The following is a 57,671-nucleotide window of genomic DNA, read 5'->3' as shown; positions in this document are numbered from 1 at the left end:
AAAACCTTGAGGACCCTGAGGAGCACCTCCCATATCCGCCGGTATCAACTGGCCTTGATGCACTTTTATCATACTACCGTTTGGAAGCGTTAGTACGGCAAATCTCATCTTTCCTCTTTCGAATATACCAGAGAGTTTTACAGCGTTTGATACAAATATAGCCTGAGCCAAAGGAGGTAATGTCGGAGGAGGAGGCGGTGGCAAATTAAAGAGGTTTGTTACGAAAAGGTATTTTGGAGCATAAAGTGTTCTTGTTGATATATTTTCTTCGTATTGATTTTGGGTTTTTGGCTTTTGATAAGGATTTATATGTAAAACTGGATACTCTATAGAAGGGGTATTTTTAAATATTATAAAAGCTGCAAAAAACGCTATCAAAAAAGCAAGTATATCTTCTTTACCAATCTTTATCATATCTTTCTCAACAGCTTATAGGTGCTTACAGTAAAGGAGAAGTTCACGTTCCCGCCAAAGGTATTTATTTGGGTTTCTTTTATAACGGTATATTTTGGCATGGCCTCTAAATATTGGAAAAGAGAAAACACCTTATAAGGGTCGTTGGTAGAGAGCCTTACTTTTATATCTATTTGCTCTATATACTTGGTCTTAGATGGTTCTGGCATCTCTATGCTTTGAAGGTTTATGTTGTTTTGCTTGGCATATTTTTTTACTATTTTAGCAAGAGATATCTGTATGTCTTTTGATTTAGCGTTTTCGCCGTAAAGGTTTTCTATGGATATTTGGTTGTTTGAAGCACTTTGGCTTGGCTGTTTTATCTTTTTAGAGGTGTACAGCTTTATATCTTCCATATATTCTCGAAGTTTCGAATTTAATTTTTCTTTGTCTTTTTTTACCTCTTCTTTCATGGGGTATATAACAAACCTAAGTATAGAAAGTATAATAATGATATATATACCTAATTTTTTTCTATCTATACTTTTATAGCTATCTTTTAATTTTGACAAGTTTGGTATTGTTAATGTACGCATAAATATTCTACCTTCATGTTTAGATTATAAACCTTTTGCATATTTTCTGACAAAGGAGATTCTAAGTTAAAATCCTTTATACAGCTGTCTTTTGAAAGGTTTTCTAGAAATTCAAAAGGTTTTTTAGTAACGATTGTGAAATTAGCTTTAGGAACTGTAGGGTGTAAAGGTTTTATATCTATCTGGGTTAGATAATCTCCTTTATGAAAATGAGAGGTTATATTGTCTAGTATAAAAATAGGGTCTATCTTTATCACTGTATTTTCATAGGCTTTTATAAATGATTTATTGTAATGGTTTTTATTGGTTTCTTTTGTAACTAAACCAGCCTTTATAAAAGGCTTTAATTTTTCATCAAGATAATGTATCTTTTTTATGTTTTCTTGATAATATCTATGGTTTACATACAAAGCTGCTCCGTACCCTATCAAAAAATATATTATTGCTCTAAAGACCAAATCTTCGTTTATCTTAAAAGCCGAATACCTTTTGTAAGGCTTTAAGTCTATAGATTTTATATAATCTAAAAACACTGGATAAGCCTTTGGCTGTTTTCTTACGATATCCATATCCAAGCTTAAGTCCTCATAGGATATTATATTTTTCATCTCGAAATCGCTAAGACCTTTTAAAAAAAACTCAAAGTAATCTCTTGAAAAATCTTTTATCTGAAGGTAGCTGTAAAGTCCTTCTTCTGATACGGCTAATATATTGTATACATCATCTTCTTTGTATATAAGTATATCATTTTCTTTAGTTTTGAAACAAAGAGGTTCCGCTATAACATGGGTAAATTCAAAATCTTTTTTTACATCTTCTAGTATAGCGAAAGGAAAAACAAATATATTTACTTTTACCGTGTTTTCATAGGTTTTTGCTATATTAAAATTAAAATCCATTTTTTCGTTTGGATATACATCTTCTATATGGTTTTGTATGATATTTTTTAGATTTTCATAGGTGGTTTTAGGGAATGTTTCTTTTAGATAGTGAGCATCTTTAGAGGATATCACCAGCACTCTTTTTTCTAAAAAGCCTTTCTTTCTTGGCTTATCAACTTTTTTTATGTTTTTATCAACTTCGTAATATTCTTTTTCCCCGTCCTTGTAAAAGCATATATACATACATTCTATTGTTTAATATAAATAATGGGAAGTTTTCCTTTTTGGCATACTAGGTTGTATATTTTTTTATTAATAGCAGGAGATTTTTTATTTATTTTGTACACCATATTCATCTTTATTTGACCACCGCCAAGCATGAGCGTGATTTTCTTATTTTTGCAATCTACCTCTGTTAGAGTAAGTTTACTACTTAAAGGTACTATTTCGTTTGCAGCTTCTTCTGCGCTTAGTTTTGGTTTTTTGTGAAGGGTTTTATAAGCTTCTTCGTTTGCCTTTTTGATGTTTGCCACTACATTTTTAAAATAATTTTCATCTACGAAAGAAAGCCATACTCTATAAACGCCGTCTCCAAACTTACCCTTACCTTTTGATATGTATACTCTATATTTTTCTTCCTTTTTTCCGGTCTTTGATATGCTATCCCCCACATATACAAAGCTAAGGGGTTTTGATATTTTTTTGTAATAATTTGTAATCCCATAAGCACCACTTTCCATATTAACATTGCTTTTAAGAGGTATCACTGCACCATAAACACTCATCAATGTCCCAACACCAAAAAACAAAGATACTATCCTTTTTATGCTCATAGGTTTATTATAGCATATGTTTGTATTTTATATATGGGTTGCGATTCTAAACCTTCTCTTCTCACCATATATTCTTACCTCCTTTATAAGATTTCCATAAACAAAATTTTAACAGAGGCACAACTTGCGCAATTGTATAATATTTATATGAAAAAAATACTACCTATAGGTGTGCAGAGCTTTCTTTCTATTAGGACAGAAAAAAATTATTATTACGTAGACAAGACAAAGTTTGTAAAAATACTATCCGATTACGGCAAATACTATTTTCTATCCAGGCCAAGGCGTTTTGGTAAATCTCTATTTTTAGATACGCTCCGCCAAGCTTTTCTTGGAAAAAGGGAATTGTTTAAAGGACTTTATCTATACGATAACTGGGATTGGGATAAAAAGCATCCTGTAATACATATAAGCTTTGGAAAAGGCAACTACAAAACCCAAGAAGATTTAAAGCTAAGTATTGAAGAGATGTTTCTTTCTCTTCAAAAAGATTACAGTATAAGCTTATCATATCCTACTCGCAAAGGCAAACTTGAAGAAGCCATTAGAGTTTTAGCGGACAAATACAACTCTCCAGTGGTAGTATTGGTAGATGAATACGACAAACCCATATTAGATGCTATAGACAACTTAGACAACGCTTATGAAAATAGAGAGATACTAAAAGATTTTTACTCTCCGTTAAAAGATTTAGACCCATATCTTAAACTTGTATTCTTAACTGGTGTATCGAGGTTTTCAAAGGTATCTATATTTAGCGGACTTAACCAGTTAAGAGATATTACGCTTAGTAAAGAATTTTCTACAATATGTGGATACACTCAAAAAGAGCTTGAAACCGTGTTTGAGGACCAACTTGTAGAATTTGACAAAGATGAAGTAAAAAATTGGTACAACGGTTACAATTGGTTGGGGGAGCCTGTATACAACCCTTTTGATATATTGCTGCTTTTTGCTGAGAAAAGCTTTAAACCTTATTGGTTTGAAACTGGAACTCCTAGCTTTTTGATGAGGCTTTTAAAAAATAGAAAATTCTACATACCAAATTTAGAAAACTTAGAAGTAGGAGAAGAGATGCTATCAAGCATAGATTTAGAAAAGATATTCCCAGAGAATCTTCTTTTTCAAACTGGCTATCTTACTATAAAAGGCTCTCAAAAAAGAGGAGCAAGGACAGTATTTGCTCTCACATATCCAAACCTTGAAGTAAGAATGTCTTTTAACGATTCATTTTTAACCTACGTACTACCAGATGAAATTGCAGTAGAAGCCCAAAGCACCGAGCTAAACCTCTATGCTTACCTTCAAGAGGGAAATTTGGAAGCGCTAAGAGATTCTCTTAAAAGCCTATTTGCAAGCATACCCTATGATTGGTACAGGAAAAACGATATAGACTCATACGAAGGGTTTTATGCATCTGTTGTTTATGCGCTTTTCAACGGAGCAGGTATAAAAACCATCGCAGAAGATACCACAAACAAAGGTCGCATAGACCTAAGCGCTTTTGTTGAGGACAAAATCTACATACTAGAGTTTAAAGTAGTAGATAAACCATCAGATAATCCGTTAAAACAAATAAAAGAGAAAAAGTATTATGAGAAATACCTATCAGAAGGCAAAGAAATTTATATAGTAGGTATAGAGTTTTCAAAAGAAGATAAGAATATAGTTAGCTTTTGTTATGAAAAAGTTTCTTAAAATGAATATTTCTCCCCGAGCTTTTAATATGAATATTATCATATATATGGGTTGCGGGGGGATCGAACCCCCGACCTACGGATTAAGAGTCCGTTGCTCTACCGACTGAGCTAGCAACCCTAATTTATATAATTATATCACTTTTCATAGCTTTTGTGAACTTGTAAATTGCGGTCTACTTTGACAGCAGTATCTCCATCCCTTTTTCGTAGGTTCTGTTGTTGCCGTTTACTTTTAAAGATTTGGGATCATAAAAAAATATTTCTTTTTGAGCCCATTTGTCTATCACATCCATAATCTCTTTTCTTTTTTCCATATTTGGGTCTAATATAAAATATCCATTTTTTAATATCTCTTTTGCTATCATTCTAAATATCTCATCTTCTTCTTTTGTATTTTTTCTTATTATAAAATCTGCTATCTCTGTATAAGCCAAAAACGCCTTTTCATCAAGATAAGCTTTTAAATTCTCTATTTTATCTTTTTTGGTTATAATCTCATACAAATATGGTATACATCCACCAAGATAATCCCAGATAAAAGCTACCTCATCATCTTTAAACCCTTCTTCTTTTAACCACTCATGGGTATCTTCATAGGATAGATGGTCTATTTTGTAAAAATCGCTGGTGACTTTTAACTTGGCATCGTTGTAGATTTGGTCTATGAATATCGTATTGGAGCTTAAAATAATGACATGTGCTAAGTGAAGTTCTTTTGTCAAAGATACTAAGAAATTTAGAAACTCTTTTATAAGCTCTTTTTCACCGTTTATGTATATGTCTTGCAAAGTTTGAATCTCGTCTATTATGATGATGGGTTTTTTGGTTTTGGCTATTTTATCTATTTGATCAATAAGTGCGTTGAAAAGGTCTACTTCTTTTTCTTCTATTTTCTTAAGTATGTTGGCTTTTAGTTGAAAAATACCTAAATTTATCTTGCTTTCAAACGATATATCAGTGCTCTCTGGTTTTATGAAAGTCTTTAAAAAAGAGTCATAATTTATAACAGCATACCTTCTAAAGTTTATATACTTTACCCAAAAACTGTCTTTTGGTTTTAAACGCTCAAAATCTTCAAAAAGCTCATTCTCTATAATATACTCAATAAGTGTAGTCTTCCCAGCAGATTTCGGTCCGTATATCCAGAGTATGCGTTCTGGTCTTGTTTGAAACCTATCCATGAAAAACTTTATATCTTTATCTCTATCTATGAAAAATCCGTTTCTAAACCATCTTTTTTCCATAGAGCTATTGTATCATATCGCGTATATACCAACACCTGTTTATTGCTTTTCACAGTAAAGCTCTATTATCTTTTGTATAATCTTTGAAGTGGAAGTATCGTAGTCAAATTTTATAGTGTTTACACTGCCCCCATGTGATAATACTATATCCGCTCCTACTATGTTTTCTATTTTCCAATCCGCTCCTTTTATAAGGATGTCTGGTTTTATAGCTTTTATAAGGTTGTAAGGCGTATCCTCATCAAAGATAACAACCATATCAACAGGTTTTAATTGGCTGAGCACATAAGCTCTTTGTTCTTGAGGTATTATTGGCCTTTTCTCGCCTTTTATTCTTTTTATAGAATTATCTGAATTAAGCCCTACCACAAGAATGTCTCCGTAGCTTTTAGCAATGTTTAAATATTTCACATGCCCAGCGTGGATTATATCAAAGCATCCGTTTGTAAAAACTATCTTCTTGTTTTGGGACTTGTGCTCTTTTATTTTTTCTATTGCTTCTTCTAAAGTGTAAATCATGCAATTAATTATACCTCTTAAGAGCTTGTTGAAAAACGACTGATTGTATAAGATAGTAAATGTTACCCAAGGTTACACCTTTTGGGGCTTTTAAAAAATATATTTAAACTTTTACCTCTTCCAAAGAAAGCTCTTTATCTTTGTTGAAAGCGTTTAATTCTAAAGCTATGCTGTCTAAAAGCTTGTACAAAGATGTATGCATATCGTCGTACAATTTACAACCAGAAGCGTATTTATGGCCACCACCACCAAGGCGCTGTGCTATTTTAGACACATCCACAAACTCTTCTTTGCTTCTTAAAGATACTCTCCAAAACGTTGTGCCGTCTTCTTTTTTAGTTTCTATCATAGCAAAAGCCACATAAACACCTTCTAGCCTTCTTGGATAGTTTACAAGCCCTTCTGTATCTTCGTAAAGAGCTCCAGTTTCTTCTATCATACTCTGGGTTATAACAATACCAGCGGTTTTTCCGCTGTGGAATATCTCAAGGTTTTCTAGGGCTTTGCTTATAAGCTTTAGCTTGGATAGGCTTTCTCTTTCTCCAAAGTTTTTCCAAACGTAGTTTGGCTCTACACCGTAAGAACATAGCGATGATGCTGCGTCAAACACTTCTTTTGTAGTGTTTGAGTATCTAAAGAATCCTGTGTCTGTGCAAAGGCCAGTGTAAAGGCAAAGGGCAATGTCTTTGTCTATAAGATCTTTGTTTATATATTTTAAAAGCTCATAAACCAAAAGCGTGGTGGAAGCGTAAGAATAATCTACAAAATCGTAAAGTCCGTAAAAATCCCCACCCACATGATGGTCAATACGTGCTTTGCAGTTTGATGAAATTTCAAAGTTGGCTCTTTTGAAACCAGAAGCATCTACTATAATTGCCAAATCAAAGAACTTTCCCTCCAAATCTTTTGGATGAAGGACTTCGTCTACTCTTGGTAAAAATTGGGCAAACTTAGGAACGTTGTCTTTACAAAAAACGTAAACATCTTTATTTAATTTTTTTAAAAAAATATATAAAGCCAAAGCACTACCTAGGGTATCACCGTCTGGGTTTTCATGGCAAACCAAGAGTATGCTTCCTTTTTCCTCTAAAAGCTTTTTGGCAAGAGGAACAACTTTTTCCATAAATACCTCACATATATTATTTATGCAATTTTTCCTCCATTTCTACGACAGCAAGCATAGTTTTAAAAACTGAGTCTGGATTTAGGGATATGCTGTCTATGCCTTTTTCTACTAAAAATTGAGCAAAATCAGGGAAATCGCTTGGGGCTTGGCCACATATACCTACTTTTCTGTTTGTTTTTTTGGCTACATCTATTAGATTTGCCACCATGATTTTTACTGCTTCGTTTCTTTCATCGTAAAGATGGGCTACCAAATCAGAATCTCTATCTATGCCAAGGGTAAGCTGTGTTAGGTCGTTGCTACCTATGGAAAATCCATCAAATATTTCTGCGTATTGGTCTGCCAATATCACGTTGCTCGGTATCTCTGCCATTACATAAACTTCAAGACCGTTTTCTCCCCTTACAAGCCCAAACTCTTTCATGGTTTCCAACACTTTTGCGCCTTCTTGAGGTGTTCTACAAAATGGTACCATCACCTTTACGTTGTCAAGACCCATTTTATTTCTAACTCTTAATATAGCTTTACACTCAAGACCAAAAGCCACTTTAAACTTATCTGAATAATACCTAGAAGCGCCTCTCCAACCTATCATCGGGTTTTCTTCTTTTGGCTCAAAGTATTTACCGCCTAAAAGACCTGCGTATTCGTTGCTTTTAAAATCAGAAAACCTAACTATTACAGGATTTGGATAAAAAGCTGCGGCAATCTTTGCTATACCGTAAGAAAGCTTCTTCACATAGTATTCTTCTTTGTTGTCGTAACCAAAGGTTATATTTTCTATTTCTTTGTAAAGCTCTGGGTCTTTTTCTTTTACAAAGTCCAAGTTTATAAGGGCTAAAGGATGTATCTTTATGTAGTTTGCTATGATAAACTCCTCTCTAGCAAGACCAACCCCGTCATTTGGAATAGCGGCGTATCTAAACACAGAACTTGGATCTGCTACATTTATCATTATTTTGGTTTTTGGCTTTTTGATATTTGATAAATCTATCTCTTTTACATCAAACTCCAACTCTTTGTCGTATACGTAAGCGGTCTCTCCTTCAGCACAAGAAAGCGTAACCCTCATACCGGTTTTCAATACTTCCGTGGCTTTTTGAGTGCCTACAGCCGCTGGTACTCCAAACTCCCTTGCTACTATAGCTGCATGAGCAGTCCTACCACCCCTGTTGGTAATAATACCTCCGGCTTTTTTCATTATTGGTTCCCAGTCTGGGTCTGTGATGTCTGTAACCAGTATGTCTCCTTCTTTAAAATCTGAAGCTTCTTTTATGCTGTGAATTACTTTTGCTGTGCCTACGGCTATTTTATCACCTACTGCTATACCGCTTAATATCCTATGATTTATTCTTTCTTCAAGAGGGTCTTTTATTTCATACACTAATAGTTTGTTTTGTTGGCGTCTTGATTGGACTGTTTCTGGTCTTGCTTGGACTATGTAAAGCTGTCCGTCGTTGCCGTCTTTCGCCCATTCTATATCCATCGGTTTTTGGTAGTGCTCTTCTATTTCTATGCCCCATTTGGCCAATGTAAGTATTTCATCATCGTTTAAAGCGTATAGCTTTTGCTCATTTTGAGGTACGTTTATTATCTTTACCCTGTCAGACCCCATCCCGTATATCATTTTCCTATCTTTTTTGCCGAGTTTTTTCTCTATAATAGCGGAAAAGCCTTTTTTGAGAGTTGGTTTAAAGACCATATACTCATCTGGAGTTACCATACCTTGGACTATCATCTCTCCAAGACCATATATAGCGTTTATGACTACCACATCTTTAAAGCCGCTTTCTGTATCTATGGTAAACATGACTCCAGATGCACCCAAATCTGAACGCACCATTTTTTGCACGCCCATAGATATGGCTATTTTAAAGTGGTCAAAGTTGTGAGAGTGTCTATAAGATATGGCTCTGTCTGTGAAAAGCGATGCGAAGCCATTTTTAACGGCTACCAAGACATTTTGAGCTCCTACTACGTTTAGGTAAGTTTCTTGCTGGCCTGCAAATGAAGCATCTGGCAAATCCTCCGCAGTGGCAGAAGATCTCACCGCCACGTCTACTGCATGTGTGTTATACATTTGGGATAATTTTTCATAAGCTTTTGTTATCTCATCTTCTAGGTCTTGTGGAAATTCCCCGGCCCTTATCATCTCTCTTACAGCGTGTCCTTTTTTGGCAAGTTGATCTAAGTTTGAAGGATCTAAGTCTTTTAACGTATCCTTTATCTTCTCTTCAAGGTTGTTGTGCTTTATAAAGTATCTGTAAGCTTCAGCGGTTACTACAAAACCGTAAGGTACGTTTACTCCTTTTGGTTTTAGATGTCTTATCATCTCCCCCAAGGATGCGTTTTTTCCACCCACGTAAGGTATATCCTCGATACCAACTTCGTCTAGGAAAACCACCAGTTTGCCTTCTAAGCTTTTATTCATTTGAAACCTCCTAACTTTATAGCTTCTTATATCTTATCACTGGGATAAAACTTTTGTCAATAGCCAAAACTCCAGGCCTTACCCCTTCGTAAAAGGGTTGATATTCGTCAAAACCATCTGAGATAAAAAATGTGTTGTCTGGTATGTTGGCGGATATTTTTACCTTTAAAACGGCTTTTCCGTATTCGGTGGTGATTTCTAAAAGCTCTCCATCGGTTATATTTATAATCTCTGCCAAAGATTTATTTATGTATATGTATTGGTTTGGTTCTATCTCGTGAAGCCACCTTGAATAATGTCCCATATCATCTACTACGCTGTGTCCTACAAAAAGAGTGGGACCCTGCAACGTTGTGGTTTCTTGTTTTGGGCTTTTAGTATAAGATATATTCTTACCTACATTTGGTATTATATCAAGAAGCGTGTAAGAGTTTTCATTTTCAAAGATAGCTTGAGCGCCTACATCTAAAAACGCCGTTTTCTTGGTAAAATCCATCTCTATAAAAAACTTTCTTGGAAGATAGTATTTTGATAAGTTTACGCTCATATTTGCCATCTGAGAAAGGCTAAGTATATCTTTTTTAGAAAATATTTCTAACTTGTCGTCTGGTATATACCTAAACATATCCCCTACGTTTACAACGATTTCATGATTTTCGATATCTTTTAAATGTTCTTTTATATTCTTGACAGGCCAATGGGTTATGTTGCCGGTGATTACATAGTCTATGTTGTATTTTTCTTTCATATATTTTAAAAACTCTAAAACGAAATCTCTATCTATCTTAATATAGCTATCTTCTATTACAATTAGGGCATCGCTTAATTTTGTTGAAAATAGTGCAAACTTGTTTATAAATTCATCTTCGCTATGCCCTATCTCAAAAGCGTTTTTTATGTTTTCTAAAAAGCTCAAAAATTCAGAAGGCGGTATCAGTTTTTTGTAGTTTGCTTTAAACGTTATATTTGTAAACATCGCACCAGCGCTGAAGAGTTTTGCTCCCTTTTGTTTGGCATCTATAATCCACCTTGATAGCATCACATCGTAGTATGAAGGTTCTGATATGTTTAGGATTACTTTTTTATCTGGTATATTTTCTATTTCTATGGTTTTAGGCTTTTCAACGTAAAGCATATTAGAATATACGTTTTCTGTAAAAGAAAAAGCCCTTTGAAGCTCTTCTTCTGTGCAAAATCTATCCACATATATGCCTATGTCTTTGTTTAAATCTATATTGGGTTTGTTTGATTCTTTTAGTCTAAACTCTGAAAAAGGAAGTTCTTGGACAAGAGCTATTCCTTTTGTGCAAAAACTACCCATTCCAAGTCTATCGGAAGGGTGTCCTGTTACATCAACTATTTTGTTATCTTTAACAAAAGCTATAAACTTACAACCGCAATTACAACCTATACAATACCCTATTAGTTCCTTTTCAAAGTTTTTTGAACTAAAATGCTCTATCAACGAAAACCTCTCACTCTTCTTCTTTGTCGGAAACACCCATTATGCTGTAACCACTATCTACATATATGGTTTGCCCTGTTATACCCCTTGCCCACTCGCTACACAAAAACGCTGCCGTATCTCCTACTTCTTCTATGGTTACATGCCTTCCCAATGGGCTTACTTTAACGGTGTGTTCCATCAGAAGGTGAAATCCAGTGATGCTATATGCAGACAACGTTTTAATAGGACCTGCGGATATACAGTTTACCCTTTGATTTTTCTTTGCTATATCAAAAGCCAGATACCTTGTAGCGCTTTCTAAAGCTGCTTTTGCTATACCCATGACGTTGTAATGAGGCACCACCTTTTGAGCTCCGTAGTAAGAAAGCGTCAAAAATGCTCCTTCTTCGTTCATAATATTTGAAAAGGCTCTTACAACCGCTATGAAAGAATAAACCGATATATCCATGGCTATGCCAAAACCAGCCCTTGTGGTGTCTATAACACCGTTTTTAAACTCATCTTTTGGAGCGTAAGCTATAGAGTGCACTACTATATCTATATTACCCCAAGCTTCTTTTATGTTGTTGGATAGGTTTTCTATATCTTGGTCTTTCGATACATCGCATTCAAAAACAAGCTCTGTACCAAGCTCCTCTGCTATAGGCATAACCCTTTTTTTCACAGATTCACCGGCGTAGCTTATTGCTATTTCTGCTCCTTCTCTTTTGAAGCTTTTAGCTATACCGTAAGCTATACTTTTGTCGTTTGCTAAACCCATTATAAGAGCTTTTTTGCCTTTTAATATCATTTTTTATCTCCTATTTATGAGTGTAAAAATTTTGATGCTTCTTCTGCAGTTTTACCTTCGTGCACTATCATATACATAGCTCTTGTTATCTTTTTGGGATCTTTGGCTTGGAATATGTTTCTTCCAATAGAAAGCCCAGCTGCCCCAGCCTTTATAGCACCTTCTACCATTTCAAGAACGTCTTTTTCGGTTTTCATCTTGGGCCCACCTGCTATTACCACGGGTATGTGAGTACCTCTTACTACCTCTTTAAATGACTCTACATCTCCTGTGTAGGGCACTTTTACCAAATCTGCTCCAAGTTCTTCTCCTATTCTTGCACAGTGTGCTACAAAGGTTTTGTCGTACTGGTCTTGGGGTTTTATCTCATGTCCTCTTGCGTATACCATAGCTAAAAGCGGCATCCCCCACTCGTCACAAACTCTTGATACGTATCCGAAATCTCTTAACATTTCTCTTTCCATCGGAGCTCCGATATTGACGTGTATAGAAACTGCATCCGCTCCAAGCCTTATAGCTTCTTCTACTGTGCATACCAACACCTTGTCGTTTTTTGTGGGCGAGTGGTCTGTGGAAGCAGAAAGATGTATTATGAGGCCTATATCTTTACCAGAGCCCCTGTGTCCTGCTTTTACAAGGCCTTTGTGCATTAGGACAGCATTTGCACCACCCTCTGATACTGCGTCTATGGTTTTTTTCATATCCACAAGACCTTCTATGGGCCCTGAGCTTACGCCGTGGTCCATTGGTACTATTATTGTTTTTTGGGTTTCTCTGTTGATGATACGTTCAAGCCTTATTTTTTTACCGATGCTCATTTTATGCCTCCTTTATAACAACGTGTTCAAAATCTGCTATCTGTTTTAAGCTTTTATAGATATTGTAAAGCAAGCTGAGTCTGTTGTTTCTTACATCCATATTTTCAGCCATAACAAGTATTTTATCAAAAAATTCATCCACTATCTTCTTCTTGTGGTCTATATATTCTAACAGTTCTTTGGAAAACTCTTTATCTTTTATATCTTCTGAAATCTTGTAAAGCTCTTTTTCCAAATCGCTTTCAAAAAATTCCTCTTTTATATCCTTTGGTATAAAGTCTTTTGGCAGTATTTTTCTTATTCTTTTATACACCCTTGCTATATTTTCTACTATATCCCTATTGGATGATAAGAGTTCTACTTTGCTTTTTATAGTTTTTACCATAAGAGGGTCTTCTACTTCCAAAACAGCCCTTACTATGTCGTAAGGATACTCTTCGAAGTACGTGTTTAGTCTTGTTTTGAAAAGGTTTTTGATATGAGATAAAATTTCTTCGTAGCTAAGAAGCTTTTGTTTGTTTTCTAAAAGCTCAAAAACTTTGTAAAAAAGCCTTTCTAAATCTATATTAAAATCGTGCTCTAAAACGGTTTTTATTATACCGTATATGTTTCTTTTGATACCGTACGCGTCCGATGTACCTTTTGGAATCTCGCCAGCCCCTATCAAAGATACTATGTTGTCTGATTTTACTATGATACCAAGCAAAGCTCCAGTTTTTGTAGATTGAACACCTTCTATCTTGTCTGGCATATACTGTTCTAAAAGGGCTTTTGATAGCTCTTCGTCTTCGTTTTTGGCTTTTGCATATATCATACCCATATAGCCTTGAAGTTCGTCAAACTCCTTTACCATGTTTGTGGCTATATCAAACAAAGAAAGTTTGCAGGCTTTTATCAAGATATCTTTTTTTGTATTAAAAGCCAAAGACAAATATTCTCCCAAAGCTACATGTCTTTTAGTTTTATCAAACATCGTTCCAAGTTTGTGATGAAACATGATACCCTTTAGCTCTTCTACAAAAAATTCGAAAGGTCTTTTTAGATCTTCGTTGTAGAAAAATACGGCGTCTCTTAGCCTTGCTCTTACCACCTTTTGATAACCATCTTTTATGTAGCCTTTTTTATCTTCTATGTTTGATATACCAAAAAAAATGTTTGTGATGCTTTCTTTTTTTGTGGTAATAAACTTTTGATGATGAGCCAGCACTGTTTTAATAACTATATCTGGCAAACTCAAAAATTCTTTTTCAAATTCTCCTACCACAAGGTAAGGGTATTCCACCAAGTTTGTGATTTCATCTATAAGCTCTTCTTCGTAATCTGGGGTTATATTTAGTTCTTTGGCTTTTGATAAAACCAAATTTAATATTATATCTCTTCGCTCTTTGAAGGTAGGTATTACAAAATGCTTTTTTAAAAGCTCCTCGTAAGACTTAGCGTTTTCTATCACAAATTCGTTTGATAAAAACCTATGGCCTCTTGATGTGTTTTTATAAGGGTATATAGGCTTATCGTTTAAAATAAGTGCTATACCCCTGATGGGTCTTGGAAACCTCATAGAAGAGTTGTCCCATCTCATCATCTTCTTATAGGTCAAAGATTTTATCACAAAATCTGGAAACTCTTTGAAAAGCTCTTCTATAGATATACCGCCCACTTGTTTTTTTATGGCTATATATACACCGCCTTGCTTTTCGTATTTAAAGGCCTCTTCTAAAGAAGCGTCGTTTTTCTTAAGAAAAGCCTCTAAAGCTTTCGTAGGATGACCGTCTTTGTAGCAAGCCTCATAAGGAGGTCCTATTATAAGGATTTCCTCTTTTTTGTTTGAATCTGGTAAGCTTTCTATCAAAATACCTATTCTTCTTGGGGTTGTGAATATTTTTATATCTTCGCTTGATTCTATGTTTTTTTCTTTTAAAAAGGTTTTTGCTGTATCTTTAAGGGTTTCGTTGGCTTTTAGCAAAAATGAAGAGGGAAGCTCTTCCGTTTGAAGTTCTAAGAGTATATCGTTCATAGGCTGTTCTCCTTTTCTACGTATAAAGAAGCTACTTGAGATGCCATATGTTTTATGCGTTTTATATAGTTGGTTCTTTCTTGGACAGATATCGCGCCCCTTGCATCTAGAAGGTTAAAAGTGTGAGAGCACTTTAGCACGTAATCGTAAGCTGGGTATACAAGCTTTTGTTCTATGAGAGATTTCGCTTCTTCTTCGTATATTTCAAAAAGCTTAAAAAGTCTATCTTGGTTTGATTTTTCAAAGTTGTATATAGACCACTCTTTTTCAAACTCAAAATATATATCCCTGTAGGTGAGGTCTTTGTTCCACTTTAAATCAAACACGTTGTCGACATTTTGAAGATACATCGCTATACGTTCAAGCCCGTAGGTTATTTCGCAAGCTATTAGGTCCAAATCTATATCTCCTGCTTGCTGGAAATAAGTAAACTGGGTTATTTCCATGCCGTCCAACCATACTTCCCATCCAAGACCCCAAGCGCCAAGCGTAGGGCTCTCCCAGTCATCTTCTACAAACCTTATATCGTGAAGGTTTTGGTCTATGCCTAAGGTTTCTAAGCTTTTAAGGTAAAGTTCTTGGGAGTTTTCTTTAGCTGGTTTTAATATCACCTGAAATTGAAAATAATGTTGTAGTCTGTTTGGGTTTTCTCCGTACCTTCCATCTTTTGGTCTTCTTGAGGGTTCTACGTAAGCTCCGTTGAAAGGCTTTTTGCCGAGCACCCTCAAAAAAGTAGCTGGGTTCATGGTCCCGGCTCCCACTTCTATATCGTAGCCTTGCATTATAGCGCATCCGTTTTTAGACCAAAAATCTTGAAGATTTAGTATTATATCCTGAAAATACACTTTTTACCTCCAAATCATACCGCATTTGCAAAATACTTCTATACGCTGAGCCATGCTATACTATTATACCAGTTTATGGATTTTAAGATAAAAACTATAGAAGATTTAAAAAATGCGTTTTCAAGGTTAAAAGAGTGTAATAAATGAGATAGAAAATTAAATATTTAATAATTATGATTTTTCCATAGCTTTTTTTAGTTCACCCAAAAGATACAAAGACCCAAACACAAACACATCTTCTTTTAAAGATAGGATATCTTTTGCATCTTCTAAGGTATATGTTTTAAAACCTATGCTTTTAGCATAATTTATCATAGTGTTTATATCTTCCGCTCTTTTGTAATGTATAGGTACAAATGTAATTTCGTCAAAGTAAGCTCTTAGTATATCTAACTCTTTTTGCCATTCTTTGTCTTTTAGGCTTCCCATTACAAGCCTTATATTGTTAAGATGCTCTTTTACATCTTTTATTATCTTTACCAAAGCGCTCACGTTGTGAGCCCCATCCACCATTATAAGAGGTTTTTCTCTTAAAATCTCCATACGCCCTTCCCAGTAAGTTTTTTCTAAGGCTTTTTTTATAAACTCTTCTTTTGGTTTGAAAAGAGGTTCTATCGTTGGTATAGTAAGAAATGATGCCAAGGCCAAAGCTCCGTTGTCTATTTGATGTTTTCCCCAAAGCCCTAATTTTAGGTTTTTCATATGAAAATCCAAAAAACTAAACTCTTCTATATAAGTACTATGCTTTTCTATATAACCTTTATACTCAAAATCCTCACCAGCTACAAAAAGTTTTGTGTTTTGCTCTTTTGCTTTTTCTATTGCCATTGGATAAAGTGGGTATCTGTTGTTTCCTATCAGAAATGTTTTTGTGCCATTTGCTATTTCAAGTTTTTCTGCTGCTATTTTATCCACGGTGTTTCCAAGCCATTTCATATGATCTTTTCCTATGTTTGTTAAAACCCCGAGAAAAGGCGAAGATGCTCTGGTCCCGTCCCATCTTCCACCCATTCCCACTTCCCATATATATATCTACGTTTTTATCTTTAAAATACAAAAGCCCCATTAGGGTTATGGCTTCAAAGTACGTTAGCTCAAATTTCTCAAATACGGGTTTTAAATCTTTAACATAATACTCTAACTCTTCATCGCTTATAAGGATATTGTTTACCCTTAGCCTTTCGTTTTCTCTTACAAGATGAGGCGATACAAACCACCCAGTTTTAAGTCCATGTTCTACCAAAAGATAGTTTAAAAAAGCGCAGGTAGATCCTTTGCCGTTTGTCCCACCTACTATTATAGACTTGTATTGCTTTTCTGGGTTTTTTACATAGTCCCTTGCTTTTAATATCCTATCTAATGTAGGATTTATCTTGTAATCTTTTCCTTCGTATAAGTCCCAAAGCTTCATGGGTTTATATTTTCACCTTCTTTTTTAAGCCACTCTATCGCCTCTTCCTTTGTTTTTATAAGCCCTTCGTATTGTAGGTCTAAAAGCTTGTTCTTTAAAAGCCCAACGGTTTTTCCTTCTGGTATATTTAATATATCCATTATCTCTTTACCGCTAAGAAGCGGTTCTATGTGTTTTGGCACGTTGTTTAGTTTGAATTCTATTATGTTTTTAACGGTTTTCTCTAAGGCTTTCATTGTAGGTTCATCGTCTTTAGAGCCCATAGCATCTGCTATAGTAAGTATCATAAGTGGGTATATATCTTCTTCAGCTTCTCTTAAGAGCTTTCCATAAGCCCTAGGGGTTAGATTTTCCAAAGATTCCCTAAGATAAAATATTCTTAGATGCATTCTTACCATCTTTTGTAAAAATCTTGAAAGCTCTTCTCCAAAGCTAAGCTCATTGGATATTTTAGATACAAGTTCTTCACCTACTTTGTCGTGCTCGTAAAAGGTAATGTTGCCCTTTTCATCTATCTTCATAGTATGGGGTTTTCCTATATCGTGTAGTAAAGCGCTTAGCTTGATAGCTTCTTTTGTGCCAAACTCTCCTAAAAAGCTGTATTCTGGTATTTGGCTTTTAATAAAAGCTAAGAGTTCTTTGTCAAAGGGTATGTCTAAATTATCGTTTTCTAAAATCTTATCTGCATACTCATAAACTTTCAACGTATGCTTATCGAGGGGGTATATGTGGTGATGTCCTTGGTTTGATACTTTTTTTATATCTTCTAAGTAGGGTATTATGCTGTAAATAGCGTTTGTTTCAAAAAGCGTTTCCATTCCCTTGTAAGAGTTTTTTAGTCTTAAAAGCTTAAAAAATTCTACGCTTATTCTTTCTTTAGCGCTATTTTTTATAAGTTTGTGGTTTTCTTTCAAAAAATCTGTAAAACCCTTTTCCAAGTCAAAATCTAGTTCGTTTGCTATCCTAACTCCTCTTAAAAGCCTTATTGGGTCTTTTTTGAGATTTTCGTAAGATATGGGTCTTATAATCCCATTTTCTAAGTCTTTTATACCGCCTGTTGGGTCAAAGAGTATTGTTTGCTGGGCGCCCACAGATAATACATCATCTAAATTTACCGCTATAGCGTTGCAGGTAAAATCTCTATCCTTTAAATCTTTTTCTAATATTTTTTCCCATTCATCGGCGGATGGTCTTATACCAAAAAAGCTTTTTAAACCACCGCTTTCTAATATTGCTATATCAAATCTATATTTAAAACTTCCTTCGTTAAATATTAATGTGGCTATCTTGTTTCTTTTTATCCAAGGTTCTTTTTTTTCAAACTCAAATACGTCAGCTTTTATACCGTATGTTTGGAAAAGAAGCTCTTTAAAGCGGTTTGCAACAGTTATAGGCTCTTGAGTGGTTATAAGGTCTACATCCACGCTTTTGTCTATTGGTTTTCCTATTATTCTATCTCTTACATAGCCACCCACCAAAAAAGCGTAATGTTCTCTGTCAAGACACTTTGCCAACAAATCAAAGTGTGTAATGTAAAAGTTTAATCCATGGGCGGTATGTTTTTTGCCGAAAACCTCTATTATATCACTCATAAAACCACCTTTTTAAATAGCCATACAAAGAGACGTAGGCGAAGAAAAGACCTATATCGAAAAGTATATTACCAATTTGGATAAAACCAAGAAGTATTACAATGATACTAAACATCTCAAAAAACGCTTTTATTTTCCCGCTTAAGATAGCCCCTTTGTCTTTGTTTTTTGCTACGCTTCTTAAAAAAGAAACCGTTAGTTCTCTAATCATTAAGAACGTAGCTGCATAAGGGTTTAGCATGTGTTTGTATAAAAGCCCCATAACTGCCGTTAAAACGAGAATTTTGTCTGCGAAAGGGTCGTATACCTTTCCAAACTCTGTGATAGATTTGTTGTTTCTTGCAATAGAGCCGTCAAACCAATCTGATATGGCTCCTATGCTAAATACTATGAAAGCTATGAAATAGTGAGAAGATATTATAAAGCAAAAGGCTAAAATGCCACAAAATATTCTAATGGTAGTTATAAAATTTGCCATAACTTTTTAACAAAAATCATTTATATTATAATTGATGTGCGGTGTTTTTGGCGTTTATTTGAATGAAGAGGAAGAACAAGTAGCCTTTTCAAAGGCAGCTACCTTTGCTTACTTTGGTATATATGCTTTGCAGCATAGAGGACAAGAGAGCGCTGGTATATGCTCTTACTCTAACCATGATATCAAAAGGGTTGCAAACAAAGGCCTTGTGCTGGAGGCTATTTCTAAGGAAGAGCTAAAAAATTTAAAAGGTAAGGTGGCTATATCTCACGTTAGATATTCTACTGCGGGTGATGATTCTATCCAAAACATTCAACCTATAGTCAGAGAATCTAAAAGATTTGGGAAAGTGGCGGTGGTCCACAACGGAAATCTCACAAACTACAACCTTCTAAGAAGACTTCTTGGTGCAAACAACGTTGAACTAAAATGCTCCTCAGATACAGAGGTGTTTTTAGGGCTTTTAGATATAGTAGAAAAAGATTTATCTGTAGAATCTCATATATTGGACGAAGAGCTTATACCATATCTTGTTAGTGTTTTAAAGCTTGTGGAGGGAGCTTACAGCATACTTATGATAATAAACGGGAAGCTTATAGCTGCCAGAGATCCTCTTGGTTTTAGGCCGCTTTTAATGGGAAGGCGTCAGGATGCTATTGTGTTTGCCTCTGAGACTTGCGCTTTTGACATAATAGAGGCAGATTATTGGCGTGAGATAAAACCAGGAGAAATCACCATAGTGGATGAAAACGGTATAAGAACTTACTTTTTTGCTAAAAGCCAAAAACCAAAAAAGTGTATCTTTGAGCATGTGTATTTTGCGAGGCCTGATAGTCTTATATTTTCTGAATACTCTTACAACGTTAGAAAGAAAATGGGCATGGAGCTTGCCAAAGAAGACGATATAATTCCAGATATAGTTATTCCAGTACCAGATTCCGGTATGCCAGCAGCCATAGGGTATAGTCAATACAAAAATATTCCGTACGAAATGGGACTTGTTAGGAATCACTATATAGGCAGGACATTTATAGCTCCTACTCAAGATATTAGAAACCTAAGCGTTTTGATGAAGCTAAACCCAAACAAAGGTATCGTAAAGGACAAAAGCGTGGTGGTAATAGATGATTCCATTGTAAGGGGTACCACATCAAAGCGCATAGTGAATCTTTTAAAAGAGGCTGGAGCCAAAGAAGTACATATGAGAATAGCTTCTCCACCAGTCATAGGACCTTGTTATTATGGCATAGATACACCTACAAAAGAAGAGCTTATGGCAAGCCATATGTCCGTGGAAGATATAAGAAGGTTTATAGGGGCAGATTCTTTAAAATATCTGTCGTTAGAAGGGCTGATGAGGTCTGTACAAGAACCAGACTCTTTTTGTGATGCTTGTTTTACCGACAATTACCCTGTAGAGTTAAAGCTATGAACGAGTTTGGAAAACTTCTTATCATCTTTGGTCTTATACTCGTTGGTTTTGGGCTTTTAATAACGCTTTTTGGAAAATTAAACATACCAATAGGAAGATTGCCAGGAGATATCGTTTATAAAAATGGAAACTTTGTATTTTACTTTCCTTTGGTGAGTTCTATAATTTTGAGCATTATACTAACGATACTCTTAAATATTCTTTTTAGAAGATAAAACATAATGTTATAATATGTTGAATGATATGGTTTGATATAGTAACTCCTAAGGCAGCTTTATTCTTTAGTCCTATTGTAAGACATTTAAAAAGCCACGGAGAGGATGTTTTTATTACCACTAGAAAATCCGAAGGCTATGAGGAAATAGTGGAGCTTCTTGATATGCTAAATATACCTTACAAAGTTGTGGGTGGGTTTGGAGGTGGTACTTTAAACGGTAAGCTTCACGCTAGTATAGAAAGAATGTATCAAATGACAAAACTTCTAGATGAATACAACCCAGATGTCATGGTAAGTATATGCTCCGTAGATGCCAACAGGGTAGCTTACGGGCTTGGTATCCCTATAGTGAATTTTTACGATATACCTTTGTCTGATTATAAACATGATTTTAAAAAGGCGCTTCCTCAAGCGAGGCTTACGCTTCCTCTTTCTAGTGTAGCTTTGAAGCCTTTTGTGGTCCCAGATGAAATATTTTATAGGTTTGCATTGGAAAAAGATCAAGTTTACACATACGATTTTATAGACCCTTTGATATGGCTTTACGATTTTAAACCAGATATCAACTATGTGAAAGATGTGATGGCTATACCTTTGGATAAACCCATAATAGTAGTAAGGGAAGAGGAGTTTAAAGCCTCTTATGTGATGAAAAAATATAGCCTTTTGTACGATGGGCTTTTAGAGTTAAAAGATAAAATAGATGCAACGTTTGTAATAATACCAAGGTATGAAGCAGAGCCTTTAAAAGAGCTTTTTAAATTTGCCATAATATTGGAAAAGAAATACAAAATCCAGCATCTTTTGGCTTTTGCTTCTTTGTTTATTGGAGGAGGAGGTACCATAAACTTAGAAGCCACATACTTTGGCACGCCTGTCATATCTACAAGGAGCTTTGTAAGTCATTACGATAAGTATGTGGTGGATGTGGGACTTATGAAATGGGTAAACGATAAAGACGCTCTTGTAAACACGGCTCTTAAGCTTATAGGAAAGCGCTTTGACGAGCTTGCTCAAAACGTGTGGGGGTCTATGAAGGTGGATATAGATTTTCTTGCAGGCACCATTTTAAAAGCCAAAGACTTTAAAAGATATTGACATGTGCGGTATATTGGGGCTTTTTGGAAATCCAAAATCTGTAGATATAAACCTTTTTAAGAAGGCTTTAGATAAAATAGCCCACAGAGGACCAGACGCTAATGGCATTTATCAAAACGAAGATATTATATTTGGGCATAGAAGGCTTTCTATCATAGACTTATCGCCTTTGGGAAATCAGCCTATGGTAGACGAAGAGACCAACAACGTAATAATCTTCAACGGAGAAATCTACAATTACAAATCCATAAGAGATTTTCTCACTTCAAAAGGAATACGCTTTAACTCATCTTCAGACACTGAAGTGCTTTTAAAAGCTTATAGATATTTTGGTGTAGAGGTCCTTAGCAAACTAAGAGGTATGTTTTCCTTTTGTATATACGACGCTGATAAAAAATCTTTGTTTTTTGCAAGGGATAGGTTTGGTAAAAAGCCTTTTTACTACACTTTTATAAAAGAAAATTTTTTGTTTTCTTCTGAGATAAAAGCGCTTTTACCATTTTTTGATAAAAAACCACTACCTGATAAAAATGGGGTGGCAGATTACTTTAGATATTTAGCCCCTTCTTACGGTAAAACGATATACGAAGGCATATATAAACTACCGCCTTCTTGTTTTGGGATTTTAGATAAAAATGGACTTCTTATAAAAGAATACTACAATCCTCTTGAATACGCTTCTAAAAGCCATCAAAACGAGGGTCAAGTGTTAAAAGATATAGAAGATAAGCTTATAGAATCGGTGGAGCTTAGGCTTGTGGGGGATGTGGAAGTGGCTTCGTTGCTTTCGGGAGGCCTTGATTCTTCTTTTGTGAGCGCTTTGTATTCAAAGATTGCTAAGGATAAGTTTAACAGGAACATAAACACATTTTCTATAGGCTATGATGAATACGAGCATTACAGCGAGCTTTCATGGGCTTTAAAAGTGTCTAATTTTATAGGCTCAAACCATCATCCCATCACAATAAGCTCAAAGGATTTTATAGACAAGATAGATGAAGTGGTTTATTTTTTAGATGAGCCTATAAACGATCCAGCTACGCTTCCAACTTATGTTATATCTTCTTGTATCAAAGAAAATGGGATAAAAGTTGCTCTTTCTGGTGAAGGTTCTGACGAGCTTTTTTTTGGATACGATATGTATTATAAGTATCTAGCTTACGATGAGCTTTCTAAAAGCCTAAAAAAAGAATCAAAAGAGCTTTTGCTTGAAAGTATAAATTTTCAAGAGAATATGTCAAAATACCAAGAATTTTTTAGAAGAGCTTTAAAAGATGAGGTTGTGTTTAGGACAATAGGCGAATGCTTTACAGAGCTTGAGCTTAAAAAGTTTTTAAGATTTTCTTATGAAAATAATCAAATTGAGTTATTCTCAAAAAGGTTTGAACCTTTTAAACATCATCACCAATCTCTTTGGTATTACTTTGTGGATATGTACATATGGATAGGAGAAGTGCTTATGATGAAAGTAGATAAAATGGCCATGGCTCATTCTGTAGAACTAAGAGCCCCCATGCTAGACCACGAACTTCACCAGCTTGTTTTAAATGTAGATCCAACCCTTAGAATATCAAACCAAAATAAACATCTTCTTAAAAAGGTAGCTATAAAATATCTGCCAGAAGAGATTGTCTATAGAAGAAAAAAGGGATTTTCTTACCCATTTATAGAATGGTTTTACAAAGAAAAGAAAGACTTTTTGAAAGATTGGCTCAATGTGAATAAAGAACATGGCTTTTTTGATGAAGTATTTTTAAGATTTTTATATGAAAACGGCAATTCAAAAGCTTACAAACACCATGTCTGGGCAGTAGAGATATTTAATAGATGGTTTAAACAAAACTATTTATCCAATTGAATCCTCTATCCACTTTAGATAAGATTCGATGCCAGATTCTATGTTTAAAGATATAATCTCAGGTACCGTGTAAGGGTGTATAGCCTTTACCTTTTCTATTAAAAGCACAATTTTTTCCTTTAGAGTTTTTACGATAAGAAGAGATTCTTCAGATGTCTCAATCTGTCCTTGCCACCAGTATATAGATTCTATCCCGCTTACTATGTTAACACAAGCCCCAAGCTTTTCTTCCACTATAAACCTTGCAATGTCTTTAGCCTTTTCCTTTGGTGTTGTGATTAAAACTATTGCATAGTTTGATTCCATAGCTAATATTATAGCATGGGAATTTTTGCGGAAGACTTAATAAACTTTGGCAACTTAATGGAAGCTACCATAGATTTTCCAATAAATCAAAAAGAGTTAGAAAATATTTTAAATGTGCCGGTTTTTTTAGCCCCGCACGTGATGGATGTAGTGGTGAAAAAAAAGTTTTTGGCTTTTAGCAAAGACTATAAGATAAGGTTAAAAGAAGGAGAGTATTTTATAAACGATAGAAAGGCTGGCAAAAGGGCTGTTGGGTTTGATATGCTTTTAGAAAAAGATGTTGAGCTTTTACCAAGCGTTTTTGAAGTTATAGAGGGAAGGCCTTATTTAAATTTTTGGCCTTACATAAAGGCGTCCGAGCTTTATACGAAGGTACCAAATCAATTTAAAGAGCGTGTTATAATAAAAGACTACGAGATTAAAAAGGATGTTTTGGTGTTAAAGCTGGGGGTTCAAAAGTGAAAGGTCTTGTTCATATATGCTGCGCGCCGGATAGTATTTACTTTTTAGAAAAGCTGAAAAACGATTATAAAGATTACGAGTGGATAGGGTTTTTCTATGACCCAAACATTCACCCAAAAACAGAGTACGATTTGAGGCTTGTAGAAACAAAAAGAGTTTGTGAAAAGCTTGGTATACCGCTTATAGAAGGAAAATACGACGACGATGCATGGCTGTTGGCAGTAGAGGGTCTTGAAAAAGAACCAGAAAAGGGTAAACGATGTGAAGTTTGTTTTGATATAAGGCTAAAAGAGTCTTTTGAGGTTGCAAGAAATTTAGGCGCTAGAGCTATTACCACTACGCTTTTAATGAGTCCAAAGAAAAGTATAAATCAGATAAACCATGTGGCTTCTATCTTTTCTAAAGAATACGGTATAGATTTCATAAGCGTAGATTATAGAAAAGGTGGCGGAGTTCAAATAATGCACGAGCTTACAAAATTAAACGAAATATACTCACAAGATTACTGCGGATGCATACACGGGCTTTTTAACCAAAGACCAGATGAAGAAATTTTTATGTGGGCCAAAATGAGCCCTGGTTCTAAAGAGGAGCTTCTTTTTATAAAAAGTATTAGGCTTTTAGCAGAGTCTATGGGATTTTATGCAAAAGAGATAAACTTTAGTTTTTTAGGTTGGGATTTGTTGAGTGGATATATATTTATAGACGATAAACCAATTCCATCTTACGTTAGGTATTATTCAAAACCTACCAACGGTGTTGTGAAGGCAAACATAGATTTTTCCATTTCAAAAGAAGATGTTTTATATCTTACGAAACAAAATGTAAAGATAATATTCTCAAAAGAGTTTGTTGCTGATAACAAAGATGTTTCACCGTGTTTTGTAGTAAGCGAAGAATACAAAGCACCCCTTCTAAACTCTAAAAAGATAAAAGCACATATCAAGTCTCAGCTTTCTTATAAAGATTCTACTGTTTTGATAATCTCTAAAAGTCCTATTCAAAATATATTTAGTATAAAAGCCTACAAAACTTACGAAGGGTATTTTGACAAACCAAGCTTTGATGTAGAAGATATATTTTTAAACTTGAAAGAAGATGAAGCTGTTGCTTTTGTAGGGGCTTTTGATATGGGAGGATATGAAAAACTTACGGAGTTTTTTGATGGAAAAGAAATTTATTATAATAGCGGGTCCTTGTGTAATAGAGTCTTATGAGCTTTGCTTTGAGGTGGCTTCTCATCTAAAAGAACTTTCCTTAAAATATAAAGAGTTTGATTTTGTGTTTAAGGCTTCTTTTGATAAAGCCAATAGGACGTCTATAAATTCTTACAGAGGACCTGGACTTGAAAAAGGTCTTGAGATTTTAAAGAGAATAAAAGAAGAATTTTCTTTACCGGTTACTACGGATGTGCATGAAACTCATCAGGTAAAACCAGTGTCTGAAGTGGTAGACATTATTCAAGTTCCAGCTTTTTTGTGCAGACAAACAGATTTACTCTTAGCTTGTGCAGAAACCGGTAAAAGTGTAAATGTGAAAAAAGGGCAATTTTTAGCTCCTTGGGATACCAAACATATAATAGATAAGTTAAAATCTAAAAACAAAGACGGTAAATTTTACTTAACGGAAAGAGGTTCTTCTTTTGGTTACAACAACCTTGTGGTGGATATGCGCTCTATGCCTATCATGAGGCAGTATGCAGACGTTATATTTGACGCTACTCACAGCGTTCAGCTTCCCGGTGGTGCAGGTGGAAGTTCTTCAGGGCAGAGGGAGTTTGTGCCGTACCTCATAAGGGCCGCAGTGGCAGTTGGTGTAGACGGCGTTTTTATGGAAACGCATCCAAATCCAGACAAAGCGTTATCCGATGGCCCAAACTCTATACCTTTGAAAGATTTAGAAAGTATTTTACTTCAAATAAAAGCCATAAAACAAGCTCTAGATGATATAGGAGCACTCTGAATATGGAAAACGATGAAAAAGATGTTGTTATAAAAGAAAATGACGAGTCTCTCGGACAAGAATATAGGAATACAGAAGATTTTGAGACTGTAAAAGATTTTTTCCTTGATTTAAAACAAAGCACTTTTTACCTTTCTTACGCTGAGGAGCTCTACCTTGATTATATTTTAAAAAAGAAAGTTCCTAAGGAGGTTATACTCCAAGGTATAGAAAAATATATGTACAGACTTCCAGAGTTTAAAAGAAGAAAGGCTATGCTTTTTATGTGTGATAACGATATAAATACCTCTATCACAGATTTTATAAGAAGAATGTGGGCAAATTCCGATGAATATTGGTATATAGGAAGATTTGACTTACATATAAAACGATTAAAATACACCGGCTTAGACAAAAAATACGACTTGGATTTAGATAAAACCCCTTATCCTACGACAGAAGAAGAGGCTGCAAGTATTTTAAACAGTATAAAAAGGCGTATTTTTGAAAAAGAATGGCATTTACTAAGTCAAGAGACGAAATCCATTGTTCTTCAAAGATACGAAAAGTTTAAGAAGTTTCCAGAGCTTTACGATAGAATGATTATGGATCACGTCCTACATGTTTTAAATTTGGATTGGATAGACTTGTATGCACTGTCTTAGTCTTTTTTAAAGAAGCAAAAGAATATGGCCAAACATAAAATTTGAGAATGGTAGATACTTAAGATAAAAGAGCTTAAACGTCTTTTTGGGGTAGGTTAAGAAGCCATTTCCAAACTTTGGAGTTGTAAATATAATCAATTTTATGAAAGATTTTGTGCATCTTCATCTTCACACGCAATATTCACTTTTAGACGGAGCTATAAAGATAAAGGATTTGGCTAAAAAGGCAAAGGAATACGGCTATAGAGCTGTAGCCATAACGGATCACGGCAATCTCTTTGGTACTATGAGCTTTTACAAAGAGATGAAAAATAACGGTATAAAGCCTATAATAGGTATGGAGGCTTACTTTACTACCGGAAAAAGGACTGAGCACAAGGGAAAAGGTTCCGAAGATAACATAACCGATAGGATAAATCACCATATCATACTTTTAGCAAAAAACGACACTGGACTTAAAAACCTCATGAAGTTATCTTCTATCGCTTTTATTGAGGGCTTTTACTATAAGCCAAGAATAGATTATGAGGTTTTGGAGCAGCATGCGGAAGGTCTAATTGCCTTGACAGCTTGTCTTAAAGGAGTGCCTACTTTTTACGCAGCCCAAGGCAATGAGGAAATGGCTTACTCTTGGGTTAAAAAGTTTAAAGATATTTTTGGAGACGATCTTTACTTAGAGCTTCAATCAAATCATATACCAGCTCAAGAAACCGCCAATAAAACCCTCATAGAGATAGCCAAAAAATACGATGTAAAGTTTGCGGCTACCAACGATTGTCATTATCTTTTGGAAGAAGATTTGAGAGCTCACAACGTGTTGATGGCAATTCAAATGAAAAAAACACTTCAAGAGCTTGGAGAGGATGCTTTTGGGCATTACGATGGTATGCACTTTGCTTCTTACGAGGAGATGGTAAAGAAATTTGAAGGAAAGTGGGACCAATGGGAAAAGGCGCTTTTAAACACCGTTGAGATATCAGAAAAAATTGCCGATTCTTTGAGTATCTTTGAAGATAAGTCTTACAAATTTCCTGAGTTTTTCAAAGGTAACGATATAAGCGTTAATATATCTTCTTACCTTAGAAATTTAGCTGTTGAGGGTCTTAAAAGCCGTATACAAAAGTCTCAAATAAGTAAAAACATACCCGAGAAAGAGTATTGGGATAGGTTAAATTATGAATTGGAAGTAATACAAAATATGGGTTTTGATAGCTACTTCTTAATAGTGTCAGATTTTATAAATTGGTCAAAATCAAACAACATACCCGTGGGTCCTGGGAGAGGTTCTGCGGCTGGTTCTTTGGTAGCTTTTGCTTTAAACATTACAGATGTTGATCCATTGAAGCATGGGCTTATCTTTGAAAGATTTTTAAACCCAGAGCGTATATCTATGCCAGATATAGACGTAGACTTTTGCATGGACAACAGGGATAAGGTTATAGAATATGTGAAAGAAAAATACGGCAAAGATTCGGTAGCTCAGATAATTACCTACAATACCATGAAAGCTAAACAAACTCTTAGGGATGTGGCTAGAGCCATGGGTATGGCTTACAAAGATGCCGATGTACTAGCAAAGCTTATACCTCAAGGCAACGTCCAAGGCACTTGGCTGAGTCTTGAAGAGATGTATATAACGCCCATAGAAGAGTTGATGGAAAGATATGGACATAGAGGGGATATTGAAGATAACGTAAAGAAATTTAGAGATCTTGCCAAAAAAGACCCTCAGATAAAAGAGCTTGTAGAAATCTCTATAAAACTTGAAGGTCTAACAAGACATACATCTTTACATGCCGCTGGTATTGTGATAGCTCCTAAGCCTCTTATAGAGTTGGCACCTCTTTATCTTGATAAATCGGTAAAAGACGATAGTAGTGGAAACATAGCTACTCAATACGATATGGCTCATCTAGAAGAGCTTGGGCTTGTTAAAATGGATTTTCTTGGATTAAAAACTCTTACAGAACTATGGAAGATGAAGGAGCTTGTAAAACAAAACAAAGGTATAGATATTGATTTCTTGTCTTTGGATTTTAACAACAAAGAAATTTATGATTTTCTAGCTACCGGTGAAACTATAGGGGTGTTTCAACTTGAATCAAAGGGTATGAGGGAGCTTATCAAACGTTTAAAACCAGACAGATTTGAAGATATTGTAGCAGCGTTAGCCCTTTATAGACCCGGACCTATCAAAAGTGGGATGGTGGATAAATTTATAAATAGAAAACTTGGTAAAGAGAAAGTTGTATACGAATTTGAAGAGCTTGAGGAAGTGCTAAAAGAAACGTACGGTCTTATCGTCTATCAAGAGCAGATAATGTTTATATCAAATATTCTTGCTGGATTTACAATGGGCGAAGCTGATAATTTACGAAAGGCCATAGGTAAAAAGAAAGCCGACCTTATGGCAAAGATAAAGGATGACTTTATAAGAAGAAGCTGCGAGAGAGGATACCCTGCCGATAAAATAGAAAAACTCTGGTCTGAAATAGAGGAGTTTGCTTCTTATTCTTTTAACAAATCTCATTCTGTAGCTTACGGTTATATATCTTTTTGGACTGCTTACATGAAGCTTTATTATCCAGATGAGTTTTACACCGTTAAATTTTCTACAGAGAATTCTGATAAAAAGTTTATAAACCTTTTAAAAGATGCAAAGTCTTTTGGTATAAAAGTATTACCCCCAGATATAAACAAATCAGACGTGGACTTTAAGATAGAAGCTCCAAGACATATAAGGTTTGGACTTGGAAGAATAAAGGGTGTTGGTGAGGATACCGCAAGACATATAAAATCTATGCAAGAAAAAATTGGAAGAGACTTTTCAAGTTTTCAAGATTTTACCAAAAATACGGACAATAGGAAAGTAAACAAAAAAGTTTTGGAAGCTCTTTCAAAAGCAGGAGCCTTTGATAGCCTTATAGAGAAAAGCGGTTATAAAAATAGAGAGGATTTTCTCTCAAGGCTTTTGAATTCTCAAGATATATCAAGCATAGCTCAAAGGTCTTTGTTTGGTATGAAAGCTTTGAAATCTACAGAGCAAACAGAGCAAACCTCTTCTATAGATATACTAAAGCTAGAAAAAGAGGTTCTTGGTTTTTATATATCTGGGCATCCGTTGGATAAGTACAAATGGATTTTATCTCACAATAAAGATATAACAAATATAGAAGATATAGATTTTGATACTACGCCAAACCAAAGTATAGACGATGAGGCTGGGCAAAGCGCATCGGCAGAATATACGCTTGTGGGTGTTATAAGTGACTTACAAATTAAAAAAACCAAGAACGGTTCTTACATGGCCATCTTTAATCTTGTGGACAAAACAGATATTGTTGAAGTTGTGGTTTTCCCAGATAGGTACGCATCTTCTGAGAGTTTTATAAAAGAAGATGAAGTGGTGGTGGTAAAGGGCCTTTTAGACATAGACATTGAAAACGAAAACCTCAAGATAGTGGCAAATGAGCTTTATTCTGTAGATTCCTTGCTAAATCAATACAACACTTTAACTCTTAAGATAGATGAGGAAAAGGCAAGAAATGGCTTTTTGGAAAAGCTTAAACTTATGCTAGACAAATATACGCCTAAGGCTAACGAAGATGTTATAAAATCTCAAAAAGTTGTTTTGGAGCTAGACGCTTCTTCTTATAGAGCTATAGTGCAAACCTCTAAAGATGTGGTGCTTTCAAAAACCCTCATAGATGAACTCAACAAACATGGTATAGAGTTTTCTTTAGCATCTTAACAGAAAATTAACAATTGTTTTTTATAATAAAAGCATCAAAACTTAAGGAGGTTTGTATGAAGTTAAAACAGGTGCTGGCATTAGCTGTTTTTGCTGGTAGTCTTCAAGGGGCTATGGCTTGGACTATAACAGGAGCTGGTTCTACATTTATTGAACCTGCTATGCAAAGATGGGCTCTTCACTTTAAGCAAGCTACAGGAAACCATGTAAACTATCAAGGTATAGGGTCTGGTGGTGGTATACTTCAAGCTACGAAAAGAACGATAGATTTTGGTGCATCTGACGCTCCGTTAAAACCAGAAGAGTTAAAACAAAGAGGTCTTATTCAGTGGCCAGATGCTATAGGTGGTGTGGTAATGGGTTACAACATACCAGGCGTTGGAAACTATCAGCTTCACCTCACCGGTAAACAAATATGCGATATCTATATGGGTAAGGTAAGATATTGGGACGACCCAGAGATAAAAGCCACAAATCCAAAGCTAAATTTACCACACATACCAATAACACCAGTCCATAGAGCCGATGGTTCTGGTACTACTTGGATATTTACAAACTATCTTACAAAAGTATGTCCAGCTTGGGCACAAAAGATAGGGTTCAACACCTCTGTGCCATGGCCTGTGGGTATAGGTGGTAAAGGTTCTGAGGGTGTAACAAACTACATAATGAGAGTTAGAGGTGCTATAGGTTATGTTGAATACGCTTACTTCAAACAAAACCACTTCAACGTTGCAGTCTTAGAAAACAAAGCTGGTTGGTGGGTTGCTCCAACTATGCAAACCATGATAGCGGCTGCCAAACAAGCAAATTGGAACGAAGCTATGAAAAACGACTTTTATATGGAGCTTCCAAATCCTCCAGGTAAATACTCCTATCCTATAGAAGGTCCTACATTTATACTACTTCCAAAGGGCAAAAATACGAACTCTTACGTATTACAATACTATACATGGGTGTTTAATCATGGTGATGCTGACCTAAAGGCTCTTGATTACATTACGCTTCCAGATTTTGTCAAGAAAGATATAATGGCTTCTTGGAAAAAGCAAGGTCTAAGCTGGTAAGTTAAGTTGGTAATAACTAAAGGCTTATAATATGATAGAATTAAAAGATAGCGGGGCTATAAGCCCCGTTGCTTCTATGAAAAGAAACGGCAAGCTAGGAAATACTTTATTTAAAATTGCGGCTTTTACGGCAGCGGCTTTGATTCCACTTGTGGTGATAACTGTGTTTGTCGTCCTTTTCATAGAGGCATACCCTGCTATAAAAGCTTTTGGTGTTTGGCATTTCATTACAAACAAAAGCTGGGATGCGGTAGATAACAACTTTGGTGCTTTCACGCCGCTTTTTGGTTCTATATACGTTACAATATGGGCTTTTATATTTGCCGCGCCCATAAGTATAGGAGTAGCTATATATATAACTGAGTTGGCTCCCCATTGGTTAAAACCTATAGTTACCACCGCTATTGAGCTTTTAGCGGCAATCCCGACTGTTATATATGGTATGTGGGGCCTTTTTGTATTGGCTCCAGTTATGCAAAATCATGTAGAACCTTGGATACTAGATCATCTTGCTACGTTACCAATAATAGGATTTTTGTTTAACGGTCCTGGTATAGGTATAGACACATTTACAACGGCAGTGATACTTTCTATTATGATTACGCCTTTTATGTCTTCGCTTATAAAAGACGCTTTCTCTTTGGTGCCGGAGGTGGTTAAAGAGTCCGCTTATGGGCTTGGTGCCACTAGGTGGGAAGTGATAAGGAAAGTGGTTATGCCCTACGTTTCTTCTGGTATATTTGGTGCTGGTATATTTGCTATAGGTAGGGCTTTGGGTGAAACTATGGCGGTGTCTTTTGTAAACGGCAACAACCATAACCCTGGTAGTTTCTTGGATATGCTATCTTTGTTAAATTCCGTAACTACCATAACAGTTACATTGGCGGATGAGTTTACGGAAGCTATGACACATCTTTATTTATCAGCTTTGTTTTATCTAGCTTTGATACTTCTTACCATATCCTTTAGTACTCTTGCTGTAGCAAAGTTTATAGTGTGGAGATTGGAAAGAAGATGGAAAACGTAAGAATCAAAGCAAGGGTTTTAAAGAGCAACGTTATAATGATTTTATCTACGTTAGCAGCTTTATACGGTATAGTGTTTTTGGGGTGGATACTTGTTTCTATTATTTACCATGGATATGAATATTTAAATCTCGATTTCTTCACCAAAGACCCAGCCCCGCCTGGTATGCCTGGTGGTGGACTCAGGATGGCTTTCATAGGTCAATTTATAATTACCACTATAGCTGCTTTCATAGGCACGCCTATAGGTATTATGGCTGGGATATTTTTGGCTGAGTACGGTAGAGGTACTTGGTGGGCTATGTTTATAAGAAATTTGGCAGATATCGTCATATCTATGCCAGCCATAGTTATTGGTGCTGCTGTCTATGTAGTGCTTGTGGCACCTCTTCACAGTTTTAACGGCTTATCTGGTTCTGTGGCTCTTTCAATCTTATCACTTCCTTATATTACAATAGCTACCGATGAGATGCTAAAGCTTGTGCCGAAGGAGATGAGAGAAGCTGCCTACGCTTTGGGAGCTTACAAACACTATGTGATAAAAAAAGTTACCATGAGGGCGGCTAAAACCGGTATACTTACTGGTGTTATACTAGGTCTTGCCAGGATGGCAGGTGAAGCGGCGCCTCTTTTGTTTACTTCTTTTAACAACGACCATACAACCTTTAATCTTTTAAAACCTATGGCTACTCTCACTATAACTATATTCATATACGCTACAGGTCCATACCACGAATGGCACGAACAAGCCTGGGCGGCTGGATTTGTTCTTACGTTAGGTGTCTTGGCGGCGGTTATAATAGCCAAATACTTGGTGCATGGAGGGTCTTTTACAGCCCCTTTTATGTATGTGGCAAGGCGTATTACAAAGATAAACAAAGGTTAAAGGAGACTTGGTGCATATGAGCAGTGTAATAGCCATTGAAAGCCCTAAGATTGATATAAGGAACTTAAATTTTTACTATAAGAAAAGCTTAAAACCAGCTTTAGAGAACATCAATATGCCAATACCAGACAAAAGGGTAACCGCTCTTATAGGCCCTAGCGGATGTGGTAAAACTACGCTTTTAAGATGTTTAAACCGTATGCATGATCTTTACCCAGGCATAAAGTACGAAGGAGAAATAATCTTTGATAACACCAACATACTATCAAAGTCTACGGATTTGATAGTTTTAAGAAGCAGAATAGGTATGGTTTTTCAAAAGCCTACTCCCTTCCCAATGTCTATATTTGAGAATGTAGCTTTTGGTCTTAGGTTGATGGGTATCAACAATAAAACCGAGTTAAAAGATAGGGTTGAAGCTGCTATAAAAATGGCTGCTCTTTGGGACGAGGTGGGTAATAGGCTCAACGATAACGCTTTTTCCTTATCCGGAGGTCAACAGCAACGCCTTGTTATAGCAAGGGCTATAGCGGTGAACCCTGAAGTGCTTTTGTTTGATGAGCCGACATCTGCACTTGATCCAATATCAACGGCAAAAATAGAAGAACTTATCATAGAGCTTAAAAAAAGAATGGCTATTGTGATAGTAACCCATAACATGCAACAAGCCGCTCGTATAGGAGACTATACGGCTTTTATGTATTTGGGCAAGCTTATAGAGTTTGATAAAACGGAGACAATCTTTACAAATCCAAAAGAAAAACTTACGGAAGACTATATAACTGGTAGATTTGGATAAAGAGGGCTTTTATGTTAAAATATATCAAAGATGAAACATATATATCTTATAAGACATGCTCAAAGTGAATACAATGAAAAAGGTATATTTCAAGGCAGTTTAGACAGCGCTCTTACGCCTCTTGGATACGTTCAAGCAAAGCTTTTGTCTTTGGCTTTTAAAAATAAAAAAATAGATGTTATATACTCATCTTTCCAAAAAAGAGCTTTAAAGACGGCAATATTTCTGTCAAAAGCTCTAAACAAAGAAATAATTGTGGAGCCTCGCATAAGAGAGATATCTTTTGGAGAGTTAGAGGGTAAAAACTTTATACAGATGTTTGTAGAGCACAAAGATATGATGATGGCTTGGTCCAAAGACCCTTTGGAAAACCCTCTTCCTACCCAAGAAACCAAAGAATCTTTTTTAAAAAGAGTGAGAGAGTTTATAGATATTGTAAAAGCCCAAAAACATGAGCATATAGCCGTTGTCTCTCACGGCGGATTTATACATGGGTTTATCATGGAAGCTACAAAGTTTAGAGCACCGCTTTGGAACATACACACGGATAACACCGGTGTTTCTAAATTGAGGCTTGTAGGCGATAGGTTTTACATAGAATATCTCAACAACACTTGTCATCTTTTATGAGTAAATATAGAAAAGGTAAGCTAAAGCTTGAGCATCACACGTTGGAGGGTTTTGATAAGTATATAAGACCGATTTTGGAGATTGATATAGTAGAAGCTGTAATACCTGGAAGGATTTTTAGAAACAACAAAGGAAGAGGATCTAAAGGTCTTTTTTTACAATATGAAACTTCTTCTGGTTTTAAGCTTTTATATAAAAATGGCACCTCTGTCCAAGAGGTGTTTGTGGTTTGTAGCGATAGGGAAAGATTTAAATGTATTTTTGAAGATCTATACAAGGAGTAAATTATGAATCTTTTAAAATTTGGTTACATAGGCATATTTTTGGTGGGCCTTATAGAGTCTAGCGTGTTTCCTCTTTCTACACTGCCTCTTATGACCGCTGGTACGGTTTACAAGATGAATATCTATCTTGTGGCTTTTTGCGCGCTGTTAGGTGATTTTATAGGGGCTTCTATAGTATACTACATAGGTTATAACTACGGCTACAGGGCTGTATCTAGGTTTGTTTCTGAAAATAAATTTAGAAAGACCGAAGCCCTTTTCCATAAGTACGGTGCTTTTGCAATATTGATAGGAGAACCTTTCTATGTGATAAACTGGATAGCTGGCATACTAAGGTTTGGTTACTATAGGTTTATAGCTATGGCTCTTTTGTCTAGGGCTTTTAAGCTGATTGTATTTGCGTTTTTTGGTAAGGCTTTGGAAAGATTTTTATAGGCTTTTCCTTTTTTTTGATACTTTGTCCAATATACCTTTGAGATTTTCTTTGTTTTTGTCTTTTATTGCTTGTTCTAACATATCTAATTGTTTTTTGAAAAGCTCTATACTTTTTAATACATTTTCTTGGTTGTATAGAAAAATATCTGCCCAGAGATCCGATTGACTAGCGCCTATTCTGGTGGTATCCAAAAACCCCTGCCCTACGTAGTTTTTGTACTCTTCTGGCAATGTCTTTGTAAGAGCGTAAGCTATTAGGTGTGGAAGATGTGATGTAACTGCGAATATCTCATCGTGGGTTTTTGCACTCATAACCTCTACTTTAGCTCCTATATGCTTCCAGAATGTTTTTACTTTTTCTATATGCTCTTCTTTTGATATATCAGTAGGACAAACTATCGTTAGTCTATTTGAAAACAAATCTTTTGATGCATTTTCAAAACCGTTTTTATGAGATCCAGCTATTGGATGAGAGCCAACGTATCGTTCTTTAAAAATAGGTTTGAAAACACTTTCCGGATATTCTTTTACAGAAGCCACATCTGTTATTACGGCATCTTTTATGTGTTCTTTTATATATTTTGCCACATTTTCTAGGGTAGATATTGGATTGCAAAATATTACAAAATCGTATTTTACGCCCTCTTTAAATATTCCATCTATCAAACCGTTTTCTACTGCGGTTTTTAGCGTTTCTTGGTCTTTATCTAAAGCGTATAGATGCTTTGATAGTTTCTTGCTTTTAATATCAAAAGCTAAAGACCCACCTATGAGACCAAGACCCACTATTAGGGTGTTATAAAACATTTATTTTACTACCAACATGTTTGTCTTTATGTAGTGAAATACAAATGTAGTGGTGCTTCCCATAAAAAAGTGAACAAGCCTTTTCTTGTGAGAACCAAGTATTACCAAATCTATTTTTAGTTTTTCCGCGTTTGATACTATACCTTCTTCTGCTACGGCTTTTTCTATTATAAGCTCAAAACCGTAATCTTTTGAGAGTTTCTCAAACTTTTCTTTCTTGGAGCCAAACTCATCGGCATGATATAAAAATATTTTTGCGTTGTATACGTTGTTTAAATTTTTGGTAAAATCAAGCAGCTTATCGTCTTCGTCTTTGCCGTCATGACAAATCATTATGTTTTCTATTGGTTTATACTCGTCTTTAAAAGCTACAAAAACCGGACATTTCGCTCTTTTAATCACCTGCTCTGAAGTAGAGCTTATATGTATGCCTTTTATACTTTTGTCGTGATCAGGTTTTCCAACAAATATAATATCTTCCAAATCCCCTTGTGAAGCAATCTCTTTTGCTGGATTTCCCCAGGTTTGAAGCGTTGAAACTTTGGCGTTTAATTTTCTTCCAAGGGCGCTAAACTCATCTAAAAGCGCTTCTGATTCTTTTTCTAAAAACTCTTTCACTTTTGCACTTATACCCTCATAGTAAGAAAAGCCCAAAACCCCAGCTAAATCTGCCAACAGGCTTTCTTCGGTCAACGTACTATCTAAAACGTGTATTCCTACTACAGGTATGTTTAACTTCGAACCCAGCTCAAGTCCGTATTGAGAGGCCACAAAAGATGGTTTTGAACCGTCTAAGCCCACTATCACTCTTTTAAACATCTAAGTTTCTTACCTCCTTGGCGTAGGTCTCTATAAACTCTCGCCTTGGTTCTACGTTTTCGCCCATCAGTATAGAGAATATTCTATCCGCTTCTGCCGCATCTTCTAAGGATACTCTTAGTAGCCTTCTGGTGTTTGGGTTCATGGTAGTTTCCCATAGCTGTTCTGGGTTCATTTCACCAAGACCCTTGTATCGCTGTATCTCTATGCCGTCTTTTACAAAATTTATTATGTCTTGATAAAGGTCTTCTACTGGTTTTTCTATATTTTTAACTTTATGCCCAAGTTTTAGGCTTATAGGGTAAGAGAAAAATTCTTTGTGCTCTTCAAACAGCTTTTTGTAAGTGCCGGAAGTAAGAAAATCCACATCTATAATGCTGAAGTTTTGATAGATATCGTATATGACTATAGAGTAAGAGCTGTCAAAGTCGTCGTATTTTAATTTGGCGCTACTTACACTTTTTATGGATTGTATATCTTGCAATAGCTTTTTAGCTTTTTGCTCATCTTTGAGATAGCTTTCGTCTATTTTGTTTGACAAGAGGTAGGTTATCACATCTTTGTTTCTTTTGTTTAGTATTTGAGCTATTGTGTTGTGTTGCTCTTTTATAGTATTTAACATGTTTATCAGTACATCACCTCTATAGGTGTTTGATTTGGCGTCTGTTATAGACACATCGGTCCTTATGATGTTTAGTAAAAATTTTTCTAGTTCTTTATCGTCTTTTATGTAAGTTTCTTTTTTTCCTATTTTCACTTTGTAAAGCGGTGGTTGTGCTATATACACATGGCCATTTTCAATAAGTTTTGTCATAAATCTATAGAAAAATGTAAGCAAAAGAGTCCTTATGTGAGAACCATCTACGTCAGCGTCTGTCATTATTATGGTTTTGTGATATCTAAGGGCGCTCAAATCTATGTCTTCTCCTATATTACAACCCAGGGCTGATATGATTGCTCTTATTTCTTCGTTGGAAAGGGCTTTGTCTATCCTAGCTTTTTCTACGTTTAGTATTTTACCTTTTAATGGTAATATAGCTTGGAACCTTCTGTCTCTACCTTGTTTTGCAGAACCACCTGCCGATTCTCCCTCTACTATAAAAATCTCACATTTTGATGGGTCTTTTTCGGAACAATCCGCCAATTTACCCGGCAAAGATGTATCTTCTAAAAAAGATTTTCTTCTTACCAAATCTTTTGCTTTTTTAGCAGCTTCTCTTGCTAAAGCAGCTTCTATGGCTTTTTCTACTATGAGTTTTAAAATGTCTTGATGTTTTTCAAAATAGTCTGTTAAAAATTCTACCGTTATTGATTCTACTATAGTTTTTGTTTCTTGGTTGCCAAGTTTTGTTTTGGTTTGGCCTTCAAATTGAGGTTCTGGTACCTTACAAGATACAACAGCTACAAGACCTTCTCTTAGGTCTTCGCCTGTAAACATTTCTTTTAGTTCTTTTGATATTTTTATATTTTGGGACAGTTTTGACACCACCTTTGACAACGCACTTCTAAAACCTGTGACGTGAGTACCCCCTTCTATGGTTTTTATGTTGTTTACAAAGCTTTCTAAAGATTCTTTGTAGTCTTTGGTATATTTAAAGGCGATTTCTACCAAAGTACCATCTTTCCCAGATTCTATGTAGATTACATCGTTAAAAAGAGGTTCTTTACCTTCTGCAAGGTACTCTACTAGCTCTATAATGCCTTTTTCAAATTTATAAACAAGATGCTTGTCTAACCTGTCGTCTATTATTTCAAACGTTACGTTTTTGTTAAGGTAAGCTAGTTCCCTTATCCTTTTTTCTACTATGTCAAACTTTATTTTTGTGGTTTCAAATATTTCAGCGTCTGGTTTAAATGTAATCTTTGTGCCTCTTTTTGTAGTATCCCCTATAACTTTAAGCTCTGTTTTAGGTACTCCTCTTTCATACTCTTGTCTATATATCTTGCCGTCTCTGTAAACTTCTACTATGAGCCACTCCGAAAGCGCATTTACAACGGAAGCACCTACACCGTGAAGTCCACCGGAGTATTGATAAGCTTTTTTATCAAACTTTCCACCAGCACCAAGCACTGTTAAAACAACTTCTACCGCTGGTTTTCCTACGTCTTTGTGTATGTAAACGGGTATACCTCTGCCGTTGTCTTCCACTGTCACAGAATCGTCTTGGTGTATGTGCACTCTTATATGGGTGGCGTAGCCCGCCATCGCTTCGTCAACAGAGTTATCTACTATTTCCCATATAAGGTGATGAAGCCCTCTTTCGGAGATATCTCCTATGTACATTGAGGGGCGTAGTCTTACGTGTTCTAATCCAGTAACAACTTTTATCGCATCTGCGCCGTATTCTTGCATTATAATTATTATACCATCTTAGGTTTGTTTGATTTTCTTAAAAGCCCAAAACTTTAACATTGACAAAATTTATATTAACATTTAAAATCAGATTGGATGGGCGAAGCTTCTATTAAGAAATGTTATCAATGCGGTATAAGCATATCAGGAAATCCTATAGTTTTTAACGTAAAAGGTGTAGATAGAGAATTTTGCTGTACTGGATGTTATCTTGTAAACAAGATATCTGGAAACGAAACAAGTCAAAGCGTGCAGAAGTTTTTTATAAAGTTTGGCATAAGCTTTTTCTTGGCAGGCTATGTGATGATGTTGTCTTTCACCATATACGGCGGTGACGTATCAAAAACATCCCATGATCCCATAGTAAGACTCACAAACTACTTTCTGCTTTTACTCTCTACCCCTGTTATGGCACTCATTGGCTTTGATTATCTTGTAAACTCTATAAAAGCGCTACTTAGAAAATCGATTACCACAGACCTTTTGATAGCGATAGGTGCTTTTTCGGCTTACGGGATTTCTGTTTATTCTACGCTTATGGGTGTTGGTACCCCTTACTATGAAACTGCTACTATGATAGTGGCTTTGTCGGCTTTTGGAAAGTTTATAGAGGCTTTTGGTAGGTATAGGGCTGCTAAAAGCATCGGAGAGACCAAAGACCTTTTACCAAGCTACGCTACGGTTGTAGAAAATAATGCCGAAAAAATAGTCAGGATAGACGAGGTAAAAATAGGAGATATTGTCAAAGTAAAACCCGATGAAATAATACCTGTTGACGGGGTTGTAATTGAAGGAGAAGGGTTTGTAAAAGAAAGTTTTTTTACAGGTGAGCAAAAACCAGTGGCTAAGTTTGAAGGCGACAGCGTTTATGCTGGGAGTGTTAGCATAGATGGTAGTTTTTTGATAAAAGCCATAAACGATTTTAATTCAAATACTATAAACAAGATTATAGAAAATGTAGAAATTGCTAAAATTTCTTTTGCACCCGAAAAGAACATAGCGGACAAGATATCGGCTATATTTGTTCCCACTATCATAACGCTTTCTCTCATAACATTTGGTTTTTGGTACTATAAGGCTGGTTTTGATAAGGCGCTGATGAGTTCTTTGGCGGTACTTTTGATAGCTTGCCCTTGTGCTTTCAACGTGGCGGCACCTTTGGCTCTTTGGAATGCGGCAAACTCCTTGGCAAGGCGTGGCATAATCCTGCAAAACCTAAGAGCCCTTTACAGCGTTAGGTATATAAACGAGGTGCTTTTTGATAAAACGGGCACAATAACTTTAGAAAACTTAGAATATAGCGGCTACAATCAGTTTGGCGATGAAAAAGATTTCATCAAAAAGGTAGCTTCTATAGAAAACTACTCAAAGCACCCTATAGCTAAAAGTTTGTTAAATTATTATCAAGGGGATTTTTTAAAACCATCAAAGGTTAGGATAATACCCGGTTATGGTATAGAGGCTTTTATAGAAGATAAGAACTGGCGTATAGGCTCTAAGGAATTTATGGAAAGTATGGGTATAACACCAAGGGCGTGTGAAGAAAATTTATCTTGTGTATATGTGGCGGTGGATGGTAAGTTGGAAGGGATACTTTATTTTAAGCAAAAGATAGATGAAAACGCGTTAGAGGCTATAAAGAGGTTAAAGCATATGGGTTACAAGGTAGGGCTTATCTCTGGAGACGAGAGGGCTTTTGTGGAAGAGTTTTCTGATATTTTTGACGAACTTTATTGGTCTTTAAAACCCCAAGACAAACAAAGAGTTGTAATAGATAAAAAGGCAAAGGGATCAAAGATAATGTATGTAGGCGATGGCATAAACGACGCTCTTGCCATGGCGGTTAGCGATGTTAGCGTAGCGGTGGCAAACGCTTCTGGTGTTGCAAGAATATCTGCTGGTATATTGCTTTTTAACAGAAATCTAAAAGCTATACCCTGGATTATAAAATTTTCTAACAACGTTAAGAAAATAATTTATACAAATTTTATATGGGCTAGCGTGTACAATACGTTTGGCATTGCTTTAGCTATGGCTGGACTTATACAACCAATATGGTCAGCAGTTTTTATGATAATAAGCAGCGTAAGCGTGGTCTACAACTCCTCAAGGATAGAAAATATGTAATATTTTTTTCATCAAAAGAGTAATTTATAAGTTATAATAGTGATAGGAGGAAAATAATGGAAGAAAAAATTTTATCTGGGGAAAAGATAAACATATCTACACAAAAGTTGCTAGGCGGAATTGGAGCTATTTTAATATTGTTAGGTATTTTGCCGGGAATCGGAACGCTTCTTTTGATAGTTGGTGGTGTACTTTTGATTGTTAGCATTTATCAAATTAGCAACATGTTAAAAAACCCAACAATATTCAATAAATTTATAACAGGATTTGTATTGGGTTTAACTGGATGGATCATAGCTTTTTTCTTCGGTTTAATGAGTTTCATGAGTGTTTTGATGTCGTCAGGGTTCATGCATATGTATTTTGCTGGTGGGATGTTTTTGGGTATGGGTGTAGGTATAATTGTTGCGATAATACTAGCTTATATACTTTTTATAGCAGCTACTTATTTTTACAAACAAGCTTACGATATGCTTAGTTCAGCTATAAACCATAAGTTGTTTAGCACTGCGGGTCTTCTTATGTATATAGGTGCAATTACGATAATTTTGTTTGGTTTAGGTGGTATTTTACTATTTATAGGTTGGATTGTGCTTGCAATTGCATTCTTTACTGCGCCAGACGAGGTAGAACTTAGAGCTTAAACCTGTTAAAAGGGAAAATTTATCTCAGATTCATCGAACAAGCGTTCAAACCCAGGTTTGGCAAATAAATACCCTTGCATAAGTTTTATGTCTTTATCTTTTAGCCATAGGGCTTCTTCTACGCTTTCTATACCCTCTGCTATAATGTCTATATTCATATCTTTTGCAGTAGTTATGATACCGTTTAAAATAGATTGTTTTACCTTTTCTTTGTGTACGTTGCGAATTAGATACATGTCTAACTTTATAAATTGAGGCTGTAGCTCTGCCAATAAAGTAAGCCCAGCGTATCCCGAACCAAAATCATCTATGGCTGTGCCAAATCCTTTTTTCGCATAATAAGAAAAGATATCCTTTAGCTTGTCGGGATTTCTTATTTCTTCGTCCTCTAACACTTCAAATATAATATTATTAATGTCAAAACCTATTTTATCGGCAACTTCAAGAGTAGTGCGAATACAAGCCTCAGGGACATACACTGCATTTGGCATAAAGTTTATAGATAACTTAGTTTTTATACCAAGTTTTGCCGCCAAAGACATAGATTTTATCCTGCACTCTTGGTCAAACCTGTAACGATTTTTATCGTTTACATGTTGTAAAACCCAACCTGCTCCCTGTCCTTCTTTGCCTCTTACTAAAGCTTCGTGGGCAAATATCTTCTTTTGCTCTATATCAACTATCGGCTGAAATGCAAACGTAAAGTCAAAATCAAGCGGTTCTGCACAATGATCGCATCCCGGATTTGGGATTTCAATATCTATTGAATACATAGAAAATCTCCTTATTTAGCTTTTAATATAATCAAAAAAGTGATTCAAAAAATGTTTTATATCATTATATGCTTAAAGGTTTTTTAGAAGAAAATTTTTATTCTAAAGTTTTTCTTGTAGCAAGGTATTTTCTTTTGAAAGCACTAAAACAATTTCACCTTTTATGTTGCTTCTTTTTTTTAGCTCTTCTATTACATCTTTTATATTGCCTCTTATGTATTCTTCATGTATTTTGGTAAGCTCTCTTGCGATAGCAACTGTAATGTTTGGTTCTATTTGGCTTATAAAATCCAATGTATCTAATATACGCTGTGGTGATTCGTATAGTATGTAAGACCCAGCGTCGCAGCTAAAAATTTCTTTGTAAAAGGATTCTTGGGATTTTCTTGGTGCAAAGCCTAAAAACATAAAACTGTGGGTTGGAAGTCCGGAGCCTACCAACGCTGTTATTAGTGCGCATGGCCCAGGCAGTACTTCTACTGGTATGTCTTCTTTTATGCATGCGTTTATAAGCTTAAAACCAGGGTCTGATATAGCAGGTGTGCCAGCATCTGATACAAGCGCTACATCTTCGTCTTTTCTTATTAGGGATATAATTTTTCTTATTTGTATAGCTTCTTTAGGATGATAGTATGATAAAAGCGTTTTACCTTCTATGTTGTAATGTTTTAAAAGTACCTGAATTCTTCTGGTGTCTTCGCAAGCTATAAATTTTACAGATTTTAGAATGTTTATTGCCCTTATTGTTATATCTTCTAAATTTCCTATGGGGGTGGGGACCACATAAAGCTTCATTATTATATTTTATCATATTGTTATATTTGGTTATGGTATAATAACACTATGTTGGATGCAAAAAAAATAGCTAACACCGTTAAAGATTTGGTTAAACCTATATCCGATAACCTTGGATTTAGACTGTTTGATGTTGAATTTAAACCAGAAAACGGGTGGGTGCTTAGGATAATAATAGACAAAGAAGGAGGGGTTACCATAGATGATTGTGAGGAACTTTCAAAGCGAGTAAGCGCTCTTTTGGATGTAGAAGATGTGATACCAAGCAGTTATTTTCTCGAAGTGAGTTCACCGGGTCTTACCAGGGAATTAAAAGAAAAATGGCATTACGAATTTTTCAAGGGCAAATATGCAAGACTCTATTTAAAGGAAAAGATAGACAACAAACAAGAGTACACTGGCTATATAGATAGCGTAGAAGACGATACTTTGGTGTTGAGGCTTTTAGATAAAACTTTGAAAATACCTTTTGATAAAATAGCAAAAGCAAGGTTGGATGTGGAAAAATGGTAAAGAATATAAAGAAGCTCATAGAAAACGTGGCAAAAGAAAAAGATATACCGGCTAAAATAGTGGAAAATGCTTTAAAAAACGCTATAGCCTACGGCATAAGAAAAGAAAAGCATATAAGGGGGAAAATTTATATAGATTTTGGAGAAGACGATACTATAACGGCTTATATAGTCTCTGGAAAGGAAAAAACTAAGCTTGATATATCCACTGAAGATTTAAACCGCATAGCAGCTTATGCCGCTAAGGAGGAATTCCTAAAAGAATTGGAAAATGCTGAAAGAGAGCGTGGGTTTTTAGAATACGTATCTCAAGAGGGCAATATTGTACACGGTATAGTAAGAGAAATAACCAAAGATCAAACCGCTATTGTAGATTTGGGTCCTATAGATGCTGAACTTCCAAGGAAAGAGCAAATTCCAAAAGAAAGTTTCAAGAAAAACGACAGGGTGAAAGCGCTGCTTTTTTCCGTGCAAAAAGAAAGGAATAGACCAGTTTTACTGCTTTCCAGAACACACCCTAAGTTTTTAAGAAGGCTTTTGGAGACCGAAATACCAGAAGTGGCAAGCGGGCTTGTAAAAATAGTTTTTGTTGCAAGGGAACCGGGTGAAAAAGCTAAGGTTGTGGTTGATACAGAGGATAAAAAGATCGACCCAGTGGGCGTGGTTATAGGTATAAAAGGTTCAAAAATAAATCCCATATCTAAAGAGCTTGCCGGAGAGCATATAGATGTTGTAAGATACTCTGAGGATAAAAAGAAGTTTTTGGAAAATTTATTTTTCCCGGCTAAAATCCTTGATATAAGGGAAACTAACAATCAAATAGAGGTTGCCGTCGACAAAGACCAAGTTTCTTTAGCTATAGGCAAAAGAGGTATAAACACAAAGCTAGCTTACAAAATACTGGGTAAACATATAGATGTTATGTCAAAAGAAGATTTTGATAAGCTAAAGAAGCTTTCCTGATGATAGTAGAAATTGAAAAACTTGTTCACAACGGCTACGGAATAGGAAGATTTCAAAATAAAGTATATTTTGTGCCTTTTACCTTACCAAAGGAAAAAGTTAAGATAAAGGATATTGTAAACAAAAAAGATTATTCTATGGCTAAATTAGAAGCTGTTTTAGAACCAAGTCCCAATAGGGTAGAGCCGCTTTGTCCTTACTTTGGAAGATGCGGTGGGTGTCATTTTCAACATATTGATTATCCAGAACAGCTAAATCAAAAATCAAACATCCTAAAAGAGACCTTAAAAAAGATAGGCAATATAGAGATAGAGAATTTAAACGGCATTATCTATGACGAGCCTTATTATTATAGGAACCGTGTTAAGTTTAAGGTTCATAATAAAGAGCTTGGTTTTGTTGGTGTTGATGAGGATTTTATAAAGATAGAATCTTGCCCTATTTGTTCAAAAGCGATAAACGATTTGATACCATTTTTGAAAGAGTTTGCCAAACATTTTAACCCATCTTGGATAAGCGTGTTTTATTCGGATACGCAAAAAGAGTATATGATAAAGTTTGCCTCTTACGACTACATAGACAAAGAAAAGGTAAAGAAGTTTAAAGAGCACCTTACTCCTAAAAACGTTGTTGGTATAACGCTTGTAAAAGACGATAAAAGAGAAGATAAGGTTGTATTCTCAATAGGAGTCCCTTTTACTTTTATTGAGCTTTTAAAAATAAAATATAGAATAAGTGTAAATAGCTTTTTTCAAGTAAATATAAGAGTGGCTCAAAAACTTTTACAAGCGCTTTTAGATAAAGAGAATAACTTTGATAAGGTGCTTGATGACTATGGTGGTGTGGGGCTTTTTGGCTTGCATCTTGCAAAACGCTCTAATTCTGTTGATATAGCCGATATCAATAAAAGCTCAATAAACGATGCAGAATATTCCGCCAAAATAAACAACATCACCAATGCGTCTTTTTATGCCCAAAACAGCTATGTCTTTTTGAAAAAAAGTTTATCCAAACATGCTAATCTTCTGATTTTAGACCCGCCAAGGAGCGGTTTGTCAAAGGAGGAGCTAGATCTTGTGCTTCTTGGGAAACCAGATTACATATGGTATATATCCTGTGAGCCATCTTCTTTGGCTAGAGATTTAAAGCTTTTAAAACAAAAGTATAGGATAAAAGAGATATATATGGCAGATATGTTTCCACAGACCTATCATATAGAAACCGCCGTTAAACTAGAACTTTTATGAATGACGCTTACCTTTTGATAGAACAATCAAAATATTTGGAAGGGACCTTAGAAGTCTCTGGCGCAAAAAACGCCGCTTTACCCTTGATGGCATCTACCATTTTGACAGAAGAGCCATGTATCATAAGAAATGTACCAAATTTGCTTGATATAAAAAACATGATAGAGCTTCTTTCTGATATGGGCAAGAAGATAATATTAGAAAACAACACTCTTTACATAGAAGGACCTATTTTAAACAAAGAAACAAGAGAAGACATAGTCCGTAAAATGAGGGCTTCCGTTTTGGTGATGGGTCCTCTTATAGCAAAATATAAAAGTGGCAAGGTATCTATGCCGGGTGGGTGCTCTATTGGAGCAAGGCCCATAGATCAACATTTAAAAGCCGCCAAGAAAATGGGTGTAAATATTGACATTGAACAAGGTTTCATAAACTTAAGCGCCAAACATTTAAACCCTATAGATTTTAGATTTGATATGATAACGGTAACAGGCACCGAAAATGTCTTTTGCATGCTAAGTACAGTAGAACAAGAGTCTTTTGTTAGAAATATTGCCTTAGAGCCAGAGGTGATAAATTTAGTAGAAGCTTTAAAACAGATGGGGGTTTTCATAGAAATAGACAAACTAAATAGAACCGCCTCTATAAAAGGTACGAAGTATTTGAAAGGCTTTGATATAGAGGTAATTCCAGATAGAATTGAAGCAGGTACGTTTATGGTTTTAGCCCTTGCCACTGGCTCAAAAATAAAAATAGTAAATTTGGATGTAAACCACATAGAAAGTGTTTTGGAAAAACTTGAGATAGCCGGTGCCAAGGTGGATATTTTATCGCCTAATAGTGTATTGGTTTACCCTAAAAGCGATAAGATAAACCCTTTATACATAGAAACCCTTGAGTATCCTGGGTTTCCTACAGATATGCAAGCCCAGTTTATGAGCTTACTTTCTATGGCAGATGGGGAATCTACTATAGTGGAAAATATATTTGAGAATAGGTTTCAGCATGCCCAAGAACTGGCACGTATGGGCGCTTGTATTACAATACATTCAAAAACAGCCTATGTAAAGGGTGTAAAACATCTAAAAGGTGCAGAAGTGTTTTCTACGGACCTTAGGGCATCTGCTGGGCTTGTGGTGGCTGGTCTTATGGCAGAGGGTAAATCTATTATAAGAAATATATATCATCTTGATAGAGGCTATGACCATATAGAGCAAAAACTTGAAAAAATAGGAGCAAAGATAAAAAGAATCAACCCTTGATTTTTTTTAAAAGCCCAAAAAAGGGCTATGGATTTAAAACTCTACGCCTGCTAAAAGGTAGGGACCTTTCACATCTACGTTGGTGTATACGTAAGGTTTTGTCTTTTTTGAGAAATGAGCATCGTTTTTAAGGTCTAAGTAGTCGGTTGAATTTTGGGCTTTGGATGTTATGCACTTGCAAAAAATGAAATATTTTATATTTTTTAATTTATGAAAATGAAAGCGGCTTTATGTAAAGAGTTTAAAAAATCACTTGAAATAGAAGATATACCAATACCAGAGGTAGGACCAAACGAGGTACTTATAAAAGTCCAATACTGCGGTATATGTCATAGCGATCTTCATATAGTTGACGGGGATTGGGAATCGTGGGTTAAGTTGCCAGTGGTTCCGGGGCATGAAGTGGCGGGTGTTGTGGAAAAGGTTGGTAAAGATGTAAAGAATGTTAAAGAAGGCGATAGGGTTGGGATGCCTTGGCTATACTCTTCTTGTGAGATATGCGATTATTGTGTAGAAGGAGATGAACCTCTTTGCCCAAACCATGAGATTACGGGCATTACAAGACAAGGCGGATATGCAGAATATATGAAAGCCCCTGCTCATTTTGTCACCAAAATCCCCGATAAACTTGAACTTTCTTACGCAGCTCCGTTGTTTTGCGCCGGTATAACAGTTTATGGAGCGCTTGTGAGATTAAACGTAAAACCAAATGAACTAGTGGTAATACAAGGCATAGGTGGTCTTGGACATTTGGCTATTCAGTATGCAAAGGCTATGGGCGCTAAGGTGGTAGCTTTGAGCCATTCTGACAAAGAAAAAGTTGCTAAAGAGTTGGGGGCAGATTATTTTATAAACTCATCGAAGCAAGACCCAATAAAAGAGATAAACGCTTTAGGCGGAGCGGATGCTATACTTACAACGGTTTATGATTCTAAAAGCATACAAAACCTTGTAAACGCTTTGGCACCAAGAGGTAGGTTATCTGTGGTAGGCGCTGCCCAAGAGCCAATATATGTAAACCCTTTTGATTTAATAACAAAACGTATAGTGATAACTGGCTCTGCTATCGGCGGAAGAAAGCTTTTAAGAGAGATGCTTGAGTTTTCGGCTTTTAACAACATAAAACCTATAATTCAAGAGTATGCGTTTGAAGATGTGAATAAAGCTCTTGATGATTTGAGGGCTGGTAAAATAGTATTAAGAGGCGTGTTAAAATTTAACTAAGGAGATGATGTATGCTAAATAGAGAACTTATAGATTTAATGAGAGATCTTTATGTGTTCCCTGTGGTGGTGAGCACCGTTACCGCCGATTTAAAACCCTACAGCGCTTTGGTGAGTTGGGTATATCCTGTTTCTGAAAGCAAGATAAATATAGCTCTTAGCACAAAATCAAGAACCGCTCAAAACATTGTTACCAATCCAAACGTATGTATAAGCATATTTGCTCAAGATGTAGCCGTCGTGGCTCACGGCAAAGGTTATCTGAAAAACAGAATAGAGGAAGTACCTTTTGATGTTTCTGCTTTTAGTATAGAGATAGAATCCGTGGAGAGCAATCTATTTCCAGGAGCTACTATTCTTGGACCTATAGCTTTTGCTCATACTGGAAATATAGAAAAAGCTGTTAATCTTGATAAGATAGTGATAGAGTATCTTAAAAGCGTTTGATACTAAAACTAGCTACAGAATCAAAAATTTTGCAAAAAGCTTACTCAGACGATGAAGATGCCCCTTCTCTCGGGACGCGTATTTTTTTTAACTCAAAAGATGGTTCTGTAAAAGGCGGTATACTCTGGGGTTACGATGTTAAAGGTACAGAATCTGATAAAACAAAAACCGTTGTTTATAAAGATAAAATCCCAATAGTTAATCAAAGTTTTGTGGAAGCCATAAAAGATGCTGGAGATTATTACCTTTACCCAGCTTATACGCTTTTGGCAAAGGTTGTTCCGGATATAATGTTTAAAGTTAACGACAGAAGCTTAAAATTGAAGACAGAAAATAAAGATTTTACAGATAAAACGTTTAAACGTATTTTTAGGCTTTTAAAAAAAAGAAAACTTTCCTTAGAAGAAGCTTACAAGAAATATACCAAAAGCGTGGTAGATTTTTATATAAAAAAAGGTTTTTTGGAAATAGAAAACAACGTAGAGCCCTTGGTAAAAGTTGAAGATATAGATATGAAAATTTCTAACACTGAGCAATTTTTAAAAAGACTAAACATAGAAATAATCACTGGAGATTACAAACAAAAAATTAAGGATATGCTGATGGGTCCTTTCCAATCTCTTGTGGTGGTTCCGTCTAAACATATGTTTGATGGTCTTAGAGATATTTTTGAAGATGCTGTTTTCTTGAAAAGCCCAAATACTGTGTTAGAGGCTAGGCTTTGCTATGAAAGTGCTATGAAAGAGGATAAAGTTTTTGTAAGCACGCCTTTTGGACTTGGGCTTCCTTTTTATAATCTGAAAAACGTTGTGCTAATAGACGATATGTACTCAGAGGGTTATAAATCAAAAAAAGAACCTTATTTAGATTTTAGAAGGCTTGCTTATTATGTGGCAAAACATTACGGTGCAAATTTGTACCTTGTTTCTTTGACACTAAGTATAAACGATTATTTCCTTTATAAGGAGAAAAAGGCAAAGCATATTCACATAAGCGTTAAACTACCCCACATAAAAATAGTAGAGAAAAAGGATAGAAGCTTTCTAATAGACAATGAAACCTTGGAGATTATTAAACAACATATAGATAAAAATATACTATTTTATGTAAACAAATCTGGTTATAGCTATGCTTATTGTGAAAGATGCAACGCTCTTGATACGTGTGTTTACTGTGAGTCTTATACTACTTATTTTAAAAGCTTAAATACCATAAAATGTACAAGATGTAAGAAGGTAAATCAAGAAGGCGTTTGCTCTAGATGTGGCGGGCCTTTAAAAACGTTGGGTGCTGGTTTAGAACAGTATAAAGAATATATAATCTCTATGTTTGGAAATAGAGAAAACTTTTCTTTTGATACCAAAGAAAAAGAAGATGCTTATGATGTAGTGTTTGCTTTTTCTTTGGAAAACTTACTGTTTGCTCCAGAGCTAAGCGCTAGGGAAGTTTATCATCATAAGCTATGGAGCCTTGCTTTAAAAGCAAAAGAGCTGTTTGTGTTGGAAACTACTCAGGTAGATAAATACGCTTTGGAATCCATTTTAAAGAACAATCAATTTATATTTTTAGAAGATGAACTCAACAGAAGAAGATTAAACAACGATCCACCTTTTACAAAAGCCATATTGGTAGAGATGGGGAAAGAAATATACAACCTTTACAAGGAGCTTTCTGAAGAGGATTTTTTTTATGTTTCAAAACCTCGTTATTTTTACGAAAGGGGAGAAAAACGTTTTAAGCTTTTAATAAAAGTAAAAAATACAGCAAACATAAAAAGATTGGGTCGTTTGTTGAAAAGCTATAAAAATTATAAAATTCACGTTGGCATAGAATCTTTCTTATAATTAAAAACATTGCAAAAATTTTAATATTATATTAAATTATTATCTCAAACTTTAAACGGAGGTTATAATGGCTACACTGGGGCCTTATCATTTCTCACCGTACCCTACGGCAGTAGTAGAAGGTGTATTAACACCACCACCTGGTAAAGGGCTTTTGTACAACGAGATTGTAGACGAAGAAGTGGCCATGCGTGAGGCTGCTAAAGAGATGCTTACAAGGGAAAACCCGACTATATTCGTAGGACCCCTAATCATATACGCTTGGAATGAAGAAGCTAAGGAAATGGCAAAGCTTGTAAGAGAAATGGCGGAAGTCTTGAACGCCAAAATTATACCTATGGTTGATTATAGGCCAAAATATCCAAAAATAAATCCCGAAGTAGAGATAAATCCAAATCATCCAAATCTTACAATATGGCACAACAATATAAAAGTATGTATATTTATAGGTGTTCACTGTCATTTTGCAAATATAGCTTTGAAGATTATAAGAGCTGAAACAGATTGTTTGACAATAGCTATGTGTGCAAAAATGGGTCATGAAGATGCTATGATAACCGTTAGAGATCAACATCCAGAAGATGTGAGAAAGTTTATAGAGATAGCCAAGCAAGTAAAGAAAGAGTTAGGTAAGTAAAGGAGGTTTTTGGTATGGGTAACAACGGTGTTTACTCAGGCGTTAATAAATCGGGACAAAAGATTGTCTCACCAGATTATTTGCTTTTTGAAGCACCTAGGGAAAAGGTGTTTATGACTGGTTCTGAAGCGGTAAAAGAAGCCGTTAGAAGAGCTTCCGTTGACGCTTCTGTTTCATATCCTATAACCCCACAATCGGAAGCTGCCCACTTGATAGGTGAGCTTTGGGTAGAAGGTTACGTAGGAGTTTACTTTAGAGGTGAGTCAGAGTTTGGCGTTATGTCAGAAGTAGCAGGATGCTCAATGGCTGGTGCTAGAGTAATAACCACCACATCTGGACCAGGAACTCTAAGAGCCATGGAAAACTTCCCTATGTGGGCAGGTTCTAGATTACCCATACAGCTTGTGTTGATGGCAAGAGGTGTAAATTCACCGCTTTCAATACAGCCAGATAATCTAGAAATAAGCTTTTTGCTTGATACTGGTGTTATGATATGGCACGCTGAAAATGCCCAAGAGCTTTTTGATATGATTTTAGCTGGTTTTGTAGTGGCGGAAAAAACAGATGTACACGTACCTATCATTACCGCAATAGATGGTTTCTTTATATCCCATACAAGAGAGTCTATAATGATTCCACCAGAAGATATAGCTCTTCCTCCTTACAATCCTTATATGTCACCTACACCAATAATAGACGCTGAAATAGCACCTGGTAGATATATAAAAGACCCGTTTGTTATGAAATCAAACTACATATCTTACGCTACTCACGCAAGCTGGCAGTGGGAGGTAAGAGCCGCTATAGAACGTTCTAGACCTTACGCTAAGCATTATCTAAGGGGTTTAGTGGAAGAATACGGCGATCCAGAAGCAGAGCTTGTATTTGTGGCTAGTGGAACTGCTGCTTCCCAAGCTAAGGAAGCTACAAGGTTGCTATTGGACGAAGGCATAAAAGCAAAAGTTGTAAAAGTAAAATCTATAAGACCATTCCCTCATCAAGAGCTTTTAGAAGCTACAAAAAATGCAAAGTATATAATAGTACCAGAGTTTAATGTGGTGGGCTGGTTAGAAAGAGAAGTAAGAGCGGCTTTCTACGGAAAGTCAAATGCTACTATAATAGGTACACCAAGGGTAGCTGGCGGTATGACAATGCCACCAGAAATTATATATAGAGATGCTTTAAAGGTTTTAGGTAAGGAGGTAAGCTATGTCCTTTAATATATATAAGGTAAATGAAGAACTTAGAGATTTTATGCCTCCAGAAATACTGGAGCTTGAAGAAAAAGCCACTTGGGGCAACCCTAAAAGAGGCGTAATGGATTTGCCCTATGCAAAAGAGCTTTTGGAAGAGCACTCTTTATGTGCTGGATGTCCAGAATCAGATGCTTTTAGGTATATATTGGCATCTTTACCAAACCCAGAAGATACCATTATTGTAAATTCTACTGGGTGTACATCGTTGGTGTTTCCTCAAATAGCTTTACATACAGTTCACTCTTTGTTTGGAAACCAAAATGCGGTAGCCAGCGGTATAAAGAGAGTTTTAGAGTATAGATTTCCAAATAAAGTAAAAGATGTTGTGGTGTTGGCTGGTGATGGTGCTACCGTTGATATAGGTTTAGATTGCACACTACAATCTTTTTTCAGGCAAGAGAAAATCACCACCATATGTTACGATAACGAAGTTTATGCAAACACCGGTGGTCAAGAAAGCGGTTTGACGGTGAAAGGCCACGTATTTAAAATGGCTCCGAAGGGTAAACAGTGGGATAAAGTCCCCATGTGGCAGCTTGCTATAGATTCAGGTTGTCATTACGTGGTAAGGATGACGGTCTCATCGCCTCGTAGGGTTGAGCAAGCCGTGAAAAAGGCTATATACGTAGCTAGGGAAGTAGGTCCAACATATATTCATCTTTATACACCTTGTATACTTGAAATAGGAAGAAACTCAGACGAAGGCTTGGAAGAAATGAAGCTTGGTGATAAAGAAAGGTTTGCTTTCTTTGAGTATATGACTCCTCAAGCAGAGGAAGTGATTAAAAGGAAAAAGGAGGAAGGCTTAATATGACAATTCAACAGCCTGTCAGAAAGCGTCTAAACATAAGAATGCCAGCGTTGGGTGGTCAAGGAGCCGTAACTGCAGCTCATATTATAGCTACAGCAGCAGATTACGAAGGATACTATGCTGTTTCAAATCCATTCTTTGGTGCCGAAAAGCGTATGGCTCCTGCCGAATCTTATGCTCGTATAGGTATAGAACCTATATACGACAGAGGAGAAGTGGTTTATCCAGATATTATAATGGTTTTTCACAACCACGTTATTACAATGGGTAAGTCTTATACTATGCCTTTCTACTCTGGTATAAAAAGAGGCGGTATCATCATAATAAACACCGACGAAGAACTTTTGAAACCAGAGGATTATAAGAGACTTGATTCTATAAACGTAAAGGTTTTAAACTTCCCAGCCACCAAAATAGCTATAGATATAGCGGGCACAGAGTTATCTACAAATATGGCTATGATAGGTGCTCTTTTTGGTGCTACTCAGATAGTTGGTTTACCTGCTATAGAAGAGGGTATAAAATCAAGGTTTATGAAAAAGTTTGTGGCTTCTGGTGGTACAGCTTCCTTGGACTCAGCCCTAGAAAGAAAGTTTAAGAAAAAATTGGAGCTTATAGAAAAGAACCTAAATACCGCAAGAGAAGCCTTCAACATGGCTTTAGAATGGGCTAAGGAGAACGGTATTACTCCTATGCTTCCACCTGCTCCAATGAAAAAGCAAGAGCCTGTTCAAGCTTGAACTAATCAATTTCACTCCGCCTTTACGGCGGAGCCATATTATATTAAATGTTTGACTTTGCCGTAGTAGGTGCTGGTATAGGCGGTTCTGTTGTATCTTCTATCTTAAATCATTTGGGTTATAATGTAGTTCTTTTTGAAAAGCTTGATTATCTTTGCGGATGTGCTGGTACTTTTAAACGAAAAGGCTATTACTTCAACGTAGGGGCAGCTACTTTTGTTGGGCTAGACGGCAATTTACCGCTCGCAAAATTAAAGCATATTCTAAATCTTGATTTTCCAGTTGTAAAAATAGACCCAAGTCTCAAAATCTACATCAAAAATAAAATCATCAACAGATATCAGGATAAAGATATGGCTTTTGAGGAAATTCAAAAAGCGTTTTATGATAAGAATAACAAAAAATTTTGGAATACCATTTATACAACATCCGATATAATATGGCAAACGCTTTACGATTTTTTACCGCAGGACTCTCATTTACCGTCCATGAAGCTCATTTTAAAAGCTTTTAAAAATATTGACAAGATTGTTAAAATTGCTCCTAATTTTTTTAAAAACGCAAAAACCTACGCTTTACAAACGCTTTATAATTTGGATAAAGACTATGAGAGATTTTTGTCTTATCACACTCTTATTACCGCTCAAGGTTTTCTTGATGAAGTAAATGTTGGTGTGGCTTCTCTTGGTCTTACTTACCCAAACCTTGACAATTATTATGTATTGGGCGGTATGGACAAGGCTTGCGAGGTTTTTGTTAAAAACTTAAAACACGTCTTTAGGAAGACGCTTGTCAAGAAAATAAAACATTATGAGGATAAATTTATTTTGGAAACTACAGCTGGGGAGTTTGAAGCTAAAAACGTAATATTAAACAAAACTATCTTTGATATGTTTGAGCTTTTCGATGATCCATATATAAAAGAGTTTTCTTTTAAAAGCCAGAAGACTTTTACTAAAAAATGGGGCGCTTTCACCATGTATTTTATGGTGGATGATGTATTTGACGAGGGTTTTGAATATCATCACTTTATACTTTTGGACGAAGAGATACCATTTACAAAAAGTAAATCTATTTTCCTTTCTATATCTGCAAAGGAAGATACGCTCCTTTCTACAGAAGGCAAAAGGAGCATAACGATATCTACTCATTCTGATATAGATTCATGGTTTGATTTAGACAAAGAAGAATATAAAAGAAGAAAGAAGGTTGTAGAAGAGTTTATCTTGAAAAAGCTCTACGAATATATACCCATCTTTAAAGATGTAAAGCTCTACAACGTAGAATCTGGTACTCCGCTTACTTTTAGGCGCTATACATCGAGGTATATGGGGGCTGTTGGTGGGATTCCTGTTATAAGCGAATACTTTTTTAAGTATCCAAGACCTATAACCCCTAAAAAAGGTATATACGTAGTTGGTGATACTGTATTCCCGGGACAAGGCTGGCCAGGGGTGAGCTTAGGTGCCATAAATTTAGTCCAACTTATAGATAGAGGCTTTAAGATTTAGATAACCTCAGATATTATTGCATTTGATATAAGCCAAAACTCTGGTTTTATAAAAACTCTACCATTTTCTTTGGAAAAGAAATTTTCAAGATGCTTTGGTATGTTGAACATGGATTCTTCTACACCTTTTGATGTTCTAAGACCCATGATTATCTTGTTTTTCCTGTGTTCTTCTTCGTTTAAGGCTTTTAAATCAAGTCTCTTTGTTAATACGTTTTTCTTGTATAAGTTTATATCTTTTGGGTTTGAAAACATAAACGTTTCTACTTTTGAGTAAGCTCCGGCTCCTAAACCAAGATAGTTTTTGTATTCCCAGTAAGCCATATTATGTTTTGATTGATAACCTTCTTTTGCAAAGTTTGATATTTCATAATGAATATAGTTCTTTAATTTTTCTATTAAAAGCTCATAAAACAAAGCTAAATCATCTTCATGTTTTTTCTCATCTTTTTTTGAATAAAGCGGTGTAGCAGGATAGTAAGTGAGCATGTAAAAAGAAAGATGTGCAGGGTCAAAAGAAATTGCGTTTTCTATATCTTCCAAAAATTCTTCTTTTGTTTGCTCTGGCATACCAAAAATGATATCTAAGCTTATATTCTCAAAGCCTGCTTCTTTTGCATAGGCAACGCTTTTTATAGCGTCTTCTTTTTTGTGCGCCCTTCCAAGCCACAAAAGATGTTTTTCGTTAAAGCTTTGCACACCAAAGCTAAGTCTATTTATACCAACATCTTTAAGTGCTTTAAAATCTTCTTTTTCATAATCTTTTGGATTTAGTTCCATCGTTATCTCTTCTACTTTTGATAAATCTAGTAAGCGATTTAGCTTTTTGAAAAATTCATCGTAGGATTTTGGTTTAAAGATAGAGGGGGTTCCGCCTCCAAAGTATATGGTTTTTACGTTAAAATC

The 57,671-nt window shown here is 35.6% G+C and carries 55 protein-coding genes and 1 tRNA gene (1 of these 56 running past the window's edge); 31 read left to right on the top strand and 25 right to left on the bottom strand.

Annotated features, from left to right (window positions below):
* The 4 genes in view from ACP5S8_RS00680 to ACP5S8_RS00665 are tightly spaced (at most 5 nt apart) and all read right to left on the bottom strand, a layout consistent with a single transcriptional unit that may run on beyond the window.
* Window positions 1-414, bottom strand: partial view of a hypothetical protein gene (locus tag ACP5S8_RS00680; RefSeq protein WP_461875311.1) — the 5' portion only. 282 nt of this gene lie to the left of the window's left edge; only the first 414 of its 696 coding nucleotides appear in the window; the start codon lies at window positions 412-414; the stop codon falls past the left edge of the window.
* Window positions 411-989, bottom strand: a complete 579-nt coding sequence (locus ACP5S8_RS00675) for a hypothetical protein (protein WP_461875310.1) — start codon at window positions 987-989, stop codon at window positions 411-413. The genes ACP5S8_RS00680 and ACP5S8_RS00675 overlap by 4 nt, the downstream gene beginning before the upstream one ends.
* Window positions 977-2,113: a hypothetical protein gene (locus ACP5S8_RS00670; RefSeq protein WP_461875309.1), complete on the bottom strand. Its 1,137-nt coding sequence runs from the start codon at window positions 2,111-2,113 to the stop codon at window positions 977-979. The genes ACP5S8_RS00675 and ACP5S8_RS00670 overlap by 13 nt, the downstream gene beginning before the upstream one ends.
* 5 nt (window positions 2,114-2,118) lie before the next feature.
* A complete protein-coding gene (locus ACP5S8_RS00665) occupies window positions 2,119-2,703 on the bottom strand; it encodes a hypothetical protein (protein ID WP_461875308.1) in 585 nt (194 codons plus the stop codon).
* 147 nt (window positions 2,704-2,850) lie between these two features.
* On the opposite strand from ACP5S8_RS00665, the gene ACP5S8_RS00660 reads away from it, so the two are divergent.
* Window positions 2,851-4,401: an ATP-binding protein gene (locus ACP5S8_RS00660; protein WP_461875307.1), complete on the top strand. Its 1,551-nt coding sequence runs from the start codon at window positions 2,851-2,853 to the stop codon at window positions 4,399-4,401.
* A 47-nt stretch (window positions 4,402-4,448) separates the two neighbouring features.
* Here the strand turns inward: ACP5S8_RS00660 and ACP5S8_RS00655 are convergent.
* The 14 genes from ACP5S8_RS00655 to ACP5S8_RS00590 all read right to left on the bottom strand — a co-directional run bounded on the left by ACP5S8_RS00655 (window position 4,449) and on the right by ACP5S8_RS00590 (window position 19,139).
* Window positions 4,449-4,521 (bottom strand) — tRNA-Lys (locus tag ACP5S8_RS00655).
* Window positions 4,522-4,576: 55 nt separating this feature from the next.
* Window positions 4,577-5,647, bottom strand: coding sequence for an ATP-binding protein (locus ACP5S8_RS00650; protein ID WP_461875305.1), 1,071 nt, complete (start codon window positions 5,645-5,647; stop codon window positions 4,577-4,579).
* A 39-nt stretch (window positions 5,648-5,686) separates the two neighbouring features.
* Window positions 5,687-6,166, bottom strand: coding sequence for a D-glycero-beta-D-manno-heptose 1-phosphate adenylyltransferase (gene rfaE2 / locus ACP5S8_RS00645; protein ID WP_461875304.1), 480 nt, complete (start codon window positions 6,164-6,166; stop codon window positions 5,687-5,689).
* Window positions 6,167-6,269: 103 nt separating this feature from the next.
* Window positions 6,270-7,289 carry a DHH family phosphoesterase gene (locus tag ACP5S8_RS00640; RefSeq protein WP_461875303.1) on the bottom strand — a complete coding sequence of 340 codons (1,020 nt, stop codon included), beginning with the start codon at window positions 7,287-7,289 and terminating at the stop codon, window positions 6,270-6,272.
* Window positions 7,290-7,305: 16 nt separating this feature from the next.
* Window positions 7,306-9,723 carry a pyruvate, water dikinase gene (ppsA, locus tag ACP5S8_RS00635; RefSeq protein ID WP_461875302.1) on the bottom strand — a complete coding sequence of 806 codons (2,418 nt, stop codon included), beginning with the start codon at window positions 9,721-9,723 and terminating at the stop codon, window positions 7,306-7,308.
* A gap of 16 nt (window positions 9,724-9,739) precedes the next feature.
* A complete protein-coding gene (locus ACP5S8_RS00630) occupies window positions 9,740-11,188 on the bottom strand; it encodes a molybdopterin dinucleotide binding domain-containing protein (protein WP_461875300.1) in 1,449 nt (482 codons plus the stop codon).
* 10 nt (window positions 11,189-11,198) lie between these two features.
* Window positions 11,199-11,981 (bottom strand): enoyl-ACP reductase FabI, encoded by a 783-nt coding sequence (locus ACP5S8_RS00625; protein WP_461875299.1) that lies wholly within the window; start codon window positions 11,979-11,981, stop codon window positions 11,199-11,201.
* 14 nt (window positions 11,982-11,995) lie between these two features.
* Entirely contained in the window at window positions 11,996-12,799 is an 804-nt protein-coding gene (locus ACP5S8_RS00620) for a 2-amino-3,7-dideoxy-D-threo-hept-6-ulosonate synthase (protein ID WP_461875298.1), read from the bottom strand.
* Between the two features lies 1 nt (window position 12,800).
* Window positions 12,801-14,813 (bottom strand): glycine--tRNA ligase subunit beta, encoded by a 2,013-nt coding sequence (gene glyS, locus ACP5S8_RS00615; RefSeq protein WP_461875297.1) that lies wholly within the window; start codon window positions 14,811-14,813, stop codon window positions 12,801-12,803.
* The gene (locus tag ACP5S8_RS00610; RefSeq protein ID WP_461871622.1) at window positions 14,810-15,658 is read right to left on the bottom strand and encodes a glycine--tRNA ligase subunit alpha; all 849 of its coding nucleotides are present in this window, start codon (window positions 15,656-15,658) and stop codon (window positions 14,810-14,812) included. Before ACP5S8_RS00610 ends, glyS begins: the two co-directional genes overlap by 4 nt.
* Before the next feature lie 171 nt (window positions 15,659-15,829).
* The gene (locus tag ACP5S8_RS00605) at window positions 15,830-16,669 is read right to left on the bottom strand and encodes a Mur ligase family protein (RefSeq protein WP_461875296.1); all 840 of its coding nucleotides are present in this window, start codon (window positions 16,667-16,669) and stop codon (window positions 15,830-15,832) included.
* Window positions 16,566-17,069, bottom strand: a complete 504-nt coding sequence (locus tag ACP5S8_RS00600) for a hypothetical protein (protein WP_461875295.1) — start codon at window positions 17,067-17,069, stop codon at window positions 16,566-16,568. The genes ACP5S8_RS00605 and ACP5S8_RS00600 overlap by 104 nt, the downstream gene beginning before the upstream one ends.
* Complete coding sequence (locus tag ACP5S8_RS00595) at window positions 17,066-18,661, bottom strand: HD domain-containing protein (RefSeq protein ID WP_461875294.1); 1,596 nt, start codon at window positions 18,659-18,661, stop codon at window positions 17,066-17,068. The genes ACP5S8_RS00600 and ACP5S8_RS00595 overlap by 4 nt, the downstream gene beginning before the upstream one ends.
* Window positions 18,654-19,139 carry a CDP-alcohol phosphatidyltransferase family protein gene (locus ACP5S8_RS00590; protein ID WP_461870937.1) on the bottom strand — a complete coding sequence of 162 codons (486 nt, stop codon included), beginning with the start codon at window positions 19,137-19,139 and terminating at the stop codon, window positions 18,654-18,656. Before ACP5S8_RS00590 ends, ACP5S8_RS00595 begins: the two co-directional genes overlap by 8 nt.
* A gap of 34 nt (window positions 19,140-19,173) precedes the next feature.
* Between ACP5S8_RS00590 and purF the strand changes: the two genes are divergently transcribed.
* Genes purF through asnB form a run of 4 tightly spaced genes read left to right on the top strand, consistent with a single transcriptional unit; the run spans window position 19,174 to window position 23,744 of the window.
* Window positions 19,174-20,571 (top strand): amidophosphoribosyltransferase, encoded by a 1,398-nt coding sequence (gene purF / locus ACP5S8_RS00585; RefSeq protein WP_461870936.1) that lies wholly within the window; start codon window positions 19,174-19,176, stop codon window positions 20,569-20,571.
* Window positions 20,568-20,786, top strand: coding sequence for a DUF2905 domain-containing protein (locus ACP5S8_RS00580; RefSeq protein ID WP_461870935.1), 219 nt, complete (start codon window positions 20,568-20,570; stop codon window positions 20,784-20,786). Before purF ends, ACP5S8_RS00580 begins: the two co-directional genes overlap by 4 nt.
* 23 nt (window positions 20,787-20,809) lie before the next feature.
* The gene (locus tag ACP5S8_RS00575) at window positions 20,810-21,886 is read left to right on the top strand and encodes a DUF354 domain-containing protein (RefSeq protein ID WP_461875293.1); all 1,077 of its coding nucleotides are present in this window, start codon (window positions 20,810-20,812) and stop codon (window positions 21,884-21,886) included.
* Between the two features lies 1 nt (window position 21,887).
* Window positions 21,888-23,744 carry an asparagine synthase (glutamine-hydrolyzing) gene (asnB, locus tag ACP5S8_RS00570; protein ID WP_461875292.1) on the top strand — a complete coding sequence of 619 codons (1,857 nt, stop codon included), beginning with the start codon at window positions 21,888-21,890 and terminating at the stop codon, window positions 23,742-23,744.
* Here the strand turns inward: asnB and cutA are convergent.
* Window positions 23,733-24,050, bottom strand: coding sequence for a divalent-cation tolerance protein CutA (cutA, locus tag ACP5S8_RS00565; RefSeq protein WP_461870940.1), 318 nt, complete (start codon window positions 24,048-24,050; stop codon window positions 23,733-23,735). The two genes, asnB and cutA, sit on opposite strands and share 12 nt — an antisense overlap.
* Before the next feature lie 15 nt (window positions 24,051-24,065).
* On the opposite strand from cutA, the gene ACP5S8_RS00560 reads away from it, so the two are divergent.
* The 12 genes from ACP5S8_RS00560 (at window position 24,066) to ACP5S8_RS00505 (ending at window position 35,995) form a co-directional block, all read left to right on the top strand.
* The gene (locus ACP5S8_RS00560; RefSeq protein ID WP_461875291.1) at window positions 24,066-24,512 is read left to right on the top strand and encodes a hypothetical protein; all 447 of its coding nucleotides are present in this window, start codon (window positions 24,066-24,068) and stop codon (window positions 24,510-24,512) included.
* Entirely contained in the window at window positions 24,509-25,729 is a 1,221-nt protein-coding gene (locus ACP5S8_RS00555; protein ID WP_461875290.1) for an epoxyqueuosine reductase QueH, read from the top strand. Before ACP5S8_RS00560 ends, ACP5S8_RS00555 begins: the two co-directional genes overlap by 4 nt.
* The gene (gene kdsA / locus ACP5S8_RS00550; RefSeq protein WP_461875289.1) at window positions 25,677-26,474 is read left to right on the top strand and encodes a 3-deoxy-8-phosphooctulonate synthase; all 798 of its coding nucleotides are present in this window, start codon (window positions 25,677-25,679) and stop codon (window positions 26,472-26,474) included. The genes ACP5S8_RS00555 and kdsA overlap by 53 nt, the downstream gene beginning before the upstream one ends.
* Window positions 26,475-26,476: 2 nt before the next feature.
* The gene (locus tag ACP5S8_RS00545; RefSeq protein WP_461875288.1) at window positions 26,477-27,118 is read left to right on the top strand and encodes a hypothetical protein; all 642 of its coding nucleotides are present in this window, start codon (window positions 26,477-26,479) and stop codon (window positions 27,116-27,118) included.
* A gap of 142 nt (window positions 27,119-27,260) precedes the next feature.
* Window positions 27,261-30,869 carry a DNA polymerase III subunit alpha gene (gene dnaE, locus ACP5S8_RS00540; RefSeq protein ID WP_461875287.1) on the top strand — a complete coding sequence of 1,203 codons (3,609 nt, stop codon included), beginning with the start codon at window positions 27,261-27,263 and terminating at the stop codon, window positions 30,867-30,869.
* Window positions 30,870-30,925: 56 nt separating this feature from the next.
* A complete protein-coding gene (gene pstS / locus ACP5S8_RS00535; protein WP_461875286.1) occupies window positions 30,926-31,936 on the top strand; it encodes a phosphate ABC transporter substrate-binding protein PstS in 1,011 nt (336 codons plus the stop codon).
* A 31-nt stretch (window positions 31,937-31,967) separates the two neighbouring features.
* Window positions 31,968-32,963 (top strand): phosphate ABC transporter permease subunit PstC, encoded by a 996-nt coding sequence (gene pstC / locus ACP5S8_RS00530; protein WP_461875284.1) that lies wholly within the window; start codon window positions 31,968-31,970, stop codon window positions 32,961-32,963.
* Complete coding sequence (pstA, locus tag ACP5S8_RS00525) at window positions 32,951-33,847, top strand: phosphate ABC transporter permease PstA (RefSeq protein ID WP_461875283.1); 897 nt, start codon at window positions 32,951-32,953, stop codon at window positions 33,845-33,847. The genes pstC and pstA overlap by 13 nt, the downstream gene beginning before the upstream one ends.
* A gap of 16 nt (window positions 33,848-33,863) precedes the next feature.
* On the top strand, window positions 33,864-34,646 hold the full coding sequence (pstB, locus tag ACP5S8_RS00520) for a phosphate ABC transporter ATP-binding protein PstB (protein ID WP_461875282.1): 783 nt from the start codon (window positions 33,864-33,866) through the stop codon (window positions 34,644-34,646).
* Window positions 34,647-34,676: 30 nt separating this feature from the next.
* Window positions 34,677-35,276 (top strand): histidine phosphatase family protein, encoded by a 600-nt coding sequence (locus ACP5S8_RS00515; protein ID WP_461870596.1) that lies wholly within the window; start codon window positions 34,677-34,679, stop codon window positions 35,274-35,276.
* Window positions 35,273-35,560, top strand: coding sequence for a DUF2103 domain-containing protein (locus tag ACP5S8_RS00510; RefSeq protein WP_461870595.1), 288 nt, complete (start codon window positions 35,273-35,275; stop codon window positions 35,558-35,560). Before ACP5S8_RS00515 ends, ACP5S8_RS00510 begins: the two co-directional genes overlap by 4 nt.
* Before the next feature lie 3 nt (window positions 35,561-35,563).
* Window positions 35,564-35,995: a DedA family protein gene (locus tag ACP5S8_RS00505; protein WP_461870594.1), complete on the top strand. Its 432-nt coding sequence runs from the start codon at window positions 35,564-35,566 to the stop codon at window positions 35,993-35,995.
* Here ACP5S8_RS00505 and ACP5S8_RS00500 read toward each other — a convergent pair.
* Genes ACP5S8_RS00500 through gyrB form a run of 3 tightly spaced genes read right to left on the bottom strand, consistent with a single transcriptional unit; the run spans window position 35,990 to window position 39,974 of the window.
* Window positions 35,990-36,802, bottom strand: coding sequence for a prephenate dehydrogenase (locus ACP5S8_RS00500; protein ID WP_461875280.1), 813 nt, complete (start codon window positions 36,800-36,802; stop codon window positions 35,990-35,992). The genes ACP5S8_RS00505 and ACP5S8_RS00500 overlap by 6 nt on opposite strands.
* Complete coding sequence (locus ACP5S8_RS00495) at window positions 36,803-37,621, bottom strand: universal stress protein (protein ID WP_461870592.1); 819 nt, start codon at window positions 37,619-37,621, stop codon at window positions 36,803-36,805.
* The gene (gyrB, locus tag ACP5S8_RS00490) at window positions 37,614-39,974 is read right to left on the bottom strand and encodes a DNA topoisomerase (ATP-hydrolyzing) subunit B (RefSeq protein ID WP_461870591.1); all 2,361 of its coding nucleotides are present in this window, start codon (window positions 39,972-39,974) and stop codon (window positions 37,614-37,616) included. The genes ACP5S8_RS00495 and gyrB overlap by 8 nt, the downstream gene beginning before the upstream one ends.
* Before the next feature lie 96 nt (window positions 39,975-40,070).
* On the opposite strand from gyrB, the gene ACP5S8_RS00485 reads away from it, so the two are divergent.
* Together ACP5S8_RS00485 and ACP5S8_RS00480 are read left to right on the top strand one after the other, a co-directional pair.
* Window positions 40,071-42,101 carry a heavy metal translocating P-type ATPase gene (locus ACP5S8_RS00485; RefSeq protein ID WP_461875279.1) on the top strand — a complete coding sequence of 677 codons (2,031 nt, stop codon included), beginning with the start codon at window positions 40,071-40,073 and terminating at the stop codon, window positions 42,099-42,101.
* Between the two features lie 56 nt (window positions 42,102-42,157).
* Complete coding sequence (locus ACP5S8_RS00480) at window positions 42,158-42,745, top strand: DUF996 domain-containing protein (protein ID WP_461875277.1); 588 nt, start codon at window positions 42,158-42,160, stop codon at window positions 42,743-42,745.
* A 5-nt stretch (window positions 42,746-42,750) separates the two neighbouring features.
* Here ACP5S8_RS00480 and ACP5S8_RS00475 read toward each other — a convergent pair whose 3' ends face one another.
* Window positions 42,751-43,518, bottom strand: a complete 768-nt coding sequence (locus ACP5S8_RS00475) for an EAL domain-containing protein (RefSeq protein WP_461875276.1) — start codon at window positions 43,516-43,518, stop codon at window positions 42,751-42,753.
* Window positions 43,519-43,620: 102 nt separating this feature from the next.
* Window positions 43,621-44,313, bottom strand: a complete 693-nt coding sequence (gene rsmI / locus ACP5S8_RS00470; RefSeq protein WP_461871151.1) for a 16S rRNA (cytidine(1402)-2'-O)-methyltransferase — start codon at window positions 44,311-44,313, stop codon at window positions 43,621-43,623.
* A 48-nt stretch (window positions 44,314-44,361) separates the two neighbouring features.
* On the opposite strand from rsmI, the gene ACP5S8_RS00465 reads away from it, so the two are divergent.
* The 12 genes from ACP5S8_RS00465 to ACP5S8_RS00410 all read left to right on the top strand — a co-directional run bounded on the left by ACP5S8_RS00465 (window position 44,362) and on the right by ACP5S8_RS00410 (window position 56,766).
* Window positions 44,362-44,826: a ribosome maturation factor RimP gene (locus ACP5S8_RS00465; RefSeq protein WP_461869853.1), complete on the top strand. Its 465-nt coding sequence runs from the start codon at window positions 44,362-44,364 to the stop codon at window positions 44,824-44,826.
* Window positions 44,820-45,788, top strand: coding sequence for a transcription termination factor NusA (nusA, locus tag ACP5S8_RS00460; protein ID WP_461875275.1), 969 nt, complete (start codon window positions 44,820-44,822; stop codon window positions 45,786-45,788). The genes ACP5S8_RS00465 and nusA overlap by 7 nt, the downstream gene beginning before the upstream one ends.
* The gene (locus ACP5S8_RS00455; protein WP_461875273.1) at window positions 45,788-47,035 is read left to right on the top strand and encodes a class I SAM-dependent RNA methyltransferase; all 1,248 of its coding nucleotides are present in this window, start codon (window positions 45,788-45,790) and stop codon (window positions 47,033-47,035) included. Before nusA ends, ACP5S8_RS00455 begins: the two co-directional genes overlap by 1 nt.
* A complete protein-coding gene (gene murA / locus ACP5S8_RS00450; RefSeq protein ID WP_461875272.1) occupies window positions 47,032-48,297 on the top strand; it encodes a UDP-N-acetylglucosamine 1-carboxyvinyltransferase in 1,266 nt (421 codons plus the stop codon). The genes ACP5S8_RS00455 and murA overlap by 4 nt, the downstream gene beginning before the upstream one ends.
* Before the next feature lie 210 nt (window positions 48,298-48,507).
* Window positions 48,508-49,521, top strand: coding sequence for an alcohol dehydrogenase catalytic domain-containing protein (locus tag ACP5S8_RS00445; RefSeq protein ID WP_461875271.1), 1,014 nt, complete (start codon window positions 48,508-48,510; stop codon window positions 49,519-49,521).
* A gap of 11 nt (window positions 49,522-49,532) precedes the next feature.
* Entirely contained in the window at window positions 49,533-49,967 is a 435-nt protein-coding gene (locus ACP5S8_RS00440) for a PNPOx family protein (protein WP_461872378.1), read from the top strand.
* Window positions 49,964-51,811 carry a primosomal protein N' gene (locus ACP5S8_RS00435; RefSeq protein ID WP_461875269.1) on the top strand — a complete coding sequence of 616 codons (1,848 nt, stop codon included), beginning with the start codon at window positions 49,964-49,966 and terminating at the stop codon, window positions 51,809-51,811. The genes ACP5S8_RS00440 and ACP5S8_RS00435 overlap by 4 nt, the downstream gene beginning before the upstream one ends.
* A gap of 67 nt (window positions 51,812-51,878) precedes the next feature.
* Window positions 51,879-52,448, top strand: coding sequence for a carbon monoxide dehydrogenase beta subunit family protein (locus ACP5S8_RS00430; RefSeq protein WP_461869860.1), 570 nt, complete (start codon window positions 51,879-51,881; stop codon window positions 52,446-52,448).
* 14 nt (window positions 52,449-52,462) lie between these two features.
* Complete coding sequence (locus tag ACP5S8_RS00425; RefSeq protein ID WP_461869861.1) at window positions 52,463-53,668, top strand: transketolase C-terminal domain-containing protein; 1,206 nt, start codon at window positions 52,463-52,465, stop codon at window positions 53,666-53,668.
* Entirely contained in the window at window positions 53,658-54,518 is an 861-nt protein-coding gene (locus ACP5S8_RS00420) for a thiamine pyrophosphate-dependent enzyme (RefSeq protein WP_461875268.1), read from the top strand. The genes ACP5S8_RS00425 and ACP5S8_RS00420 overlap by 11 nt, the downstream gene beginning before the upstream one ends.
* Window positions 54,515-55,255, top strand: a complete 741-nt coding sequence (locus tag ACP5S8_RS00415) for a 2-oxoacid:acceptor oxidoreductase family protein (RefSeq protein WP_461875266.1) — start codon at window positions 54,515-54,517, stop codon at window positions 55,253-55,255. The genes ACP5S8_RS00420 and ACP5S8_RS00415 overlap by 4 nt, the downstream gene beginning before the upstream one ends.
* A gap of 47 nt (window positions 55,256-55,302) precedes the next feature.
* Window positions 55,303-56,766: a phytoene desaturase family protein gene (locus ACP5S8_RS00410; RefSeq protein ID WP_461869864.1), complete on the top strand. Its 1,464-nt coding sequence runs from the start codon at window positions 55,303-55,305 to the stop codon at window positions 56,764-56,766.
* Here ACP5S8_RS00410 and hemW read toward each other — a convergent pair.
* On the bottom strand, window positions 56,763-57,671 hold a 909-nt coding region (hemW, locus tag ACP5S8_RS00405; RefSeq protein ID WP_461875265.1), incomplete at its 5' end, for a radical SAM family heme chaperone HemW. The two genes, ACP5S8_RS00410 and hemW, sit on opposite strands and share 4 nt — an antisense overlap.

Source organism: Hydrogenobaculum sp., from assembly GCF_049967395.1.
Taxonomy (GTDB): domain Bacteria; phylum Aquificota; class Aquificia; order Aquificales; family Aquificaceae; genus Hydrogenobaculum.
This window is presented reverse-complemented; position numbering and strand designations above follow the sequence as displayed.

What these genes read in the sequence shown, in the direction of transcription:
- ACP5S8_RS00640 (WP_461875303.1), bottom strand. Translation starts at nt 7,289, where the DNA reads ATGGAAAAAGTTGTTCCTCTTGCCAAAAAGCTTTTAGAGGAAAAAGGA.
- gyrB (WP_461870591.1), bottom strand. Translation starts at nt 39,974, where the DNA reads ATGCAAGAATACGGCGCAGATGCGATAAAAGTTGTTACTGGATTAGAA.
- pstC (WP_461875284.1), top strand. Translation starts at nt 31,968, where the DNA reads ATGATAGAATTAAAAGATAGCGGGGCTATAAGCCCCGTTGCTTCTATG.
- ACP5S8_RS00415 (WP_461875266.1), top strand. Translation starts at nt 54,515, where the DNA reads ATGACAATTCAACAGCCTGTCAGAAAGCGTCTAAACATAAGAATGCCA.
- ACP5S8_RS00420 (WP_461875268.1), top strand. Translation starts at nt 53,658, where the DNA reads ATGTCCTTTAATATATATAAGGTAAATGAAGAACTTAGAGATTTTATG.
- kdsA (WP_461875289.1), top strand. Translation starts at nt 25,677, where the DNA reads ATGGAAAAGAAATTTATTATAATAGCGGGTCCTTGTGTAATAGAGTCT.
- asnB (WP_461875292.1), top strand. Translation starts at nt 21,888, where the DNA reads ATGTGCGGTATATTGGGGCTTTTTGGAAATCCAAAATCTGTAGATATA.
- ACP5S8_RS00595 (WP_461875294.1), bottom strand. Translation starts at nt 18,661, where the DNA reads ATGAGTGATATAATAGAGGTTTTCGGCAAAAAACATACCGCCCATGGA.
- ACP5S8_RS00580 (WP_461870935.1), top strand. Translation starts at nt 20,568, where the DNA reads ATGAACGAGTTTGGAAAACTTCTTATCATCTTTGGTCTTATACTCGTT.
- ACP5S8_RS00670 (WP_461875309.1), bottom strand. Translation starts at nt 2,113, where the DNA reads ATGTATATATGCTTTTACAAGGACGGGGAAAAAGAATATTACGAAGTT.
- ppsA (WP_461875302.1), bottom strand. Translation starts at nt 9,723, where the DNA reads ATGAATAAAAGCTTAGAAGGCAAACTGGTGGTTTTCCTAGACGAAGTT.
- ACP5S8_RS00440 (WP_461872378.1), top strand. Translation starts at nt 49,533, where the DNA reads ATGCTAAATAGAGAACTTATAGATTTAATGAGAGATCTTTATGTGTTC.
- ACP5S8_RS00600 (WP_461875295.1), bottom strand. Translation starts at nt 17,069, where the DNA reads ATGAAGCTTTGGGACTTATACGAAGGAAAAGATTACAAGATAAATCCT.
- rfaE2 (WP_461875304.1), bottom strand. Translation starts at nt 6,166, where the DNA reads ATGATTTACACTTTAGAAGAAGCAATAGAAAAAATAAAAGAGCACAAG.
- ACP5S8_RS00495 (WP_461870592.1), bottom strand. Translation starts at nt 37,621, where the DNA reads ATGTTTAAAAGAGTGATAGTGGGCTTAGACGGTTCAAAACCATCTTTT.
- ACP5S8_RS00545 (WP_461875288.1), top strand. Translation starts at nt 26,477, where the DNA reads ATGGAAAACGATGAAAAAGATGTTGTTATAAAAGAAAATGACGAGTCT.
- ACP5S8_RS00590 (WP_461870937.1), bottom strand. Translation starts at nt 19,139, where the DNA reads ATGGCAAATTTTATAACTACCATTAGAATATTTTGTGGCATTTTAGCC.
- ACP5S8_RS00650 (WP_461875305.1), bottom strand. Translation starts at nt 5,647, where the DNA reads ATGGAAAAAAGATGGTTTAGAAACGGATTTTTCATAGATAGAGATAAA.
- ACP5S8_RS00505 (WP_461870594.1), top strand. Translation starts at nt 35,564, where the DNA reads ATGAATCTTTTAAAATTTGGTTACATAGGCATATTTTTGGTGGGCCTT.
- ACP5S8_RS00475 (WP_461875276.1), bottom strand. Translation starts at nt 43,518, where the DNA reads ATGTATTCAATAGATATTGAAATCCCAAATCCGGGATGCGATCATTGT.
- rsmI (WP_461871151.1), bottom strand. Translation starts at nt 44,313, where the DNA reads ATGAAGCTTTATGTGGTCCCCACCCCCATAGGAAATTTAGAAGATATA.
- ACP5S8_RS00455 (WP_461875273.1), top strand. Translation starts at nt 45,788, where the DNA reads ATGATAGTAGAAATTGAAAAACTTGTTCACAACGGCTACGGAATAGGA.
- purF (WP_461870936.1), top strand. Translation starts at nt 19,174, where the DNA reads ATGTGCGGTGTTTTTGGCGTTTATTTGAATGAAGAGGAAGAACAAGTA.
- nusA (WP_461875275.1), top strand. Translation starts at nt 44,820, where the DNA reads ATGGTAAAGAATATAAAGAAGCTCATAGAAAACGTGGCAAAAGAAAAA.
- ACP5S8_RS00660 (WP_461875307.1), top strand. Translation starts at nt 2,851, where the DNA reads ATGAAAAAAATACTACCTATAGGTGTGCAGAGCTTTCTTTCTATTAGG.
- ACP5S8_RS00675 (WP_461875310.1), bottom strand. Translation starts at nt 989, where the DNA reads ATGCGTACATTAACAATACCAAACTTGTCAAAATTAAAAGATAGCTAT.
- ACP5S8_RS00510 (WP_461870595.1), top strand. Translation starts at nt 35,273, where the DNA reads ATGAGTAAATATAGAAAAGGTAAGCTAAAGCTTGAGCATCACACGTTG.
- ACP5S8_RS00665 (WP_461875308.1), bottom strand. Translation starts at nt 2,703, where the DNA reads ATGAGCATAAAAAGGATAGTATCTTTGTTTTTTGGTGTTGGGACATTG.
- pstB (WP_461875282.1), top strand. Translation starts at nt 33,864, where the DNA reads ATGAGCAGTGTAATAGCCATTGAAAGCCCTAAGATTGATATAAGGAAC.
- ACP5S8_RS00500 (WP_461875280.1), bottom strand. Translation starts at nt 36,802, where the DNA reads ATGTTTTATAACACCCTAATAGTGGGTCTTGGTCTCATAGGTGGGTCT.
- ACP5S8_RS00425 (WP_461869861.1), top strand. Translation starts at nt 52,463, where the DNA reads ATGGGTAACAACGGTGTTTACTCAGGCGTTAATAAATCGGGACAAAAG.
- ACP5S8_RS00560 (WP_461875291.1), top strand. Translation starts at nt 24,066, where the DNA reads ATGGGAATTTTTGCGGAAGACTTAATAAACTTTGGCAACTTAATGGAA.
- dnaE (WP_461875287.1), top strand. Translation starts at nt 27,261, where the DNA reads ATGAAAGATTTTGTGCATCTTCATCTTCACACGCAATATTCACTTTTA.
- cutA (WP_461870940.1), bottom strand. Translation starts at nt 24,050, where the DNA reads ATGGAATCAAACTATGCAATAGTTTTAATCACAACACCAAAGGAAAAG.
- ACP5S8_RS00575 (WP_461875293.1), top strand. Translation starts at nt 20,810, where the DNA reads ATGATATGGTTTGATATAGTAACTCCTAAGGCAGCTTTATTCTTTAGT.
- ACP5S8_RS00480 (WP_461875277.1), top strand. Translation starts at nt 42,158, where the DNA reads ATGGAAGAAAAAATTTTATCTGGGGAAAAGATAAACATATCTACACAA.
- ACP5S8_RS00410 (WP_461869864.1), top strand. Translation starts at nt 55,303, where the DNA reads ATGTTTGACTTTGCCGTAGTAGGTGCTGGTATAGGCGGTTCTGTTGTA.
- pstA (WP_461875283.1), top strand. Translation starts at nt 32,951, where the DNA reads ATGGAAAACGTAAGAATCAAAGCAAGGGTTTTAAAGAGCAACGTTATA.
- glyS (WP_461875297.1), bottom strand. Translation starts at nt 14,813, where the DNA reads ATGAACGATATACTCTTAGAACTTCAAACGGAAGAGCTTCCCTCTTCA.
- ACP5S8_RS00430 (WP_461869860.1), top strand. Translation starts at nt 51,879, where the DNA reads ATGGCTACACTGGGGCCTTATCATTTCTCACCGTACCCTACGGCAGTA.
- murA (WP_461875272.1), top strand. Translation starts at nt 47,032, where the DNA reads ATGAATGACGCTTACCTTTTGATAGAACAATCAAAATATTTGGAAGGG.
- ACP5S8_RS00515 (WP_461870596.1), top strand. Translation starts at nt 34,677, where the DNA reads ATGAAACATATATATCTTATAAGACATGCTCAAAGTGAATACAATGAA.
- ACP5S8_RS00445 (WP_461875271.1), top strand. Translation starts at nt 48,508, where the DNA reads ATGAAAATGAAAGCGGCTTTATGTAAAGAGTTTAAAAAATCACTTGAA.
- ACP5S8_RS00465 (WP_461869853.1), top strand. Translation starts at nt 44,362, where the DNA reads ATGTTGGATGCAAAAAAAATAGCTAACACCGTTAAAGATTTGGTTAAA.
- pstS (WP_461875286.1), top strand. Translation starts at nt 30,926, where the DNA reads ATGAAGTTAAAACAGGTGCTGGCATTAGCTGTTTTTGCTGGTAGTCTT.
- ACP5S8_RS00485 (WP_461875279.1), top strand. Translation starts at nt 40,071, where the DNA reads ATGGGCGAAGCTTCTATTAAGAAATGTTATCAATGCGGTATAAGCATA.
- ACP5S8_RS00625 (WP_461875299.1), bottom strand. Translation starts at nt 11,981, where the DNA reads ATGATATTAAAAGGCAAAAAAGCTCTTATAATGGGTTTAGCAAACGAC.
- ACP5S8_RS00620 (WP_461875298.1), bottom strand. Translation starts at nt 12,799, where the DNA reads ATGAGCATCGGTAAAAAAATAAGGCTTGAACGTATCATCAACAGAGAA.
- ACP5S8_RS00605 (WP_461875296.1), bottom strand. Translation starts at nt 16,669, where the DNA reads ATGGGTGGAAGATGGGACGGGACCAGAGCATCTTCGCCTTTTCTCGGG.